Annotated in this window: 45 protein-coding genes and 1 pseudogene; 28 read left to right on the top strand and 18 right to left on the bottom strand. The window is 63.7% G+C overall.

Features of this window, described 5'->3' with window-relative positions; genetic code table 11:
* The 6 genes from BRA49_RS05630 to BRA49_RS05605 all read left to right on the top strand — a co-directional run.
* Positions 1 to 846, top strand: an 846-nt coding sequence (locus tag BRA49_RS05630) for a phenylacetate--CoA ligase family protein (RefSeq protein WP_394339107.1), incomplete at its 5' end; no start/stop codon positions are given.
* Positions 825 to 1937: a CapA family protein gene (locus tag BRA49_RS05625; protein WP_292384253.1), complete on the top strand. Its 1113-nt coding sequence runs from the start codon at positions 825 to 827 to the stop codon at positions 1935 to 1937. The genes BRA49_RS05630 and BRA49_RS05625, both read left to right, overlap by 22 nt.
* Before the next feature lie 182 nt (positions 1938 to 2119).
* The gene (locus BRA49_RS05620; RefSeq protein ID WP_292384252.1) at positions 2120 to 3001 is read left to right on the top strand and encodes a thiamine pyrophosphate-dependent enzyme; all 882 of its coding nucleotides are present in this window, start codon (positions 2120 to 2122) and stop codon (positions 2999 to 3001) included.
* A complete protein-coding gene (locus BRA49_RS05615) occupies positions 2995 to 4107 on the top strand; it encodes a transketolase C-terminal domain-containing protein (RefSeq protein WP_292384250.1) in 1113 nt (370 codons plus the stop codon). Before BRA49_RS05620 ends, BRA49_RS05615 begins: the two co-directional genes overlap by 7 nt.
* Positions 4100 to 4627 (top strand): 2-oxoacid:acceptor oxidoreductase family protein, encoded by a 528-nt coding sequence (locus BRA49_RS05610; protein WP_292384248.1) that lies wholly within the window; start codon positions 4100 to 4102, stop codon positions 4625 to 4627. Before BRA49_RS05615 ends, BRA49_RS05610 begins: the two co-directional genes overlap by 8 nt.
* Positions 4624 to 4869: a 4Fe-4S binding protein gene (locus tag BRA49_RS05605; RefSeq protein ID WP_292384247.1), complete on the top strand. Its 246-nt coding sequence runs from the start codon at positions 4624 to 4626 to the stop codon at positions 4867 to 4869. The genes BRA49_RS05610 and BRA49_RS05605 overlap by 4 nt, the downstream gene beginning before the upstream one ends.
* Here BRA49_RS05605 and BRA49_RS05600 read toward each other — a convergent pair.
* Entirely contained in the window at positions 4844 to 5239 is a 396-nt protein-coding gene (locus tag BRA49_RS05600) for a hypothetical protein (protein ID WP_292384245.1), read from the bottom strand. The genes BRA49_RS05605 and BRA49_RS05600 overlap by 26 nt on opposite strands.
* Before the next feature lie 159 nt (positions 5240 to 5398).
* Here BRA49_RS05600 and BRA49_RS05595 point away from each other — a divergent pair, with 159 nt between their 5' ends.
* The 3 genes from BRA49_RS05595 to BRA49_RS05585 all read left to right on the top strand — a co-directional run bounded on the left by BRA49_RS05595 (position 5399) and on the right by BRA49_RS05585 (position 8663).
* The gene (locus BRA49_RS05595) at positions 5399 to 5701 is read left to right on the top strand and encodes an Hsp20/alpha crystallin family protein (protein ID WP_292384243.1); all 303 of its coding nucleotides are present in this window, start codon (positions 5399 to 5401) and stop codon (positions 5699 to 5701) included.
* Positions 5702 to 5900: 199 nt separating this feature from the next.
* Positions 5901 to 8066, top strand: a complete 2166-nt coding sequence (locus BRA49_RS05590; protein ID WP_292384241.1) for a thioredoxin domain-containing protein — start codon at positions 5901 to 5903, stop codon at positions 8064 to 8066.
* 48 nt (positions 8067 to 8114) lie between these two features.
* Positions 8115 to 8663: an OsmC family protein gene (locus BRA49_RS05585; RefSeq protein WP_292384240.1), complete on the top strand. Its 549-nt coding sequence runs from the start codon at positions 8115 to 8117 to the stop codon at positions 8661 to 8663.
* Positions 8664 to 8780: 117 nt separating this feature from the next.
* Here the strand turns inward: BRA49_RS05585 and BRA49_RS05580 are convergent, their stop codons facing one another.
* Positions 8781 to 10178 (bottom strand): MBL fold metallo-hydrolase, encoded by a 1398-nt coding sequence (locus BRA49_RS05580; RefSeq protein WP_292384239.1) that lies wholly within the window; start codon positions 10176 to 10178, stop codon positions 8781 to 8783.
* 100 nt (positions 10179 to 10278) lie between these two features.
* The gene (locus tag BRA49_RS05575) at positions 10279 to 12363 is read right to left on the bottom strand and encodes an acetate--CoA ligase family protein (protein ID WP_394339106.1); all 2085 of its coding nucleotides are present in this window, start codon (positions 12361 to 12363) and stop codon (positions 10279 to 10281) included.
* Positions 12364 to 12593: 230 nt separating this feature from the next.
* Between BRA49_RS05575 and BRA49_RS05570 the strand changes: the two genes are divergently transcribed.
* The 4 genes and pseudogenes from BRA49_RS05570 to BRA49_RS05555 all read left to right on the top strand — a co-directional run bounded on the left by BRA49_RS05570 (position 12594) and on the right by BRA49_RS05555 (position 16065).
* On the top strand, positions 12594 to 13760 hold the full coding sequence (locus BRA49_RS05570) for an iron ABC transporter substrate-binding protein (protein ID WP_292384235.1): 1167 nt from the start codon (positions 12594 to 12596) through the stop codon (positions 13758 to 13760).
* A 30-nt stretch (positions 13761 to 13790) separates the two neighbouring features.
* Positions 13791 to 14899, top strand: a pseudogene (locus BRA49_RS05565) (FecCD family ABC transporter permease).
* A complete protein-coding gene (locus BRA49_RS05560; protein WP_292384233.1) occupies positions 14896 to 15663 on the top strand; it encodes an ABC transporter ATP-binding protein in 768 nt (255 codons plus the stop codon). The pseudogene BRA49_RS05565 and the gene BRA49_RS05560 overlap by 4 nt, the downstream one beginning before the upstream one ends.
* Positions 15664 to 15732: 69 nt before the next feature.
* Positions 15733 to 16065 carry a DUF1622 domain-containing protein gene (locus BRA49_RS05555; protein ID WP_292384232.1) on the top strand — a complete coding sequence of 111 codons (333 nt, stop codon included), beginning with the start codon at positions 15733 to 15735 and terminating at the stop codon, positions 16063 to 16065.
* 28 nt (positions 16066 to 16093) lie between these two features.
* Here the strand turns inward: BRA49_RS05555 and BRA49_RS05550 are convergent, their stop codons facing one another.
* Entirely contained in the window at positions 16094 to 16525 is a 432-nt protein-coding gene (locus tag BRA49_RS05550) for a bis(5'-nucleosyl)-tetraphosphatase (protein ID WP_292384231.1), read from the bottom strand.
* 7 nt (positions 16526 to 16532) lie between these two features.
* A complete protein-coding gene (gene udg / locus BRA49_RS05545) occupies positions 16533 to 17150 on the bottom strand; it encodes a type-4 uracil-DNA glycosylase (protein ID WP_292384229.1) in 618 nt (205 codons plus the stop codon).
* A gap of 421 nt (positions 17151 to 17571) precedes the next feature.
* Here udg and lysS point away from each other — a divergent pair, with 421 nt between their 5' ends.
* Together lysS and BRA49_RS05535 are read left to right on the top strand one after the other, a co-directional pair.
* Positions 17572 to 19095, top strand: a complete 1524-nt coding sequence (gene lysS / locus BRA49_RS05540) for a lysine--tRNA ligase (protein ID WP_292384227.1) — start codon at positions 17572 to 17574, stop codon at positions 19093 to 19095.
* A gap of 24 nt (positions 19096 to 19119) precedes the next feature.
* Positions 19120 to 19314 carry a YwbE family protein gene (locus BRA49_RS05535; RefSeq protein ID WP_292384226.1) on the top strand — a complete coding sequence of 65 codons (195 nt, stop codon included), beginning with the start codon at positions 19120 to 19122 and terminating at the stop codon, positions 19312 to 19314.
* 6 nt (positions 19315 to 19320) lie between these two features.
* Here BRA49_RS05535 and BRA49_RS05530 read toward each other — a convergent pair whose 3' ends face one another.
* The 5 genes from BRA49_RS05530 to BRA49_RS05510 form a co-directional block, all read right to left on the bottom strand.
* The gene (locus BRA49_RS05530) at positions 19321 to 21198 is read right to left on the bottom strand and encodes a sensor histidine kinase (protein WP_292384224.1); all 1878 of its coding nucleotides are present in this window, start codon (positions 21196 to 21198) and stop codon (positions 19321 to 19323) included.
* A 224-nt stretch (positions 21199 to 21422) separates the two neighbouring features.
* A complete protein-coding gene (locus BRA49_RS05525; protein ID WP_292384223.1) occupies positions 21423 to 23309 on the bottom strand; it encodes a HAMP domain-containing sensor histidine kinase in 1887 nt (628 codons plus the stop codon).
* Positions 23306 to 25198, bottom strand: coding sequence for a sensor histidine kinase (locus BRA49_RS05520; RefSeq protein ID WP_292384221.1), 1893 nt, complete (start codon positions 25196 to 25198; stop codon positions 23306 to 23308). Before BRA49_RS05520 ends, BRA49_RS05525 begins: the two co-directional genes overlap by 4 nt.
* A gap of 284 nt (positions 25199 to 25482) precedes the next feature.
* Complete coding sequence (gene thsA, locus BRA49_RS05515) at positions 25483 to 27144, bottom strand: thermosome subunit alpha (protein ID WP_292384219.1); 1662 nt, start codon at positions 27142 to 27144, stop codon at positions 25483 to 25485.
* Positions 27145 to 27201: 57 nt separating this feature from the next.
* Positions 27202 to 28116, bottom strand: a complete 915-nt coding sequence (locus BRA49_RS05510) for a transcriptional regulator (RefSeq protein WP_292384217.1) — start codon at positions 28114 to 28116, stop codon at positions 27202 to 27204.
* Between the two features lie 47 nt (positions 28117 to 28163).
* On the opposite strand from BRA49_RS05510, the gene BRA49_RS05505 reads away from it, so the two are divergent.
* The 5 genes from BRA49_RS05505 (at position 28164) to BRA49_RS05485 (ending at position 32892) form a co-directional block, all read left to right on the top strand.
* Positions 28164 to 29444, top strand: a complete 1281-nt coding sequence (locus tag BRA49_RS05505; RefSeq protein WP_292384215.1) for a tRNA(Ile)(2)-agmatinylcytidine synthase — start codon at positions 28164 to 28166, stop codon at positions 29442 to 29444.
* A gap of 518 nt (positions 29445 to 29962) precedes the next feature.
* On the top strand, positions 29963 to 30898 hold the full coding sequence (locus BRA49_RS05500) for a deoxyhypusine synthase (RefSeq protein ID WP_292384214.1): 936 nt from the start codon (positions 29963 to 29965) through the stop codon (positions 30896 to 30898).
* A complete protein-coding gene (pyrF, locus tag BRA49_RS05495) occupies positions 30895 to 31530 on the top strand; it encodes an orotidine-5'-phosphate decarboxylase (RefSeq protein WP_292384213.1) in 636 nt (211 codons plus the stop codon). The genes BRA49_RS05500 and pyrF overlap by 4 nt, the downstream gene beginning before the upstream one ends.
* A 118-nt stretch (positions 31531 to 31648) precedes the next feature.
* Positions 31649 to 32011 (top strand): anaerobic ribonucleoside-triphosphate reductase, encoded by a 363-nt coding sequence (nrdD, locus tag BRA49_RS05490; RefSeq protein WP_292384210.1) that lies wholly within the window; start codon positions 31649 to 31651, stop codon positions 32009 to 32011.
* The gene (locus BRA49_RS05485) at positions 32008 to 32892 is read left to right on the top strand and encodes an adenosylcobinamide amidohydrolase (protein ID WP_292384208.1); all 885 of its coding nucleotides are present in this window, start codon (positions 32008 to 32010) and stop codon (positions 32890 to 32892) included. The genes nrdD and BRA49_RS05485 overlap by 4 nt, the downstream gene beginning before the upstream one ends.
* Before the next feature lie 8 nt (positions 32893 to 32900).
* Here BRA49_RS05485 and BRA49_RS05480 read toward each other — a convergent pair whose 3' ends face one another.
* Positions 32901 to 33095 carry a DUF1858 domain-containing protein gene (locus tag BRA49_RS05480; protein ID WP_292384206.1) on the bottom strand — a complete coding sequence of 65 codons (195 nt, stop codon included), beginning with the start codon at positions 33093 to 33095 and terminating at the stop codon, positions 32901 to 32903.
* 337 nt (positions 33096 to 33432) lie between these two features.
* Between BRA49_RS05480 and BRA49_RS05475 the strand changes: the two genes are divergently transcribed.
* Entirely contained in the window at positions 33433 to 34659 is a 1227-nt protein-coding gene (locus BRA49_RS05475) for a nucleotide-binding protein (RefSeq protein WP_292384203.1), read from the top strand.
* Positions 34656 to 35222 (top strand): RPA family protein, encoded by a 567-nt coding sequence (locus BRA49_RS05470; protein ID WP_292384200.1) that lies wholly within the window; start codon positions 34656 to 34658, stop codon positions 35220 to 35222. Before BRA49_RS05475 ends, BRA49_RS05470 begins: the two co-directional genes overlap by 4 nt.
* 196 nt (positions 35223 to 35418) lie before the next feature.
* On the opposite strand, the gene BRA49_RS05465 is transcribed toward BRA49_RS05470, so the two are convergent.
* From BRA49_RS05465 to BRA49_RS05445, 5 genes are all read right to left on the bottom strand, one after another.
* Positions 35419 to 35775, bottom strand: coding sequence for a hypothetical protein (locus BRA49_RS05465; protein ID WP_292384198.1), 357 nt, complete (start codon positions 35773 to 35775; stop codon positions 35419 to 35421).
* Entirely contained in the window at positions 35762 to 36241 is a 480-nt protein-coding gene (locus BRA49_RS05460; protein WP_292384196.1) for a hypothetical protein, read from the bottom strand. Before BRA49_RS05460 ends, BRA49_RS05465 begins: the two co-directional genes overlap by 14 nt.
* A gap of 220 nt (positions 36242 to 36461) precedes the next feature.
* On the bottom strand, positions 36462 to 37091 hold the full coding sequence (locus tag BRA49_RS05455) for a recombinase family protein (protein WP_292384194.1): 630 nt from the start codon (positions 37089 to 37091) through the stop codon (positions 36462 to 36464).
* Positions 37092 to 37282: 191 nt separating this feature from the next.
* Entirely contained in the window at positions 37283 to 37960 is a 678-nt protein-coding gene (gene ribB / locus BRA49_RS05450; RefSeq protein WP_292384192.1) for a 3,4-dihydroxy-2-butanone-4-phosphate synthase, read from the bottom strand.
* Positions 37953 to 38621 (bottom strand): DUF120 domain-containing protein, encoded by a 669-nt coding sequence (locus BRA49_RS05445; protein ID WP_292384190.1) that lies wholly within the window; start codon positions 38619 to 38621, stop codon positions 37953 to 37955. The genes ribB and BRA49_RS05445 overlap by 8 nt, the downstream gene beginning before the upstream one ends.
* A 120-nt stretch (positions 38622 to 38741) precedes the next feature.
* Between BRA49_RS05445 and BRA49_RS05440 the strand changes: the two genes are divergently transcribed.
* The 4 genes from BRA49_RS05440 to BRA49_RS05425 are packed head-to-tail and all read left to right on the top strand — an operon-like array spanning position 38742 to position 42050.
* On the top strand, positions 38742 to 39452 hold the full coding sequence (locus BRA49_RS05440) for a helix-turn-helix domain-containing protein (protein ID WP_292384189.1): 711 nt from the start codon (positions 38742 to 38744) through the stop codon (positions 39450 to 39452).
* Entirely contained in the window at positions 39446 to 40498 is a 1053-nt protein-coding gene (locus BRA49_RS05435) for a hydroxymethylglutaryl-CoA synthase (RefSeq protein WP_292384188.1), read from the top strand. Before BRA49_RS05440 ends, BRA49_RS05435 begins: the two co-directional genes overlap by 7 nt.
* Positions 40495 to 41655 (top strand): thiolase domain-containing protein, encoded by a 1161-nt coding sequence (locus BRA49_RS05430; protein WP_292384185.1) that lies wholly within the window; start codon positions 40495 to 40497, stop codon positions 41653 to 41655. The genes BRA49_RS05435 and BRA49_RS05430 overlap by 4 nt, the downstream gene beginning before the upstream one ends.
* A 2-nt stretch (positions 41656 to 41657) precedes the next feature.
* Entirely contained in the window at positions 41658 to 42050 is a 393-nt protein-coding gene (locus BRA49_RS05425; RefSeq protein WP_292384183.1) for a Zn-ribbon domain-containing OB-fold protein, read from the top strand.
* Positions 42051 to 42327: 277 nt separating this feature from the next.
* Here the strand turns inward: BRA49_RS05425 and BRA49_RS05420 are convergent, their stop codons facing one another.
* Complete coding sequence (locus BRA49_RS05420; RefSeq protein WP_292384182.1) at positions 42328 to 43266, bottom strand: class I SAM-dependent methyltransferase; 939 nt, start codon at positions 43264 to 43266, stop codon at positions 42328 to 42330.
* A gap of 43 nt (positions 43267 to 43309) precedes the next feature.
* On the opposite strand from BRA49_RS05420, the gene hmgA reads away from it, so the two are divergent.
* Positions 43310 to 44518, top strand: coding sequence for a hydroxymethylglutaryl-CoA reductase (NADPH) (hmgA, locus tag BRA49_RS05415; RefSeq protein WP_292384180.1), 1209 nt, complete (start codon positions 43310 to 43312; stop codon positions 44516 to 44518).
* 10 nt (positions 44519 to 44528) lie between these two features.
* On the opposite strand, the gene rimI is transcribed toward hmgA, so the two are convergent.
* Positions 44529 to 44993, bottom strand: coding sequence for a ribosomal protein S18-alanine N-acetyltransferase (gene rimI, locus BRA49_RS05410; RefSeq protein WP_342686091.1), 465 nt, complete (start codon positions 44991 to 44993; stop codon positions 44529 to 44531).
* 151 nt (positions 44994 to 45144) lie between these two features.
* On the opposite strand from rimI, the gene BRA49_RS05405 reads away from it, so the two are divergent.
* Positions 45145 to 46113, top strand: a 969-nt coding sequence (locus BRA49_RS05405; RefSeq protein WP_292384178.1) for a DUF1015 domain-containing protein, incomplete at its 3' end; no start/stop codon positions are given.

The following is a 46113-nucleotide window of genomic DNA, read 5'->3' as shown; positions in this document are numbered from 1 at the left end:
CACATGACCGAGGAGACCATGCCAGCCTACATCGACCGGATCCGGCGGTTCAAACCCCGGTTCATCCAGGCGTACCCGTCGATCGCCGCGATCCTGGCCCGTTACATGGAAGAGCACGATATCGAGCCGTTCCCCACGGTAAAGGCGGTCCTCTGCGGGTCCGAGAACCTTTACCCCTGGCAGCGAGACCTCATCCGCGAGGCGTTCGGGTGCCGGGTCTTCTCCTGGTACGGGAACTCCGAGCAGACGGTGCTCGCCGGAGAGTGCGAGGAGAGCACCCGATACCATGTCTTCCCCGAGTACGGGATCGTGGAACTGATCGGGCGGGACGGCCGGCCCGTCGAGGGACCGGGCGAGACGGGCGAAGTGGTCACGACGAACCTCACGAACTTCGTCTGCCCGCTCATCCGCTACCGGACCATGGACGCCGCCGTCCTCGGGAACGCGCCGTGCTCCTGCGGCCGCGCCTACCCACTGCTCGAGAAGGTGGAGGGAAGGCTCCAGGAGTTCATCGTGACGAAGGACCGCCGGCTCATACCGATGACCGCGGTGAACATGCACTCCGGTGTCTTTGACAACGTCGCGCAGTTCCAGTTCTACCAGAAGCGAGAAGGGGAGGTCCTGCTGCGGATCGTAAAAAGACCCAGGTATACTGAAGAGGACACGGCGTGGATCCTTCGGGAACTCGGAGAGAAGTTTGAGGGCGACGTGGATGTGACCATCCGCTTCGTCGCGAAGATCCCCCGCACCCGGCTTGGGAAGTATCAGTTCCTGATACAGGATCTACCGCTGGACCGGTGGGGCATATCAGAGGATGAGAAAGAATGGAGAACGGAATCAGGTTGATAGCAGCCGGCGACATCTGGCTGCGGACAGAGGGCAACCGGGACCCGTTTGCGGAGGTCCGGCATCTCCTCGGAGATAAGGACATCCTCTTCGGGAACCTGGAGACGACTCTCTCGGAGACGGGGGAGCCGGCAGAGAAGCATCACGTCATCTCCATATCGCCCGATGCGGCCCGGTACCTCGTGGATGCCGGGTTTGACGTCCTGAGCGTTGCAAACAACCACTCCGGCGACCGCGGCGCCGAGGGGTTCAGGAACACCCTCGACTCCCTCGAGAGCCGGGGCATCCTCCCGCTCGGGGGCTCGGCGACGGAGAGCCGGCAGGAACCGGTCATCCTTGAGCGGAACGGCATCCGGGTCGGGTTTGCCGGCTACACGATCGGCAAACTCGTTCTCTCCCGCGAAGTCTCGATCAACCGGCTCGTCGAGGAGGAGATCATCGGGGATATCGCCTCGCTCGCGGGCCGGTGCGACCACATCGCCGTCTCGCTGCACTGGGGGGCGGAGATGGTATACTACCCGTCGCCCGACCAGGTCGACCTTGCGCACCGGCTCATCGACGCGGGGGCCACCCTGATCCTCGGCCACCACCCCCATACCATGCAGGCGATCGAGCGATACCACGGGGGGCTCATCGCCTACTCGCTCGGGATGCTCCAGTTCGAGCACCGCTGGCCTCACAACCTCTCGCGAGAGGCGATCGTCCTCGCGGTCGACCTCGAGAAGAACGGCGTCGTCGGGGAGTGCCGCGTGACCCCGCTCCTCGTCGACGACAATTTCATCCCCCACATCGCCACGGGATTCGAAGGCGAGAATATCAAGAATTTCCTCGCCGAGATCTCGCGGGAGGTCGCCGAGGGCGAGATCACCGAGAGGCGGTGGTTCGAGGAGGTCGCGCCGGTCTACATGAGGATGAACATTGAGAGTTACCGCTACCGGATACGCCACAACGGCCCTCTTACCATCCTCGAGATGATGGTCTGGTTCTTCACCCCGTTCTGCTTCAAGTGCTTCGCCGGCCTGGCCCGCAGGGCGCTTCGGCCGGACTCGGCGCCACAGAGGCGCATGCCCGGGAGCGGAACCGGGAACTGAGACGGGGTGCGGGGGGTCGGCGGACGTTCCGGGCCCCTGACCCACCTCATTTTTTGCGCATATCGCGTTTCGACATCGTGTCACCGCCCGTTCTGCCAGAATTCCTCTGGATGCAGGAAGTTGATACCGCAAAACTCTCATTACAAATGGTGACAGATTAGTGAGGAGAGGAGTGTAAACATTTGTCCGCGATTCCAAAGGAGGAGTATCTCTATAAGTGCACGTCCGCGTGTGCGGGATGCAGCTCTTCCCTCTGTCTGCGCTATGTGCTGAAAGCGGCCGGCCCCGATACCGTTCTGGTCGTGCCTGCCTGTTGCACCAGCGTTATCCAGGGGGCGTACCCCGGCACGGCGATGGGCGTGCCTGTCTATAACATAGCATTTGCCGCAGCCGCTGCCTGCGCCTCCGGCATGAGCAACGCTCTTTCCACCCGTGGGAAGAAGACCAATGTCATCGTCTACGCAGGCGACGGCGGAACGGTCGATATCGGGATCCAGTCGCTTTCCGGGGCTTTTGAGCGTGGGACCAACTTCCTGTACATCTGCTACGACAACGAGGCGTACGGCAACACCGGCATGCAGCGGTCGGGCGCGACACCGCTCGGCGCGCGCACCACCACGACGCCCGGCGGCAAGCCCACGGCGAAGAAGGACCTCGACCGGATCGTCGAGGCGCACAACCCGCCCTACATGGCGACCGCCTGCAGCGCCTACCCCCTCGACCTTTACAAGAAGGTGAAGAAGGCGCTCTCGATCGAGGGGCCCAAGTTCATCCACATCCTCGCGCCGTGCCCGCCGGGGTGGCGCTACCCCACGGAGAAGACGGTCGAGATAGGGAAACTGGCTGTGAAGACCGGGACCTGGATCCTCTACGAGCGCGAGTTCGGGAAACTCACGATCAACGGCCCGTCGAAGACCGCGATGAAGAAGCCCGCGCCGCTCGAGGACTACATCCGTGGCCAGGGCCGGTTCAAGAACGTGAACCCTGAGATCCTCGACCTGATGCGGCAGCAGGTGGAACAGAATATCCAGCGTCTTTCCCGCGAGGAGGCCGGCGTATGCTGACGATCGCGACCGGCAACAAGGCAGTCGCGGCCGCGGTGAAAGCCGCAAAGCCGGGCGTCGTCGCCGCATACCCGATCACCCCCCAGACCGAGATCGTGGAGCAGATCGCGGAGTACGTCACCGACGGCGACCTTGAGAGCCGGTATATCCCCGTGGAGAGCGAACACTCGGCGATGGCCGCCTGCATCGGGGCGAGCGCCGGGGGCGTGCGCACCTTCACGGCGACGAGTTCCCACGGCCTCCTCTACATGCACGAGATGGTCCACTGGGCGGCGGGCGCGCGTCTCCCGGTCGTGATGGCGAACGTCAACCGCGCCCTCGGCCCCGGCTGGAACACCTGGGCGGAGCACACCGATGCCTTCTCCCAGCGCGACACGGGCTGGCTGCAGGTCTTCGTGGCCACGGTCCAGGAGGCTTACGACACCACCCTGATGGCGTTTAAGATCGCCGAGGACGAGCGGGTCCTCCTCCCGGTGATGGTCAACCTGGACGGGTTCTCCTTGAGCCACATCACGCAGGCGCTGGAGACGGTCGATATCGGCGACTTCCTGCCTCCCTACCACCTCCCGCACGCCGTCGATACGGAGAACCCCTGCGTCTACGGCCCCATGACCTTCTCAAACGACTACTTCAAGTTCCGCTGGGATATCGAGCGCTCGATGCGCGACGCAAAGGGCGTCATCGCCGATGTGGAGCGCGAGTTCGCGGAGCGGTTCGGCCGCTCATACGGTCCCACGGAGGACTACCGGTGCGAGGATGCCGATGTCGTCGTCGTCGCAATGGGAACGCTCGGCAAAGAGGCCGAGGTGGCCGTCGATCTCCTCCGCGACGAGGGGATCAAGGCCGGGTCCATGCGCCTGCGCTGGTTCCGCCCCTTCCCGGACCTCGACCTTGCCGGCCGGGAGGTCGTCGTCATCGACCGCGACTACTCCTTCGGCTTTGGGGGCGTGGTGGCCCACGCGATCCGGTCGAAGACCGGCATCGAGCCCTACAGCGTGATCGCCGGGCTCGGCGGCCAGGAGGTCACCTACAACGATATCGCAGGGTTTGTCCGGGATCGGCGTCCCGGTGAAGAGATGTGGTTTGGGGTGAGCGAGCATGTATGAGATACGGATCCACTCCCGGGGCGGGCAGGGCGGCGTCACCGCCGCAAAGCTCCTCGCCCTCGCGGCGTTCAGGGACGGCAAATACGCAACCGCCTGTCCGTTTTACGGGGCGGAACGGCGTGGAGCGCCGGTCGTCTCGTTCGTCAGGATCGATGACGAACCGATCAAGATCTACAGCCAGATCCACGAGCCCGACCTCGTGATCGTCCTCGATGCGAGCATCATGGACGTGGTGGATGTCCTGCAGGGCTTGAAGAAGAATGGAACGGTCCTCTTAAACAGCGCCCACCCGATCTCCGGGTGCAACGGGATCTGCCGTCACGTCGACCTGACCGGGATCGCGCTCGCAACGAACCTGGTCGTTGCCGGAAGCCCGATCCTGAACACCCCGGTGATCGGGGCGCTCGCGAAGATGGGCGTCGTCAGCCTCCCTTCGGCGCGGGCGGCAATCCAGGAGATGTTCTCCGACGAGAGGAACGTGAAAGCCGCTGAGGCGGCGTACGAGGAGCTGAAGGTATGAGAGAGAGACTTGCGCTCAGCAGGCCAAGAGAGGCCTCTTCGGGAAAGACAGGGTCCTGGCGGACGTTCCGGCCCGTAGTCGACAAGGAGGCGTGCAACGCCTGCGGGCTCTGCGCCCAGTACTGCCCGGATGGAGTCATCGACGAGGAGCTCAACGTTGACCTTGACTACTGCAAGGGGTGCGGCATCTGCGCAAACGAGTGCCCAAAACAGGCCATCACGATGGTCCGCGAGGAGCGCTGACCTCGTCGGCTCCGTCGACAGGGCATTTCGCCATATATTCCAGGTTGAACCGGTAGAAGTGCGTGTAGCCGCAGTTGCGGCACCGGGTCGTGAAGTGGCCGGACCCGATCGCGAGGTCGTGGAGGCCGGTCACCCCGCAATGTTTGCACCGCCCGTCGGCCTCGATCTCCCAGAGGTCGTGCCGGCCGAGGGGCGTGCAGATGCCGAAAGCCCTGCTGTTCTCAAACCGGGGGATGAAGATCCGGGTCGCGCCACATGCAGAGCAGATCACCTGCGCCTGCGTGGAGACCGCTTTTATGACCTGGGGGGCGTCCTCGCCGCAGTGGTAGCAGCGGGTGCGGTGCCGGGTGAAGATGAACCGCTCGCTCATGCATGATACTTGACGCCCTCCTGATAAAACCTCCCTCTACCGTCCACGTGCTGCACAGCCCGGGATCCGCCGCCCGGAAGCGCGGGTGCGAGAAGGCCGAACAATGCTAAACGTTAAATAGCACACTCACTCCTCTGTTGCCGAATAGGAGGGTATGAGATGGCAGCGTTAAGAGTCGCACCCTATGTCTGTGCTTACTCGGATGAGAACGAAGAGAACCTTCACATCGAGATCGAACTCCCCGGCGTTGATAAGAAGGATATCACCTTCAAGATGCAGGAGACGAGCTTCTCGATCGACGCCTCCCGCGGCGACGTCCGCTACGTCGGGACCTATGCGATCGGTTGCCCCGTCGATCCCAACGCGGCGAAGGCAACGTTCCGAAACGGCCTCCTGGCCGTGGACGTCCCCTATGTCCAGCCGGTCGCTGAGGAGACGAAGGAGATCCCCATCGCGGAGTGAGCGGGGCCTGTGACCGAGATCTCTTCTTTTTTTGACCCCATACCAGCCCCATCTGAAGCCGCGCTACCGATCTCAATCGATGACGGGGCGAAGGGTGCGATTCGCGAATCCGCGAAGGGGGGTCCCGGCGGTCCCGCGCGGAGCGTCATTTCTACCGGGAAGAGTCACCTTTATTAGGCTGCATCCGCACGTCAGGAGTATGAACCCGGCACGCGGACACGACCCGGAAGCGCCAGAAGCCCCGGTGCGGGAGGAGTCGCCTCCCAACCGGCTGATCCACGAACAGAGCCCATACCTGCTCCAGCATGCCCATAATCCCGTCGACTGGTATCCCTGGGGTGAAGAGGCTTTTTCGCGGGCGCAGGAGGAGGGCAGACCGATCTTCCTCTCCATCGGCTACTCGGCCTGCCACTGGTGCCACGTCATGGAAGAGGAGTCGTTTCGCGACCCTCAGGTCGCAAAACTCTTAAACGACGTCTTTGTCTGCATCAAGGTGGACCGCGAGGAGCGGCCGGATATCGACCAGGTCTACATGGCGGCCGCCCACGCGCTGACGGGAACGGGGGGGTGGCCGCTCACCATCTTGATGACTTCCGACAAAAAACCGTTCTTTGCAGCGAGTTACATACCAAAAGAGAGCCGTTACGGGATGACCGGGCTCCTCGACCTCATCCCCCGGATCAGCAAGGTCTGGCAGAGCCAGCGTCAGGACCTCGAGAACGCCGGCGGTCAGGTGATGGAGGCGCTCCAGGGCGCGGCCCGCACCCCGCCGGGGGAGAGCGATCTTGACGAGGCCGTTCTCGATGAGGCCTACGAGACCCTCTTCCGGGTCTTCGACGGTGAGAACGGCGGGTTTGGGGACGCACCCAAATTCCCGACTCCGCACAACCTCATATTCCTGCTCCGTTACGGGAACCGGACCGGGAAGGAGCCGGCCTACACGATGGTCGAGAAGACGCTGCACGCCATGCGGCGGGGCGGGATCTTCGACCAGGTCGGCTACGGGTTCCACCGCTATTCGACGGACGCCGAGTGGTTCGTCCCGCACTTCGAGAAGATGCTCTACGACCAGGCGCTCCTGGTGATGGCATATACGGAGGCGTATCTTGCGACGGGAAGGGAGGAGTTTGCCCGGACCGCACGGGAGACGATCGCCTACGTCCTGCGGGACATGACCGATCCTGCCGGCGGGTTCTACTCGGCGGAAGATGCGGACAGCGAGGGCGAGGAGGGGAAGTTCTACCTCTGGACGAAAGACGAGATCGTCGGGGTCCTCGGGGAAGACGACGGCGAACGGTTCTCGCGGGTCTTTAACGTCACGGAGCCGGGGAACTACCGGGAGCAGCCGGGCGCGAGGCGGACGGGCAAGAACATCCTCCGCATGCGCCGGCCGCTGGCATCCTGGGCTCACGAGTTCTCGATGTCGGAGGAGGACCTCTCCTGGTTCGTGGAAGGCGCCCGGCAGAGGCTCTTTGCAGCCCGCGAGAAGCGGGTCCGCCCGGCAAAGGACGACAAGATCCTGACCGACTGGAACGCCCTGATGATCGCGGCTCTTGCCAAAGCCGCCCGGGCCTTCGACGACCCGGCGTACCTGGCGGCGGCGGAGAAGGCGACGGCATTCGTCCTCGAGAACCTCCGGCGGCCGGACGGGCGGCTCCTCCATCGCTACCGGAACGGCGAGGCCGGTCTTGCCGCGACCCTCGACGATTACGCCTTCATGCTCTGGGCTCTCATCGAGGTCTACGAGGCGTCGTTTGCCCCCCGCTATCTCAGGACCGCCACCGAACTCGCCCGGGACCTCGTCGCCCGCTACCGGGACTGCGAAGGCGGGGGGTTCTTCTTCACCCCCGACGACGGGGATGCTCCCGTCCGGCAGAAACCGGTCTACGACGGGGCGATCCCCTCCGGCAACAGCGTGGCCATGCAGGCCCTCTTTGCTCTCGCACGGATGACGGCGAACCTCGAACTCGAGGAGACGGCCGACCGGATGAAGTTCACCTTTGCCGGGACCGTCCGCAAAAGCCCTGCCGGCCACACCCACTTCCTCACCGGTCTTGAGTTCATGCTGGGGCCGAACTTTGAGGTGGTCGTCACCGGGATGCCGGGCGCTGAGGATACGACGGCGATGGTCCGTGCCATACGTTCACGGTATACGCCCGATTCCCTCGTCATCTTCCGCCCGTCCGGGGAGGAGAGACCGGAGATCGTGGAGGTCGCCGGATTCACCCGGGATATTGTGATGATCGAGGAGAAGGCGACGGCATACGTCTGCACCAACTACGCCTGCGACATCCCGACGACCGATATCGATGAGATGCTGCGGCTCATGAGGTCGCGGGAGAGGTCGCCGGAGCCGATCGTCTGACGGCGAGATCCTGTGAGAGGCTCTACGTTGTTGCGAAACGGGGTCGATATGAAAAGTGTGAATGCCCTTACGGGCGCAATGCGGAGGGATGCGGCGGCGGGCAGACGGACCCTCTCCGGCATCACGAGCTGGAACGGCGGTGCGCACTCGACCACGATCGTCCGGAACTTCGCCATCCCGGCCGACGAACCGGCCGTCGTCGGCGGGACGAACCGGGGGCCGAGCCCGACGGAACTGGTGCTCACGGGGCTTTCCGCCTGTATCGCGGTCGGTATCGCCTATAGCGCGGCCGAAGACGGGATCGAGGTCGACCTGATCGAGATCGACGTTGCGGGCGACCTCGACCTCGGGGGATTCCTTGAAGTGCGACGGGCCGAAGGGCCGGAGCTTGAGCATCGAAGGTGCGATTCGCGACAGGATATCTACCCGGGTCTTGAAGAGATCCGCCTGACCGTCCGGGTGGACGCCGACGCCCCGCGGGAGAAGATCGAGGAACTCGTGGACCACGCCTACCGGCGCTCGCCGGTCGCGGCAGCGCTCGGGGAGAGGGTGCCGATCAGGGTTTGTATCGAGTGGGAGGAGGCGAAGGCGAGATGAGGGAGCGGTCAGCCCTTATATCCACCCACCTCCTCTTACGTGCGGGAGCCTGCCCGGGGCCGGCTGACCCGACCCCGTTCTTTTCAGCACCGACAACCACGATCCGCCCGCATTGTTCTACATCGCCGGAGCGGCGTAAAGAGGCTCCTCCTTCACCAGCGGATAGTTCGCCGCCTCCCACCCGACGGTGCCCCCGAGCAGGTTGATGACGTTCGCAAAACCGTGCTTCTCGAGGATGCTTGCCGCAAGGCTCCCCTTATACCCGACATCGCAGTGGACGACGACCTGCTTATCCTCCGGGATCTCCGCGAGGTGCTCTTCGAGGTGCCCGACGTAGATGTGGTGGGATCCCCGGATGTAGCCGTCCTCCTCCCGGTGGTTGACGTTCCGCACATCGAGGACCCAGATTGAGGGGTCGTCCAGGTGCTCGGCAAGGTCCGCAGGGGACCAGATGCCGGCCCGCTCGATGCTCTCACCCTGCTTGAACCAGGCGGCAAACCCCCCGGCGAGGTAGCCGGATATATTGTCATAGCCGAGCCGGACGAAGTGGCGCACCACGGTGTCCAGGTCCAGGTTGAAGTCGTCTACCAGGACGATCGGATCCTCGTAGTTCAGGTAATAGCCCATGTAGAGGGAGAGGCCCTGCCGCCAGATGTTCAGGGTGCCCGGGATATGCCCGCCGGCGAAACTCGTCGGCGACCGGATATCGACGATCTGGGCCTTCCTGTCGAGGAGAGAGCGGATCTCCCGGGCGGAGCAGGGCCGCAGGTTTGGGAGGTTGTAGATCAGGGGCGGACCCTCCCGGTTGAGGTTCCGCATCATCACGAAGTACCGGGGTTCGTAGAGCCGTTCGTGCACCTTGCGCTCGACGAACTCTTCCTCTTCCACCGAGAGCAGCCGGTTCGTCGCTTTCTCGTAGCCGATCGTCGTATACTCCCGGTCGCTGATATTCCCGCCGCAGACAGACCCTGCGCCATGGGCGGGGCAGACGATCACCCCGTCGGGAAACGGGAGGAGTTTCTCGTGCAGGCTCGCATAGAGCATCTCCGACATCTCCCGCCGCTTATCCGCGCCGGCAAGATCGGTCCTGCCCACGTCCCCGGCAAAGAGGGCGTCGCCGGTAAAGACCATCAGCGGGTCGTCGGAGACCGACCGGTCGCGGAGGAGGAGGGATATGCTTTCTACGGTGTGGCCCGGGGTCTCCAGGACCTCGAACTCAAGCGGCCCGACCCGGAAGGCCTCTCCCTCCCGGACGCCGGTACCGAACCCGAACTCCTCCCGCGCCCCGTGCAGGATCTCCGCGCCGGTCGGCCGGGCGAGCTCGCGGGAACCGATGACGTAGTCCTCGTTCTTGTGCGTCTCGAAGATCTTCGTGATCTTCATATTCTCGCGCTCGGCGATCTTCGCGTAGATCAGGCAGTCGCGTCTCGGATCGATCACCACCGCCTCTCCGCCCGCCCCGATGATGTATGAATTGTGAGCAATAACATCGGACTTAATCTTCTCAAACAGCATCCGTATGCATCTCCTCGGCGGGGTTCCGCCATTCGTTCCGATCTGCCGGAACGTGGGAGAAACATAAAAGGTTTCCGGAAATACAGGAGGGGAACGGGCATTACCGCCCGCCGCCCGGACACTGTCCGTCACGGGGTGGGCGGGACTGCTCACCCGGCCGTGCGGTCCTGACCGAAAGGATGCTCCCTACCGCCTTGAACGCATCCTCAAGCTCCTCGAAGTTCGGGATCCGGCAGCCCCGGAGGATGTGCAGACCGCTCCGGATACTGTCGCCGCCGAGCATGCAGCCCACCACCATCTTCTCCGTGTTCCGGGAGAGCCGGACGATCTCGTTTGCAACGTGTGCCGGATCGACGAGCGTTGTCGGCACGGCGATCACGAAGACGATGTCCCAGAACTCCTGGTGCCGGATCAGCACGTTAAAGAGGGCGGCGAACCGCTCGGCGTCGGCGTCCCCGAGGATATCCATGGGGTTTGAGTGGTTCCAGAACGGGGGCAGGAACGCGTTGAGGTCGCGGAGCACATCCTCCGGGAGGTCGACCATATCGATCCCGTGCAACTCGGCGTAATCGGAGGCGAGGACGGCGAACCCGCCCGCACTGGTGACGGCGATCGCCCGCTTCCCCTGCGGGTAGCCCTCGGACGCCAGGAGCTCGGCCAGGTTGAAGGCATCCCGCAGGCTCCGGGCCGGGATCACTCCCGCCTGCTGAAACGCCGCGACGTAGATGTCGTAACTTCCGGCAAGCGAGCCGGTATGGGACGACGCCGCGGCCCTGCCCTTCCGCGACGACCCGGACTTCACCGCCACCACCGGTTTTCGCCCGGCGACCTCGCCGACGATCTGCATAAACCCGCGCCCGTCCTGGATCTCCTCGACGTAGAGGGTGACCGACCGGGTCTTCTCGTCCTGCTCGGCAAACCGGAGGTAATGCTCAAACCCGAGATCCGCCTGGTTGCCGACGCTGATGACGCTGGAGAACCCGAACTCCTCCGGAAGGCTCCAGTCGACGACGGTGGTGATGATCGCGCCGCTCTGGGAGATGAAAGCCACATCGCCCGCCCGCGGCGAGACCGGGTCGAACGTGGCGTTGATCCCCATATGAGGCATCATCACCCCGAGGCAGTTCGGGCCGATGATCCGGATCCCGTATTTCCTGGCGATCGCCACAACCTCCTCTTCGAGGGTCGCGCCGGGGCCGCCGATCTCGCGAAATCCGGCGGTGACGATGACGGCGAGCCGGACACCTTTCTCCCCGCACTCCTCCATCACCCCCGGGACGAGGCGGGCGGGGACGGCGATGACTGCCCAGTCGACCGGGCCCGGGATATCCACAACAGAGGGGTAGGCCTTCCGTCCGAAGACCTCGGCCCGGGCCGGGTTGACCGGGTAGAGGTCGCCGGGGAAGGAGAGCAGGTTCCGGAGGACGGAGTAGCCCACCTTCTTGGGGCTTGCGGAGGCACCGATCACGGCGATGGAGTTCGGGTAGAAGAGGTCCGGGGGCGCCCGGATGCTGAGGCGGGCGGCGGCGCCCCCGGTGGTATCCCCGACGATGATCCTCGCATCGACGACGCTGGCTCCTTCTTCGTAGAGGATGACCGGGTTCAAGTCGAACTCCCGGATCCGGGGGTCCTCGATGAAGATGCGTGCCATCGCCGCGATGATACGGACGAGCGCCCCCTCGTCCTTCGGCGGCTCCCCCCGGTACCCCCGGATGAGCCGGTAGCCCTCGATCTCGCGGATCATTGCCCGGATCTCGTCGTCACTCGCGGGAAGGACCCGGATCGAGACGTCCTCCAGGAGCTCCACCAGTTTCCCGCCGAGGCCGAACGTGATGACCTTCCCGAACGACGGGTCGGTCTTCCCGCCGATCAGGACCTCGAGCCCCTCCGGCATCTGCTTCTCGACGATGATGCCGGTGACCGTCGCCTCCGGAGCACGGGCAGTGCTGTTCTGCAGGATCGTGCGATAGGCTTCTTCGGCGTCATCCGGCCCCTCGATCCCGGTGACAACCCCGCCGACGTCGCTCTTGTGGACAATCTGCGGTGAGATGATCTTCATGACGACCGGGTAGCCAATCTCTCCCGCCGCAGTCCGTGCATCCCCGGCGCTGGTGGCGAGGTGATGGGGCGGCACGGGTATCCCGCATGCTTCCAGCAGGCGGTATCCTTCAGATTCGGTTAACATCCTCTCCGGCATGCGTATCCCTCAACCGTATCCCGCTCATGCGACCCGGACACGACCGGTCTCCCTGTCAGGGGAATTGGTCCGACCGCCCATAATAGTTATCCACCTTCCCGCGCCCGGGGGTCAAGGTCCATGCACCGGCCCTGGTAGTACAAATGGGAAATACATCATATATCGTAGGTCGTAATTCGATAACTATAATAAAGTGTGTTACGAGTACAGATATTTGTATGTTATCGCCCCGATACACCGGATTGCTCACGGCCGTGGTGCTTGCGGCCCTCGTTCTCGCCATGCTCGCCGCCGGGTGTACCGGCACCGATACCGATCCAGCCGTCGTCCAGGGCGGCACCGGCCAGACCGCCGCGGTCATCGACGGATTCGGCCGGGCGGTCACCGTCGCGTCGTCCCCGGAGAGCGTCGTCTGCTCGGGCTCAGGGTGCCTCCGCTACCTCGTCTATCTCCAGGGCCGGGACCTCGTCGTCGGCGTCGACGACCAGGAGAAGAAAGAGCAGGTGAGGGAGGGCCGTCCCTATGCCCTCGCCCACGGGTCACAGTTCAAGAACCTCCCCCTGATCGGCGAGTTCCGGGGCAAGGACGACCCCGAGAAGATCCTCGGCATAGGCCCGCAGGTCGTCTTCAAGACCAGCGTGGCCGGAGCAGCGCACGGGACCAGTATTGCCGAGGCCGACAAACTCCAGAGGAAGACCGGCATCCCGGTCGTAGCGCTCCCCTACGGCTCGCTCACGAACGACGCCGAGAAGGCCGAGGTGTACGGGACCCTCCGCACGATGGGGCAGGTTATCGGGAAGGAGGACCGGGCCGAAGAGGTGATCGCCTACATCGAGGCGACGGTGGCCGACCTCGAGCGCCGGACCGGCGATATCCCCGAGGCTGAGCAGAAGAGGGTCTACGTCGGCGGGGTCTCTTCATCAGGAGCCCACGGCATCGTCTCCACAGAACCGTCCTACCCGCCGTTCTCCTGGGTGCACGCGAAGAATGTCGCAGCAGGCCTCGGCACCGCCCACGCCGACGTCGCGAAAGAGGCGCTCGTCGACTGGGACCCCGAGTATATCTTCATAGATGCCGGCACGACCCAGCTGGACAACGGCGGGGCGATCGGCGAGCTGAAGACCGACCCCGCGCTCCAGGGGCTCTCTGCCGCGAAGGAGGGCCGGGTCTACGGCGTTCTTCCGTACAACTTCTATTACACGAACTACGAGACCGTGCTTGCCGACGCCTACTTCATCGGGAAGACCCTGTACCCGGACCGGTTCGCCGAGATCGACCCGGCGGAGAAGGCGGACGAGATCTACACGTTCTTTGTTGGAAAACCGGTCTTTGCCGAGCACAACAGCGAGTACCAGAACCTCGGCTTTGCGGAGATCCCGCTGTAAGCCCGGGTCCGGGCAGGAGGAGATGACGGGATGCACTTTGCAGACGGGGCCATCCCCGCAGACTACCAGGGATACGTGCGGAAGAAACGCCTCTGGATACTCGGGGGGACCGTCCTCCTCTTCCTCCTCCTGATCGTCTCCATATCGATCGGTGCGGTCAACATCCCCCCTTACGATGTCTTCCTCTCGATCGCAAACGGCATCGTCGACCGGATCAACGCGCTCCTCCACCCCGGCGCCGCCGTGAGCACGACGAGCACGGACCTGATCGTCTGGAACATCCGCCTCCCGCAGGCGCTTGCCGCGATCGTCGCCGGTATCGGCCTCTCGGTGGCCGGCGTCGCCATGCAGTCGATCCTCCGAAATCCGCTCGGATCCCCGTTCACGCTCGGGATATCGAACGCCGGCGCCTTCGGGGCTGCCGTCTCGGTCATCGCGGCACCGGACAGATGCAGTCGACGATCGCCGACGCCGTCACCCTCAACAACCCCTACCTGACGACGATCGTGGCGTTCCTCTTCTGTCTCCTTGCGACGCTGGTGATCCTCCTCATATCCCGGATACGCGGGACGTCGCCCGAGGTGATGGTGCTTGCCGGCGTCGCGCTCTCCTCCCTCTTCACGGCGGGGACGATGTTCCTCCAGTACTTCGCCGACGACACACAGCTTGCCGCCGTCGTCTTCTGGGCGTTCGGCGACGTCGGAAGGGCCAGCTGGCAGGAACTCGGCATCATGACCCTCGTCGTCACGGCGGCCACGCTCTACTTCATCGCAAACCGGTGGAACTACAACGCGATCGATGCCGGCGACGAGACGGCAAAGGGGCTCGGCGTCAGCGTCGAGAGGGTCCGGGACGTCGGGATGGTCGTTGCGGCGCTCGTCTCTGCCGTCATCGTCTCGTTCCTCGGCGTCATCGGCTTCGTGGGCCTGGTCTGCCCGCATATGGTCCGGAGGGTCATCGGCGACGACCAGCGCTACCTGATCCCGGGTTCCTGCGTGGCGGGGGGGCTCCTCCTCCTCGCCTCGGATACGGTCGCCCGGGTCGTCGTGGCACCCTATGTCCTTCCGGTCGCCGTGCTGACGGCGTTCCTCGGCGCACCGGTCTTCATCTATCTGCTTGTCGTGGGGTACCGGCGATGATCCTCGATGTCAACGGCGTGGACTTCACCTACCGGAGCACGCCGGTCCTCCGGGAGATCACGTTCGACCTCGCTCCGCGCCAGGTCCTCGCGATCCTGGGCCCGAACGGTGTCGGCAAGACGACGCTCTTGAAGTGCATGAACGCCATCCTGCGGCCGAAGGCCGGGTCCGTCCTCGTCGGGGGGATGGATCTCCTCGAGGCAGACCGGATGGAGATCGCGCGAAACGTGGGCTACGTCCCGCAACGGTGCGAGGCGGGCCGGATGACCGTCTTCGACGCCGTTCTCCTCGGCCGGCGGCCGCATATCGGGTGGAACGTGACGGAGACGGATATCCGGATCGTCGAGGCGGCTATCCGGATGCTCCGCCTCGAAGACCTCTCGCTCCGGCACATCGACGAGATGAGCGGCGGGGAGCTCCAGAAGGTGAGCATCGCGCGGGCGCTTGTGCAGGAGCCCCGGGTGCTCCTCCTCGACGAACCGACGAGCAGCCTCGACCTGAGGAACCAGCTCGAGATTCTCGGGATCGTCCGGCGCGTGGCGGAAGAACACAACGTCGCCGCCGTGATGACGATGCACGACCTCAACATGGCGCTCCGCTACGCCGACCGGTTCATCCTCTTAAAAGGCGGCGTCATCCACGCTGCCGGAGGGCCCGAGGTGGTGACGCCGGAGAGTATCGGGGCGGTCTACGGCGTCCCGGTCACGGTCGAGCGGTATAACGGGTTTTCCGTTGTCGTCCCCCTCGCACCGGAGGGGGACTGACCGGAAGCCGGCTGCCGTGAAGGCCTCCGGGAACCTATAAACTCCCCGCCGCCGATACACCCGCCGGCCATGGTGCTCGAGATGTTCATCGAGATCGTGGAGACGGCCCTCGGGTCATTCGGGGCGCTCTTCATCGTTTACGGCGCGGTGATCGCGATCGTCGAACTGCTGGCGCGGGAGACGCGCCTCAGGGAGATGAGTTACCACGACATCCGGTGGGCGTTTACCACGCGCATCCTTATCGGCCTTGAGTTCTTCGTCGCCGCCGACGTCCTGAAGACGATCCTCGAACCGACGCTCCAGGACCTGGTCATCCTCGGGTCGCTCGTCACCATCAGGACCGTCGTGAGTTACTTCCTCGGGAAGGAGGTGAGCGAGCTCCCGGAAGACAGGAAGATGTGAGAAAGGGCGGAGGGCCCGGAACGTACGGTCACTTGCCTCTCCGATTCCGGACCGTGACCAGGCGCTCGTGTGCTCTCGCGACAACCCGCTTTGAGTTCCCGAAGGTGATCGTATGCAGCGCTTCGCCGTAGGGGAGCCAACGGTAGGCGATATGCTCGTCGGAGAGCGTCACTTCCTCCTCCGGGGTCTCGATCAGGAAGTAGATGACCTCTTTATAGACCGTGCGCCCGCGGCGCTGGAAGAAGTAGTGGATCTCCTCACGGAACCCGGGGACGAACGCGGCCCGGGTGATCCCGGTCTCCTCCTCCAGTTCGCGGAGTACGGTCTCCACCTCGCTCTCGCCGCGCCTGCCGTGCCCTTTCACCAGGTCCCAGTGTCCGGCCCCATACTGCAGGATGAGGTACTGGAGATCCGTATTCCACCGGACGACGACCGCCCCACATGACCGCTCTTTTGCCATTCTTCCCTCAGTCTTCTATCGCTGATCCTCCTGCTCCCGCCAGTTCACGCCTGATCACGCGGAAATCCTCTTCCAGGGACTCCCGGTATCCCGGATTGTAGAGCGCAGCGGCGGGGTGGAGGGTGGGGATGAGGCGGACCGGGTGACCGAAGAGGAGGCCCCGGTAGACCGTCCCGCGGATCTCCGTGATCCGGTCGAACCGGACCGGCAGGAAGGAGAGAATATACCTGCTCGAGTGCCGGCCGAGCATCACGATCACCTCCGGCGCGACGAGCCGGATCTGTTCCTCAAGATAGGGGGTGCAGGCCAGGATCTCCTCGTCCCGCGGGTCACGGTTCCCGGGCGGCCGGTGCTTGACGATGTTCGCGATGAAGACGTCGTCTCGCGCAAGACCGATACCCGAGAGGAGGCTATCGAGGAGTTTTCCCGCCCGCCCCACAAACGGCCTCCCGGTGAGGTCCTCCTGCATTCCCGGCGCTTCGCCGATGAGCATGAGGTCGGCCCCGGGGTTCCCCTCCCCCGGGACCGCATGGTGGGTGTTCTCCCAGAGAGGGCACTTCCGGCATTCGCCGATGACAGCGGCAAGCCTCCCTACCGCTGCCTCTCTCTCTGTCTCCCACTCCATGTTCACACTATAGACGATAACTCGTATAACCTTCTTACGCATTGGATTTGTCGCCGGCGACGAACTCCAGCACCCCCGTCGTGCGCGTGATGATACACGGGGCGACCGGCATCCCGTCCCTTCGTGACGGGCAGATCCGTCCTCCGGCGTCTATGCACGGCAGTAACCGTGAAGGCACGGGTCCGGACGCAAAGACGCTTCGCGGTTGCTCAAGCCACAGCCCTTCGGCCTGGGGCTCCTCACACCTGACGGTGCTCGAGCCACAGCCCTTCGGCCTGGGGCTCCTCAAACATTAATAGCACCGGAAGGAGATGTTATATAGGATTCATCCGTGAGCATACGGCCCGACCTCCCCTGAGCGTGGCCTAACCCGGATTTACAGAAGAATATGGGGCTGCAGGCTGAATGGAGCGTTTACACTATGAGTGATATGGATCGTCTCTGTTTTGATACGACAAAGATCGATAAGATACAGGAACTGCGCGGGCGCGGGGTGACGGTCTACCCCTACACCTTTGAGCGCAAGGATACCGTCGAGGAGATCCGGGAACGGTTCTCCGCAATCGGGCACGAGAAGAGCGAGGAGGCGGTCAGCACCGCGGGCCGCATCTACATCGTCCGCCAGCACGGCAAGACGATCTTTGCGGATATGGGAGACTCGTGCGGCAGGATACAGCTCTATCTCCGGAAGAACGACCTCGGCGAGGAGCAGTTCGAGTTGTTCAAGCAGTATGTCGACGCGGGCGACATCATCGGCGTCGTCGGCCACGTTTTCCGGACAAAGATGGGGGAGATCACCATCTGGGTCGACCGGTTCGAGCTCCTCACGAAGTCGGTCTGCCCGCTCCCGGAGAAGTTCCACGGGCTCAAGAACGTCGAGACCCGCTACCGGCAGCGCTACCTCGACCTGATCATGAACGACGAGAGCCGCGAGACCTTCCGGACCCGGAGCAGGATCATCGCGCTCCTCCGGCAGTTCCTCTTCGAGCGGGAGTATCTGGAGTTCGAGACGCCGACCCTGCAGCCGATCTACGGCGGCGCGAACGCCCGGCCGTTCACCACCTACCACAACGCCCTCGACCAGAAACTCTACCTCCGGATCGCCCCGGAACTCTACCTCAAGCGCCTGGTCGTCGGCGGGTTCGACAAAGTCTTTGAGATCGCGAAGAACTTTCGGAACGAAGACATCGATACCAACCACAACCCCGAGTTCTCGATGGTGGAGATCTACGAGGCCTACCGCGACTACAACGACATGATGGACCTCACCGAGGAGATCTTCGCCCACCTTGCAGAGAAGGTCTGCGGGAACACGACCGTCCTGTTCGCCGGGCAGGATCTGGACTTCTCCCGCCCCTGGCGCCGCCTCTCGATGGAGGAGGCGGTGCGGGAGTACGCCGGTATCGATTTCCAGGCCATGAGCCTCGAAGAACTCCGTGCGTTCGGCCTCGAGCACTGCGTCGAGGGCTGCGAGAGCGCCACGACCCGGGGCGAGTACCTGGTGCTCTTCTTCGAGCACTTCGGCGAGAAGCAGCTCATCCGGCCGACGTTCGTCTACGACTTCCCCGTCGAGAACTCGCCGCTCGCAAAGAAGCACCGCACAAAGGAAGGGTTCACGGAGCGGTTCGAACTCTTCATCGCCGGGATGGAGATGGCAAACGGCTTCTCGGAGTTAAACGACCCCCTCGACCAGAAGGCACGGCTCGAACTCCAGGACGCGAAGCGCCGGCGGGGCGACCTCGAGGCGCAGATGATCGATTATGACTTCATCAACGCGCTCGGCTACGGGATGCCCCCGACGGGCGGCGTCGGGATCGGGATCGATCGCCTGGTGATGCTCCTCACCGGAAACGACTCGATCAAGGAGGTCCTCCTCTTCCCGCAGATGAAGACCATCCCCGGCTCGAACGGCTCGGAGCCGGAGCAGGACGGCGGCGAGGAGTAACCCCGCGCCGCCCTTTCCTCTATCATGAACGGACAGAACCGGGCCGCCATCCGCCCCGGGATGACGGTGGATATCGTGCTCAAACGCGACCAGAAGACCGGGAAGCGCACCCGCGGCGTCGTCGCCGAGATCCTGACGAACTCCTCCTTTCACCTGCACGGGATCAAGGTCCGGCTCCAGGACGGCCAGGTCGGCCGGGTCCAGGAGATCATCGGATAAGGGGCCTCAGGCAGCCTTCCTGAGCGTGAACCTGACGGCCGCCCCCAGGTCCGGCCGCCCTTCCACCCGGTCTTCCGCCCGGATCGTCCCCCCGTAGCGCTCGACAAGCATCCGGCAGATGTAGAGGCCGAGGCCCAGGCCGCTCTTTTCGCTCTCGCCCCCGCTGAAACGGTTGAAGAGGCTTCGTTTCCGTTCGTCGGGGATGCCCGGCCCGGTATCCTCGACAAAGACCACGACATCATCCCTGCGCTCCTCGACACGGACGGCGATCTCGACTGCGGGGCCGCCGAACTTCGCCGCGTTGCCGATCAGGTTCGTGAAGATCTCGGAGATCAGGTCGTCAGCAAGGACAACGGCCGTGCTGCCCGGATACGCGATCTTTGCGTCCGGGTAGTGCTCGATCTCCCCCCTGATGACGGGGTCGAGCGCTATCGGCCGAAGGACGGTGGTTTCCTCCCGGATCTGCCTGATGGTATTGACGTTCCTGATGATCTCGATACTCTTGCCGAGGCTCTTCTGTATCTTCCCGGTATAACTCCGCGGCTCTCCCTCGAGTTCTTCCATGAGGAGCTCCGTGTAGAGGCTCGCGGTGTTCGTGGCGTTCTTAATATCGTGCGTCATGATATCGAGGTACAGGTTCGCCCTCTCCGTCGACTCCTGCAACTCGGCCGTGCGCTCGCGGACCTGCTCCTCCAGACTCTCGCTGTACTCCCGGACCATCTCCTCCGAGTCCTGGAGACGTCGCATCCCCGCTTTGAGGCTCGCGACCATCGTGTTGATGCTCCGCTCAAGCCTCATGACTTCGCGGGTCGCCGAAACCCGGATCGTGTGGTCAAGATCCCCATGCGCGATGATATCGACATCATCGATGATCTCCTCGATCGGGCGCGTGAGCCGGCGGGCAACCAGGAAGATGACCGCGCTGCAGAGAACGATCGCAAGGGCCGCAACGGCAGCACGGTAGTAGAGCATCCGGTCGAGCTGGCTCTGGATGAGCGCCGTGTTGTAGGTCAGCTCGACGACGACGCTCGGGTCCGAGGGGTAATCCGGGTCTTTTAAGTCGATGAAGAGGTACCGGATCTGCTTTCCGTGCTCGTCGCGAACCTCGTAATCGGTCCTTTTGGGGATGATCGTCCCGGTAAGGAGTGCCCGGGTCGCGGGATCGGGAGGTTCGTCACCCTCCCCGACAGGGTTGCCGAAGATGTCGTAGACGCGGATCGATTCGAGATACGGGTTTAAGGCAACAAACTCCTGCGCACTCTCCTGTGCACGCAGCCGGTTCCGTTCCTCCACGAACGCGCTCGGCACGAGCCCGATCTCAAGGAGGTACCGGTGGTCCGGCGTCGGCATATAGGCATACTTCCAGACCTCCCCGGTTGTGCGTTCGTACACCACGCGATCGGGCGAGAACCCGTTTCCCAGGCGCATCCGGGTGATCTCGGCGTAAAAGTCCGGGTTCTCTCTGAAATCAAGGCCCCGGTCGCGAGAGTTGGTGGTATACTCGACGACCCCCGACGCGTTGATGACGTAGAGGTCCATATCGCCCCCAAGCTGCTCTCTGAGCGCAAAGAGATCCATCTCTGCCGGGTTCCTCTCCGTCCGCTCGTACTCCTCGACAAAGAGAGCAAGCCCCCTCTCCAGCCGCAGGTTGAGGGAATCGTCGAAGAGCTTGAGGCCGGTGTCTACGTCCGTGATCGATTCCCGGATGCTCTTCTCGGTGACATTCTGGAGGGTATTCAGGTCGGCGGTCATCCTCGCCTCAGCCTGGATGTAGTCGTAGACGGAGAGGAGGCCGATGGTCGGGATGACGATAAGCAGGATGGCTATGATGAGGGTGGTCGCGAATGGCCGGTGCTCCGGAACCGGTGCGGGGGCGCTCGTCATAAGCCTCCATCGCGCGAGGGGATGAGGCGCGGAAGCGGGGGTTCAGTGCGCATCCCCCGGCCGGACCGGCCGCCCCGGATCGTGTTCACCCGCGAGAGTAGGGTCTCCATTTCAGCACTCACACATGGAGATCATCCCACCTAAATCTTCGTGCGAAGGGAACCTCTGATTGTGAGGGAACCAGTCGGAATGATGGGAGAACGATAGGATAGTCCGGGCGGCGGCTACTCCCGCGGCGCCTTCCGGAGCATGAACCGGATCGCCGCGCCCAGGTCCGGCCGGCCGTCCACCCGGTCTTCTACCCGGATCGTCCCGCCGTAGCGCTCGACAAGCATCCGGCAGATGTAGAGGCCGAGACCCGTCCCCGCCGCCATGTGGTCACCCCGGCTCAGCCGGCCGAAGAGCCGGGGTTTCACGTCGTCGGGGATCCCCGGCCCGCCGTCCTCGACCGAGACCCGGACGAACTCGCCCTCGTCCTCAACCCGGATGGCGATCTCGACTGCGGGGCCGCCGAACTTCATCGCGTTTCCGATGAGGTTCGCAAAGACATCAGAGAGGAGGCCGTCGGCAAGGACTTCAATCGGCCGGCCCTCGTAGCGGATCGCCGGCTGATCCGCCACCTGCGTCCGGATCACCGCATCAAGGTCCACTCGCGTCAGTGCCGCCCCGGTCTCCCTGACCCGCCGGAGCGTGACGACGTTGCCGATGATACCGGAACTCTGCTCAAACCGCGCGAGCATCTTCCTCGCCATCTCCTGCCGCTCCCCGTCGAGCACGTCGACTAACACCTGGGTATATCCGATGGCGATGGTGTTTGCGTTGTTGATGTCGTGGACCATGATATCCAGGAAGAGCGCTGCCGCCCGGTTGGACTCCTCCAGGTCGGCCGTCCGCTCCCGGACCTGCTCCTCGAGCCGGGCGCTGTACTGCCGCGAAGTCGCTTCAGACTCCTGGAGCCTCCGGATGTTCTCCTTGAGGGAGTCGACCATGGCGCTGATGCTCTTCGAGAGACGGGCAAACTCGGTCCCGGCGGGGAGACGGATCCGGTGATCGAGGTCGCCGCGGGCGATCCGGTTGACGTCGTCGGCGATCTCCCGCACCGGCCGGGTGATCCGCCGTGAGACCGGGATCGCGATGCCGCAGGCGACAAGGCTCGCCAGGATCACGATGAAGGCATGGCTGAACCGCATCTCCGCGAGCCGTGCGTCGAGAGGAGCGGTCGTGGAGGTCAGCTCGACGATCCGGCTCGCATCGGAGGGGTAGCGGGGATCGGAGAGGTCGACAAAGATATACCGGGTGATCGTCCCGGCAACCGAATCGGTCAGCGTCCGATCTTCCTTCGTCTCGAAGACCTCCACGGCGACCGGGTTGACGGCCGGGACGCCTACCGGGTCGACCGGGTCGGTCACGTTGATGAGCCTCCCATAGCAGTCGAAGATCCGAATCCCCGTGACTGCCGGGTGCAACCGCACGAGTTCCTCTCGCAGGGTCTGGTAGCGGGGATCGTAGCGGTCGATATCGGTCGAACTGCAGACGAGACCGAGCTCGAAGAGGTAGCGGTGATCGGGCGAGGGCATATACGCGTACTTCCGCAATATCCCGCCTGCCGGCTCCGCAACGACCCTGTCGGCCGCAAAGGCGTCGCCGAGCCGGAGTTCCGTTATCCGGTCGTAGAAGTAGGGGATCTCCCGGAAGTCGAGGCCGAGATCGGGAGCGTAGGTGGTGTACTCGATGACCCCGCTTGCGTTGATGATGTAGATGTCCATCTCCCCGCCGATCTCCTCTTTGAGCGCGATGAGATCCATCCTGCCCGGGTCACTCCCCGCCCGTTCGTATCCGGCGAGGACCAGGCCGAACCCGTCCTCCATCCGCTGATCCAGCGTGCCGTCGAAGAGCCGGAGACCCGCATCCACGAGAGAGAGCGACTGGACGACACTCTTTTCCGTCTGCTCCCGAAGCAGGTCCTCCCCGGCAATCAGTTCCTGCTCGACCTGCTGGTAGTCCAGGACCGTAACGAGCCCGATCGCCGGGAGCGTGATCAGGATCATGGCGAGCGCGAGATACGTGCCGAAGCGGCGGGGGCGGACCCCGCGGCCGTGCCCGCCCGTCATGGCCCGTCTCCTGCCCCGGCCTTCCTGAGCGTGAACCGGATCGCCGCGCCCAGGTCCGGACGGCCTGCGACCCGGTCCTCCGCCCGGATCGTCCCCCCGTAACGCTCGACAAGCATCCGGCAGATGTGGAGGCCGAGGCCCGTCCCGGCCGCACGGTGCGTGCCCCGTTGCAGCCGGTCGAAGAGCCGGGGCTTCTCGGCATCCGGGATCCCCGGCCCGTTGTCTTCGACCGAGACCCGGACGAACTCGCCCTCGTCCTCAACCCGGATGATGATCTCGACTGCGGGGCCGCCGTGCTTCACGGCGTTGCCGATGAGGTTCGCGAAGACCTCAGAGAGAAGGTCGTCGGCGAGGGCAACGGCTGTGTTGCCCTGATAGGTGATCCTCGAGCCGGGAGCATGCTCGATCTCGCGCCGGATGACCCGGTCGAGGGCGACCGGGGCCGGCGACGGCAGGCCGCCCTGGATATGCTGGATGGTGTTGACGTTCCGGACGATCTCCATACTCTTTGCGAGCCCGATCTTTGCCTTTCGGAGGTACTCGGCTTCGGGCTGCCCCTCAAGCTCGGCGGCAAGGAGGTCGGAGTAGAGGTTTGCAACGTTGTTGGCGTTGTTGATGTCGTGCCGCATGATGTCGAGGAAGAAGGTCGCCATGCGGTTGGAATCCTCCAGGTCGGCCGTCCGTTCCCGGACCTGCTCTTCAAGGGTGTGGCTGTGCCGGATGATCTCCTCCTCCGATTCCCGGAGCCTCTGCATCGTCTCCTTGAGGGAAGCGACCATGGCATTGATGCTCTCGCCGAGATGTACGAACTCCTCGCTCCCGCCCACCCGGATAGGGTGGGAAAGGTCGCCGCCGGCGACGGCATCGACGTCCTCGACGAGGCTGCGCACCGGCCGCGTCAGGATGAATACGGCAACGGCAGAGAGGCAGCCGATGAGGGCAAACCCGATAAGCAGAATCCCGACCTGCCGGGCAAGCAGACCCGCGATCTTCTCCTCTGCGGCCTTCGTGGTGTAGGTCAGCTCGACGACCATGCTCATATCCGACGCGGCACCGCTGTCCGTCAGATCGACGAAGAGGTACCGGGTCAGTTCGCCTGCGGTGGCGTTCTCGGCTTCAAGCGTGGTCCTCTCCCGGTATGCCTGCCGGACCAGGGGCAGCCGCCGGTCGTCGTCGGGATGCGCTTCACCCGTGATCCGCTCGCCCAGGCAGTTGAATATCCGGATCCCCAGGATCTCCGGGTTCAGGTTCACCAGTTCCCGGACAGTATCCCCGTAGTTCAACGCCGTGCGATACTCGCAGAACTCGGATTCCACGAGGCCGAGCTCGAAGAGGCAGCGGTGATCGGGCGAGGGCATATACGCGTACTTCCGGAGTTCGCCGGCGGCAATCCCGGTGACGACCCTGTCGGCCGCGAAAGCGTCACCGAGCCGGAGTTCCGTTATCCGGTCGTAAAAGGAGGGGATCTCGCGGAAGTCGAGGCCGAGATCAGGAGCGTAGGTGGTGTACTCGATGACCCCGTTTGCGTTGACGACATAGATATCCATCCTGCCGCCGAGTTCCTCCCTGACCCGGAGGAGGTCCATCTCTGCCGGGTCACGTCCCGCCCGTTCGTATTCGGCGAGGACCGGACCGCATCCCTCCGCCATCTCGTGGTTTAAGGTGTTGTCGAAGAGTTTCAGCCCCGTATCCACCAGGAGGATCGAGAGAGTGACACCGGACTCGGTCTGGTTCCGGAACTCCCGGGTGTGTGTCTCCAGTTCCTGGCGAACCCCGACAGAGTCTACGAGCGAGATCAGACAGATGAGGGGGGCCATCGCGAGCAGGATCGCGAGCAGGAGGTAGAGCATGAAGGGGAAAGAATGCCGATCCGGCCTCTTTTCTGCCATTCAGTCATCGTCTCCGCTCTTCATGCCTCTGCTTCCTGTCGGGCTGGAACAATCTTAAAAGAGGGTATCCCTCGGAAATATTTAGCATGACCGATCTTTGCACGGAAATCCCGGTTCAGGAAACCAGGATCTCACAGCGGACCAATCAGCGTCAAGATCGCACGGTTGCGCGAGATACCCCTGCGGACGCCTGCACGTTGCACGAGGGCCGTATCATGGGAAAAAGAGAGTGCCGGGGCCGTGGATCACGGTCCCGGATGATATCGTGGGACGGTACGGTGATCTTACATCGGGGGCATGCCCATGCCGCCCATGCCACCCATGCCGCCCATCTCGTCTATGCCCGGACCGCCTGCAGGAGCGGCGGACTTGGATGCGGCGATGACGTCGTCGATCCGGAGGATCATGATAGCAGCCTCGGCGGCGCTGGAGACCGCCTGGGTCTTCACCCGCAGGGGCTCGACGACACCGGCCTTGAGCATATCACCGGAGACGGCGTTGAAGACGTCAAGTCCCATGTACTTCGCATTCTTGCCGCCCTTCTCGTGGGATGCACGGAGTGCGACGAGCATGTCGATCGGGTCGAGACCTGCGTTCTCGGCAAGCGTTCTGGGGATGATCTCGAGCGCGTTTGCGAACGCCTCGATGGCGAGCTGGGCGCGTCCGCCGACGGTTGCGGCGTATTCCCGGAGCCGGAGCGAGAGCTCGATCTCGGGCGCACCGCCGCCGGCGACGAACTTCTTGTCCTCGACGGCAACGCTGACGACCCGGAGAGCGTCTTCCATCGCGCGGTCGAGCTCGTCGACAACGTGCTCGGTGCCGCCGCGAATGATGATCGAGACCGCCTTGGGATTGTCGCACTCGGTGACGAAGATCATCTCCTCGCCGGAGATCTTCTTCTCCTCGACGTTGCCTGCCTTGCCGAGCTCCTCGGCGGCGATGGCGTCGATGGAGCTGACGACAGCCGCACCGGTGGCGCGGGCGAGTTTCTCCATGTCGCTCTTCTTGACACGCCGGACGGCAAAGATACCGGCCTTGGCGAGGTAGTGCTGGGCGATGTCGTCGATACCCTTCTGGCAGAAGAGGACGTTGGCGCCGGAGGCGACGATCTTGTCGACGATGCCCTTGATCATCCGCTCCTCTTCATCGAGGAACATCTGGAGCTGGTCGGGGCTCGTGATGCTGATCTCGGCGTCGACCTCGGTCTTCTTGAACTCGACGGCGGCGTTTAAGAGCAGGATCTTCGCGTCGTTCACGACACGGGGCATCGCGGGGTGCACACGCTCCTTGTCGATGAGCATGCCTTCGACGATCTCGGAGTCCTCGATGGACCCGCCGACCTTCTTCTCGACCTTCACGAACTCGGTGTCGACGGCGCCGTCGGCGTCCGCGACCATCGTGATTGCCTTGACGACGAGCTCCGTGAGTTTCTCCTTTGCGGCCTCGGCGCCCTTGCCGGTCATGGCGGTGTCGGCGATCTTCCGGAGCAGCACCATGTCGTCGGGCCTGACGTCGATGGCGATCTCGTCGAGGATATCCTGCGCCTTATCGGCAGCGGTCCGGTAGCCGTGGGCGATGACCGTGGGGTGCACGTCCTGGTCGAGGAGGTCCTCGGCACGCTTCAGGAGTTCGCCTGCGATCACGACAGCCGTCGTGGTACCGTCGCCGACCTCATCGTCCTGGGTCTTTGCGATCTCGACCATCATCTTTGCGGCAGGGTGCTCGATATCCATCTCTTTCAGGATTGTTACGCCGTCGTTCGTGATGACGACGTCGCCGATGGTGTCGACAAGCATCTTGTCCATGCCCTTGGGGCCGAGCGTTGTCCTTACGGCACTTGCGACGGCCTTTGCGGCAGCAATGTTGCCTGACTGAGCGTCACGACCGCGGGTACGCTGGCTACCCTCTTTCAGAATAAGGATTGGTTGTCCTCCAAGACTTGACATAGGTATCACCGTTGTTAAGCGATAGAAAGGTAGGTTTGTAGTTCTATATAAAACTACTCACTCGTTTATCATATCTATGAGTTCTGAGCCGTCTTCGAGGGTGTGAAGATGCTTTTCGCCGATAAGGAGGGTTTTGCCGATCTTTTTCTGCTTTTTGTAATCCGTGACGACGCACATGGCAAACGTCTTCGTGATCTGGGATATGTTGCCGATGAGGGAGGCGCGCTTGACGACCTTCTGGGAGGTGCCGTATGCCGTCAGGATCGTATGCTTCTCAAAGAGCGCCAGAGCCTGGAACGGGGCCTGCCGCATGGCGTGGATCTCCATTCCCATGCGCTCGAGATCGACGAGGACATCGCCGGTCGCGGATTCGGGAGGCCCCTCGGGCTCCGGGGAACGGTAATCGACGAGTTCGATCGTCTCGACGAGCTGGGCGCTGAAGAGTTCCTCAAGCCGGATGGCGATATCAAGCGTGGTCCCCATACCGCTCTCGTACTTGCTGATCGTCCGGCGGGAGACCCCGAGGTGCGACGCGAGGTCGCCGAGCGACATCCGGGAGCGCTCCCGGACCTCCCGCAGGAGGTCGCCCTTGATCTTCACGTAGAGGCCGCCCGGTGAGGCGTAGACCATCGGTGAGAGCCCTTCCGCGAAGTAGTCGTAGAGCGTCTCGGGGCTGAGGGCGAAGAGGCCGTAGCGGATGTAGACGACCCCCCGCTCCAGTTCCGTATCGCGCGCCCGCTCTCCGACGATGAGCGGGGTGGCCTGGAGGTGCCGGGCGATCAGGTTGAGGTCGCGGGCGATATCGGCGCTCACGCCGTCGATGTGGGGAGCAACCTTGATGATGACGAGGGTGTCGCTTTTCTTCGCGATAAGGTCGAAGCTCCGCGGACGGATGTTGCATCGCTCCGAGACGTCGAAGCCTGCAAGGAGCATGATGCTGATGACCATCTGGGGGAGGCGATCCTGTGTCATAACCCGTAAGAATCGATATAGCCGGAGAACATATAAAATATAGGTTCATGTGGATCGGGATCGATGATACGGATTCCCCCGCGGGGATGTGCACTACCTATATCGGGGCGGTCCTGGTGCGGCGGCTCGCGCAAGTGGGTATGCGCATCCTCGATGTCCGGCTGATCAGGCTGAATCCGAACGTCATCCACAAGACCCGGGGGAACGCGGCGGTCTCTATCGAGGCCGAGGGGAATCTGGAGACGGGGTTCCGGCTCGCCTCGACATGCGTCGAGGAACTTGCGGAGTTCGACGCCCCCGCGACCAACCCGGGCGTGGCGGTCTCCCGCCTCCGGCCGCCGCCGGACTTCTACCGCGCGGCGCTCCGGGAGTTCTGCACCGTCGAGGAGGCAATCGAGGTGCTGGAGTCGGTCGGGGCCCGGTATCGCGGCTACAAGAACCGGCGCGGGCTTATCGGCGCAACGGCCGCGATTGCAAGCGATCTCCCCGACCGGACCTACGAACTGCTCGCCTACCGGAAGCAGGAGCGGTGGGGCGCCCCGCGGCAGGTGGACCGGGCAAGTTTCTTTTGCGCCGAGGAGGCGACCTACCCCCGTACCTGGGATACGGTGGACCGGGCAAACGACGTGGTGGTCTGCGTGCCCCACACGCCCGATCCGGTCCTCTTCGGGATCCGGGGGGAGAGCCCGGCGTGGGTCAGGGAAGCCCGCACGTACGTCGTCGCGGAGGAGCCTGCCTGCGAGCAGGTGTATGCCACCAACCAGGGGACAGACGCCCACCTGGCCCCGGGGACGGTCGGAGAACTCCGGGAAGGCCGTTCGTACCTGGTGCGGGGGACGGTCGCGGGCCCGGCCGTCACCGGGGTCGGCGGCCACGTCTCGTTCCCCCTTGTGGACGAAGAAGGCGAGGTCCGGTGCATGGCCTACGAACCGACCAAGGGCTTCCGGGACGTGGTGCGAGCCCTCGTCCCGGGCGACGGGGTGGCCGTGGCCGGGAGTTACAAGGGGGGAAGCCTCAATCTCGAGAAGATCGGCATCTGCCGCCTTGCGGACACCGTCCGGATCCACCCGCCGCTCTGCCCGGTCTGCGGGAGGCGGATGACGAGTGCCGGGGCGGGGAAAGGCTACAAGTGCCGGGTCTGCAGCGAGCGCAGCCGGGAGCCCGAAGTCGAGCAGGTCGAGCGCCGGATCAGCCCGGGCTGGTATGAGGTCCCCCCCACCGCCCGCCGGCACCTTGCACGGCCGCTGGTGCGCGGCGTCCCTGCGTGGGAAGAGGCCGTGCTCCGGTCGGGCGGGGAGTGCGGCCGGGAGCCCGGCCAGGTAAAATAAATAGACTTTACAAAAAAAGATTTATAATGTTTGTGCGTTAACTAATCCCTGGTGATCCCGTGCCGACTATCAGCGGTGAGTACGCATTCCGGCAATGTCCGCCCGCAAGGCTGCCACCCGCGGGCGACCAGGGCCGAGAGGATGCCGTACGGATTCGCGGTCGAACATGCACGGAACGGAGACGAAAAAAGCCCTCTGGATGCTCCTTTCGTTTTCCGGCCCCGAAAGTCCGCTCATAGAGAACGCTCCGGTACACACCCGGACTTCCCGACACGGCGGGACAGGCGGGATCATCCCGTGTCGGATAACCAGTTATCCCCTGTCTAACAGCGGGAGTCCATCCCCGGATTCCCGCAAGAACCCAACACTTTTTACCGGTTGCCTCGTTTCCGTCCCGGTCTCCCGATCATACTCCTCGGGCGGCACGCCGGGGAGCGTTTCGCGGCGACCTCTCCAGGAGACGATCTATTATCGTGCATGACCGCCAACGATCCCGTAAGAGACTGGTGTACATTATCATGACCTTCGAATATGGGGATGCGGTACAACAGGCACGGGTGCGCCCCGGTATGACGGTCGGCGAACTCGTCGACGAACTCGGGAAAGCCGGCGCCTACAACGGGGGTTCCCTCTGGCAGGCGGTCAACATCTACGAGCGGATGCTCCGCGACGAGAAGGCCCTGAAGTTCTTCGGCCTCTCGGGGGCCATGGTGCCCGGCGGCATGGGCGGGATCGTCGCCGACCTCATCAGGCAGGGGCACATCGACGTCCTCGTCTCGACGGGGGCGAACCTCACCCACGACACCATCGAGGCGATCGGCTGCCACCACTACCATGGGACCTGCCAGGTTTCAGATACCGAACTCTGCGAGGAGGGAGTCAACCGGATCTACGACATCTTCCTCCCGAACGAAGCGTTCATCAGGTTCGAAGAGTTCATGCAGGACGTCTACTCCTCCATCCCGGAAGGCTCGACGGTCTCGATCTCCGGCCTCCTCAACCGGATCGGCAGCAGGCTCACGACCGGGATCCTGGCCGAGGCGGCGAAGGCCGGGGTGCCGGTCTACTGCCCGGCGATCCAGGACTCGATGATCGGGCTGCAGTACTGGCTCTTTTCGCAGACGCACAAGGTGACGGTCAGCGCGTTCGACGATATGCCCGGGCTCCTTGACAGGTGCTTTGAGGCTAAACGGGCCGGAGCCCTCTTCGTCGGTGGCGGCGTCCCGAAGAACTACATCCTGCAGAGCAAACTGATGACCGAGAGTGGGTTTGACTACGCGGTGCAGCTCACCGGCGACCGGCCGGACCTCGGCGGCCTCTCGGGCGCGACGCTCGACGAAGCCCGGTCGTGGGGCAAACTTACCCGGGAGGCGACCGCCGTGACGGTCTACGGCGACGCGACGATCAACCTGCCGCTCCTGGTGGCCGCGACCCTGGAGAGGCTGGAAGGATGACCGAGCTCATCCTCTCTCTCGACGTCCTCGACCGGAAGCAGGCGGCGAGGATTGCCGGGTCCTGTGCGCCCTTCATCGACGCGGTCAAGATCGGCTACCCCCTCGTCCTCGCGGCCGGCCTCTCGATCGTTCGCGACCTTGCGGACCTCGGTCTCCCGCTCATCGCCGACTTCAAGGTCGCGGATATCCCGAACACCAATCGCCTCATCTGTGAAGCGGTCTTTTCAGCCGGCTTTGACGCCGTCATCGCCCACGGTTTCGTGGGGGCCGATGCCGCCCGGACCTGCGTCGAGGTGGCGCACAACCAGGGTGGGGCCGCCTACATCGTCGCGGAGATGAGCCATCCCGGGGCGACCGAGTTCTTCCATGGGGGTGTGGCCGAGCGGATCGCGACGCTCGCCGTCGCCTGCCGGGCCGACGGGATCATCGCCCCCGCCACCCGCCCGGACCGGATCGCCCGGCTCCGCGAGATCGTCGGGGAGAAGGCGATCTACTCACCGGGCGTGGGGGCCCAGGGCGGCGACCTCGATACGGTGGCCCCCCTGGTCGACGGGATCATCGTGGGCAGGAGCATCTACGAGGCGGAAGATCCGGCAGCCGAGGCCGAACGCCTCTCCCGCATCCGCCGGTGATGAGTTCTCCGTTCCGATCCCGCCAGGGAGATGACGAGCCCTATGAGTGGTCTGAGGCGGATGCGGCTCACGCCGCACCATCTGAAGAATTATATGTTCGCCTGACGATACTGCTATCATGAACTGGAGCCACGAACAGCAGAAATTGGCGGAAAAGTACCGGAGCCTCGACGAAATCCCGACAGAAGAGCGGCGGTACAAGTGCCACACCTGCCACTTCGTCGTGGACGAGACGCCCTGCCCCCACTGCGGCGAGACAACGCTGGAGGTCATGTGCCCGCTTGACCACTGCGACTGCCACCACTCCATCGTCGAGACGATCGAGTACTGCCCGCTCTGCGGCCATGCCGTCTGCCCGGAGTGCGGGAGCCACGACGTCGTGCAGATCAGCAGGGTCACCGGATACCTCCAGGATGTTGCCGGCTGGAACGCGGGCAAACAGCAAGAATTAAAAGACCGGGTTCACTACACCGTCGTATGAGGCATTTTGTCAGAGACGACGCTCTTTTCCTGCGCGGCCGGTTCCGGGCGGCGAGCACCGGCATCAACGGCGGTCTTTCCGACGTCACGACGGTCTTGAACCAGACGGTGCCGCACGATTTCAAGGACGACCCGCGGCGCCACCTCGACCTTCTCACCGCACGATACGGCCTCTCCCGCAAGTGCTTCGGGCTTCTGACCGCCGTCGATATGCGGCACCTCTGTGTACTCCAGTACGACTTCGTCACCGTCTTCGTCACCGCCGGGGTGACGAACCCGACGGGGGCACCTGCCTCTCCGCACACCATCAACATCATCGTCTACAGCCGGGAGGGGTTGTGCGACGCGGCACTCCTCGAGACGATCATCACCGCGACCGGGGCGAAGGCCCAGGCGCTCCACAACCTCGGCTACGAGTTTCCCGGCACCACGACGGACGCGGTCGCCGTCGCCTGCGAACGTGACGCCGCTCAAGCGCACACCTACGCCGGGACGCTGACCGAAGTCGGCAGGCGGGTCCATGCGGCCGTCCTGCACGGGCTCCCGGAGGCCCTCGCGCGGCAGCAGGGGAAGGTCCGGCGGGACGGTCCGTCGTTCTTCATCTACAGCCGCTACGGCGGGGAGCACTGGGTGGAGTGGCAGAAGGAGGGCTGCCCGTACTACCCCTGCCACTTCCCGGGCCAGCGGTGCGATTACTGCTACTGCCCCCACTACCCCTGTGCCGACGAGGACCTCGGGGAGTGGATCGAGAGTTCGAGCGGCGGCAGGGTCTGGGCGTGCACGGGATGTACGCTCCTGCACGTCCCCGAGATAGCAGACTACGTGAAAAGAAATCCCGAGGCAGCTCTCGCGGAGCTCAAGCGCCTCAGGAAGCGGTTGTAGGGTGCAGTTCACGCCTCGGCGATGCCGAGGGCAGAGAGCATCTCATCGAGGGGGACGCCGTGCGCCTGGGCGGCTTCCCGGATCGTCTCGTTATTTGCAATGGCGCAGCCAAGGCAACCCATCCCGAACCGGAAGAGAACCTGTGCTGAGTCGGGCTTCTCCCGAAGGAGGTCCGCGATTGTACTGTCCGCATTTAATACCATACACCTGATGTTGTCCCTGCCCCTATTTATACGTTGAAGGAGCGGGCACGGAGATCGCACGATCCTGCCGCGAACCCCGGAACGGCGCATCCGGCCGTCCCGGCCGGGTGCGGATACCTCTGCCGGGCAGAACGGCCCCGTCTCCCCGGCGAGGAGACGCCTGCCGGCTCTCCCGTCCGCACGCATGAAGCGGCAGCGGAGACAGACTCCCGCCGGCGCGCTCTTTGCCCATCGGCCCCACCGGCGGCGGTTCCGGAGAGGGACCCGGTTTCACTTTCACACCGCACGCCGAGGCTTAATACCCGGGGGAGTCACAGTATAGACTGGAGATGTAAGTATGAACCTATCAGAGGTAACAGAGAGAATCTCCCGGAAACTTGAAGCAAAAGGCGCACAGCCCGATCGGCAGAAGATCGAATCACGCCTCCGCCGTCTTGTCGAGGAGTTCGGCGTCAACACCGCCGAGGCCGAGCGGACGGTGACGGGTGATCTCGCCCGCGAGTACAACCTCACCGGTGTCGGGAGCACTTCCACCGAGCTCCGCCCGATAAGCGAGATAACCCCCGGTGAGTGGGTGACGATCGAGGGGAAGATTGTTTCGCTGACCCCATCACTCTCACCCTCGATCGCGCAGAACGGGATCATCGCCGACTCGAGCGGCGCCATGCGCTTCGTCGCCTGGGCCCGGGCGAACGCCCCCGTGATGGAGTACGGCCACTGGTACCGGATCGAGTCCGCGGTCGTCGACGAGTACAAAGGCGCACCGAACCTGAAGATCCACTCGGGCACCACCATCTCCCGGATGGAGAAGGATGCACCGCTCCTCCCCTCGATCACCCCGGTCGCCGAACTGAAGCCGGGTGTAGGGAGCGTGCGGGCCAAGGTCATCCAGAACTGGGAGGTCTCCCACGACAGGATGCTCCAGACGGGGCTCCTCGGCGACGAGACCGGCACCATCAAGTTCGTCATCTGGAAGGAAGAGGGCAAAGATCAGTTGGACCTCAATACGGTCTACAACATCTTCTACGCCACTGTTGACGAGTACAACGGCAGGCTCTCCCTCGCCCTGAACACCGCGATGTACATATCCGACGAGGGAGACATCGAAGTCGGGCGGAACGAGACCGAGATCCAGGGTGCGCTCGTCCATATCGCTCCGGGCTCGGGCCTGATCAAGCGCTGCCCCGTCGAGGGCTGCAACCGGACCCTCTCCCGGCAGAACTACTGCCCGGTGCATGAGATCCAGCCAGAATTTCGCTACGACCTCCGGCTGAAAGCGGTCTTAGACGACGGCATCCGCGCCAAGAACATCCTGATGCAGCGCGAGATCGTCGAGAAACTCGCAGGGATCACCCTCGATGAGGCCGTCGGGATCGCGGAGACGAACCCGCTCGGTATGGACGAGATCTTCTACCGGATCCGGAACGCAGTCCTCGGTCGCTACTACACCTGCAGCGGGAACGAGTTCGGTGGCAGGCTGCTCGTCGACTCCTGCTCCCCGGTCACGTTCAAATCCGAGGAACTGGCTTCACTGCTAAACCGTGCCGGGGGTGAGGCGGCATGAAACCCCAGAGCGCATTCGAGCGTGAGCCGGCCCGGCGGGTCTTTGCAAACGAACTCCGCGAGACCCGGTACCAGTTCAAGGAGAGCGAGGACGAGAAGAGCCCGACCTATGTCCTCCTCCCGAGCGGCATCCGGAGCAACCGCATCTTCATCGTCGGGACCCTCACGGAGAAGCAGCGACAGGGCGACCAGAACGTCTTCTACCGCGGAAGGGTAGTCGACCCGACGGGGACGTTCTTCATCATGGCCGGGTCCTACCAGCCCGAGGCGATGCAGCAGCTCGCCCGGATCGAGCCACCGGCATTCGTCGCCGTCGTCGGCAAGCCGAACCTCTACACGACCCCGGACGGGACCTGTCTCGTCTCGGTCCGTGCGGAGTCGATCTCGGTCGTGGACCACGAGACCCGCGACATCTGGGTTCTCGACACTGCCCGCGAGACCCTGGACCGGCTTGACGCCTTCGGGACCACCGAGGACTCCAACAAGGCCCAGGAAGAGTACGGGACGCGGCCGGACGTTTACCGGAAGATCGTCTACGACGCCCTCTCGCAGGTTCAGCTGTAGAGGCTCTACCTCCGAAAACCCTTTTTTGCGGAACCGCCGCATTATTCGCTTCCGGCGGCAACCTTCACGGCGCGATACCGGTGCAATATCGTCCCCTCTGCTGTACTACCGCAGGGACCCGTCCGGGCTTACGGGAAATGCCTGACGAGGGACCGGGAGGAGGTCCCGCCATCCAGAAATGATGGATCTTGTCCTCTCACAGCCTGAAGACGAAGAGGTTCCAGAAGTTGACCCACCACGCCAGCATGATCAGTCCGATAACGACGATGCTGTAATGCACCCGGTGCCATACGGACCAGGAGCGCCGCCTCCAGACCGGGACGGCAGAGGTGGCGGCCACGGCCGATAAAAGCACGGCAATGACCGGGACGGTCATGACTGCGCTCAGGGCAAGAGGAACCGTCCGGCCGAACATGTACGACTTGAGGAGTGTCATATCGCCCATCACCGCCGGGAGGAGAACGAGCACGAAGACGACGAAGAGCAGGAAGGCCGCTCCGGCCACCAGGCGGACATACACGGAGAGTGGCGTATCGCGTTCATCTGGTAGCACCGTAGACCCGCCGGGATACGGCCATGATCGGCCATACGAAAACCGTCAGGAGAATCGCGAGGCCGGTATTCTTCACGCCGTCGGTGAACGGATCGGTTGCAAACCATGCTACCCGCTCGAACGCGAAGATAGGCAGGTTTTCGAAACAGAGGAAGTCTATGGTGCCCTGCTCGTCCTCACGAAAGACCAGGTTCCCGTAAGATGTCAGTTGACCGCTCGATTGCGCAAAGACACCGGGAGCGACCTCGCCGTATTCGGACGGAGGGCTTCCGCTCGGTGTAAACAACAGCGCCTTCTCTCCCTGTTCGATACGTATCTGCCCGGGCGGCGTGAGATAGAACTCGAACGTCTGGTAGTTGTGACGTGTCGGCTGGTAGGTCCCGGTATATTTTCCGGCGGGCGTTCCGGAATCTTTTGCGGGCGCGGTGGATGCGGAGGCGGGATAGAACCGATCGACAAACTTCATCAGGAGATCGTCTCTCGCTGTAACTCCTCCGCGACTGTTGTAGGAGACGAAGAATCCTGTCGCCCTCTCGGGAATTATTGCAAGAAGGGAATGGAACGTATCAATGTCGCCGCCATGCCCAATTATTCTCTCGTTGTTCAGGCGTGTCTCGTCATCAGCCGTCTCCGGCCGGAGAGATGGTTCAGTGTCCTCTTTGCCGACCGGGTGCCCTTCGACTACGTCACTCCTCCGGGGACTCCTGCCGGGCCCCCTTCCACTCCCCCTTCAGTTCGGGGTAGTCCGCCAGGATCTTGCTGACCGTGCTCCTGCTGACGTCAAACATCCTGCAGATCTGGCTGATGCTCGTCCCGGCCTGTCGTATCGTGATGAGGGCCTCGACCTGGCCCTCGTTGAGCGCCTTCGGCCTCCCGATGGGCCGCCCGTCTCCCCCCTTCTCCGTCTTCTTCGAGGGGAGGAGCGCAGTCTTGTGGGTGTTCTCCCGGTACTGGCCCATGTACGCGACGAAGTTTGCGACGGCCTCTCTTCTCTGCTCCGGGTCGTCGCGGGACCCCAGGAAATCGTTATGCACGCAGTAAACCGTGTATCGGTCGTTTAAGGCGTTGAGGGTCGCAAGCCCGACGTCCATATCCCGGGCAAGATCTGCAAGACTATAGATGACGATCTCGGGACAGTTCTTCGCGGCGCAGTACTCCAGCATCTCGGCAAAGCCCTTCCGCTTCTCGGGAGGCGTTGCATTCGCCCGGTGGTCATGGAAGATATTGACAATCTGGAATCGATATTTGCAATAGTTCTCGACTTCACTCTTTTGTGCTGCAAAATCCCCCTTCTTTCTTGTATTCAAGTATGCCACGGCATCTCTTTTCATCCGTTTATGATGCCGTACAATTATATATATTGTTTTTGGAAACGCACGGGCAACGCTTCCTTACGGCATCGCGATGAATCCCACGCACATTCCGGCACTCTCCCGGCAATGTGTAAAAAAGGCCCTCCCGGAACATTTCGGGAGGGAGAACCCGGAGGGGCGGGAAGAGGAGGAGGTCAGACGTTCGGCTTTTGAGATTCCCAGCGGTCCAGGACCTCCTGTCCCTCGACGAAGACGAGCCCGTGCTTCCGCGCATACTCCACCGCATCTTCCTTCTTGAGGGCAAACCCCGTCTCGTCGTCCAGCATCTCGCAGATGGTGACCGCCGGCGTGATATTAGCCATGGCGGCAAGGGCGATCGAGAGTTCGGTCTGCCCCCGCCGCTCGTCGAGCAGCCGGTCGGCGGCCCGGAGGAGCGCCATATGCCCCGGCGTTCGGAAGTGCGCGGCAAAGTCGTGACCCCCGCCGTTGAGCGACTTTCTCACCTCGTCCGCGATGGCGGTGACCGTCAGGGCCCGGTCCCGGTCCGTGATCCCCGTATAGGTCTCGCGGTGGTTCACCCAGAGGGAGAACGAGGAGTGGTTCTTCGGGTCGTAAGGGACCTCGCCGTCCTTCTCGACGAGGCTGCAGGCTCGCAGGACGTCGTGGGCGAACGGCAGACCGAGCCGCTTTGCCGCCTCGGGATGCACCGCCGTGCAGATCAGGCCGCCGCCGTCTTTGCGCATCTGCCGGATGTGGGCGGGCGTGACGGCGTCGGACCGGATGGCAAAATCGGTCTCGCGCTCCCGGTTGTCAAAGTCGTATAGCAGGACGAATTCGCCCCTTGCGAGGGCCTCTATGGCTGCATCAATCATGGGTAATCTCCACCTCGATTGTATCGTTATCATTCAGGTTCAGGACGTTCCGGAGTTCGCATCCGGCGATGACCTCGATGATGTCCTCCGGGTAGTGCGTGCGAGAGGGCTCGACGATCGCGCATCTCCGGCCGTCGATGCGGCAGGGAAGAACCCTGGCGCCGCCGAACGTCCGCTCATCGGCGGTAAATCCCGGAACGTCGATCCATCCGGCGTGGTCGAGGTGCTTGCGGACCTCGATGCTCGCCGCATCGAGCCTGATGTTCAGGGTGCCGGGGAAGGGTTCAAATCCCAGGCATTCACCGAACAGCTCCTTGTAGTGAGGGATGCTCATGTAGTAGCGCCCTTCGCCGAGGCCGCTTATCACGGTCCCGGCGAGGACGTACTGCCTCTGCTCCGGGTTGAATATCCTGACGTAATCCGTGTACTCCCGCTTCAGCGCCTGTCCGCCCTCCCGGGTGACGGCGACATACTGGCCGTCGGGTTTCATCGACCGGATGATGAACTGCTGCCGCTCAAGCGCGATCAATCGCCGGGAGGCGGTCTGGGGGCTGATCCCCAGTTCATTCCCGAGAGACTGCGATGAGAGCCAGATCGGGCCCCGGCATCCGCCGAGCAGGGCAATCGTCTTCAAGGACTGCAGGTCTTCCGCTTCAACCATTATACCATAATTGAGATGCATACTATATACGGGTTGCGCAACGATCCGGGTCGGCCCACTTCGTGAAATGTCGAAATGGCATACGCTAATTATTTAAGTCGGAGTGTCAACAGTACCTGCATGAAATCCGGAGTGCGGCATCAACTTGCCGAGAAAATGGCAGGAGAGATCACGCTCTCGGACTCACCGGGTCAGGCCCTCAAGAAGTGGCGGCAGAGCTTCAACATCCCTCCGGGGGTGCTCGCCGAACGCCTTGAGGTCTCGCCTTCAGTTATCAGCGATTACGAAAGCGGACGACGAAAAAGTCCGGGAACCGCCATCGTCGGCAAGATCGTCGATACGATCCTCGCAATCGATGAGGACAACGGCGGCCGGTTCATCAACAAATTCGCAAAAATCCTGTACAGCGAATTCGACGAAGACGTCATCTACGACATCCACGAGTATGCCTCTCCCGTGAGCCTCTCCGACTTTGCCGGGGCCATCGACGCCGCAACACTCTGCGGCCCGATGGACCAGACGGTCTATGGGTATACAGTGATCAACAGCCTCAATGCGATCCTCCAGCTCTCGTCGAGCGAGTTCAACCGCATCTACGGCTGGAGCACGGAACGTGCTCTCATCTTCACCGAGGTCTCGACCGGCAAGTCCCCCATGGTGGCGATCCGGGTCACCCCCTTCAAGCCCCGCTGCGTGGTGCTGCAGGGGATAACCCCGGAACAGGTCCACCCGCTGATACCGGGGCTTGCGGAGCGCGACCGGATCACCGTCCTCTGCACGCAGATGGATGTCGAGACGATCATCACTTCACTACGAGGAAAACTATGGTAGGCATCTATTCATACGGCGTCTATATCCCGCGATACCGGATTAAAGTCCCGGAGATCGCCCGGGTATGGGGTGCCAACGCAGACGACATCACCAGAGGCCTCGGGGTCTTTGAGAAGTCCGTCCCGGATCTCGATGAAGATACCGCAACGATCGCCGTCGAGGCGGCCCGTGCCGCTCTCCGGCGGAGAGCCGTCGATCCCGACGCGATCGGCGCCATCTACGTGGGCAGCGAGTCCCACCCCTACGCGGTCAAGCCCACGGCCTGTACGGTCGGCGAGGCGATCGGGGCGACCCCGAACATGACCGCCGCCGACTACGAGTTCGCGTGCAAGGCAGGAACGGCAGGCATCCAGACCTGCATGGGCATGGTCAAGAGCAAGATGATCCCGTTCGGGATTGCCATCGGTGCCGACGTGGCCCAGGGTGCTCCGGGGGACGCGCTCGAGTATACGGCGGCAGCCGGCGGGGCGGCGTTCGTCATCGGCGACGCCGACCCCATCGCCGAGATCCACCGGACCTGCTCGTTCACCACCGACACGCCCGACTTCTGGCGGCGTGAAGGCCAGAACTATCCCCGCCACGGCGGTCGGTTCACCGGCGATCCCGGCTACTTCAAGCACGTCCAGGGCGCCGCCCGGCTGATGCTCGAGCAGGCGGGGACGACCCCGAAGGACTACGACTACGCGGTCTTCCACCAGCCCAACGCGAAGTTCCCGCAGCGCGTGGCAAAGATGCTCGGGTTTACCGACGCCCAGATCCGGCCCGGTCTCGTCGTGCCGAGGCTCGGCAACACCTACTCCGGCGCATCGATGATCGGGCTTGCGGCGACGCTGGATGTGGCAAAACCCGGCGAGCGGATCTTCGTCACCTCCTTCGGGTCCGGGGCCGGGAGCGACGCGTTCGATATCACGGTCACCGATGCCATTGAGTCCGGAGAATTCAACAGGGCGGCGGCACCGAGCGTTGAGAAACTGCTCGCCAACCCGACCTACCTCGACTATGCACTGTATGCCAAACACAAGGGAAAGATCGTGATGCAGAGATGAGAGACGTAGCAGTAATCGGTATAGGGTGCACGGAGTTCGGGGAGCACTGGAGCACGTCGTTCCGGGACCTCTTTGTGAAGGCCGGAGCGCTGGCGCTCGAGGATGCCGGGCTCTCCGGCGAGAAGATCGACGCCCTGTACGTGGGGAACATGAGCGCCGGGCGGTTCGTCGAGCAGGAGCACATCGGGGCCCTGATCGCGGACTACGCCGGGCTGGCAAGCAACAACACCCCCTCGACGAGGGTGGAGGCGGCCTGCGCCTCCGGCGGACTTGCCTTCCGGCAGGCCGTGATCGCGGTCGCGAGCGGCATGGAAGACGTCGTGGTCGCCGCGGGCGTCGAGAAGATGACCGATGTCGGGACCGGGGCGAGCGTGGATATGCTCGCGAGCGCCGCGGACCGCGAGTGGGAAGGGTTCGCCGGGGCGACCTTCCCCGGCCTCTACGCGATGATCGCAAACGATTACATGCACCGCTACCCGCTCACCCGCGAGCAGCTGGCCGAGGTCGCGGTCAAGAACCACGAGAACGGGGCAAAGAACCCGATCGCCCAGTTCCGGAACCGGATCACGGTCGACACGGTCCTCAACTCCTCGCTCGTGGCCGACCCCCTGCGGCTCTTCGACTGCTCGCCGATCACCGACGGTGCGGCGGCGGTCGTTGTGGTCCCGCTCGAACGCGCCCGTGAGTTCACCGACTCGCCGGTGCGGGTGCTCGCAAGCGCCCAGGCGAGCGACACCATCGCGCTCCATGACCGGCGGGACATATCCACCCTGGACGCCTCGGTCGCCGCAGGCAAACGGGCGTTCGCCCTGTCAGGCCTCAGCCAGAAGGATATCGACCTCGTCGAGGTCCACGACTGCTTCACGATCGCCGAGATCTGCGCGATCGAAGACCTCGGCTTCTGCAAGAAGGGCGAGGCCGGGAAACTCACCGCAGACGGAGTGACGGCGCTCGGCGGGCAGATCCCGGTGAACACGAGCGGCGGGCTGAAGGCCTGCGGCCACCCGGTCGGCGCGACGGGGATCAAGCAGATCTGCGAGGTCGTCACCCAGCTCCGCGGCGATGCCGGGGCCCGGCAGGTGGATGCGGAGATCGGGATGACCCACAACGTCGGCGGCACGGGTGCAACCGTCGTCGTGCACATCCTGGGGGTGTAAAAATGTCGGTATCACGGTTCTGGAGAAAGATCCCGCAGCGGTATAACCTGGTCGGGACGCAGTGCACGACCTGCGGGCGGTACTTCTTCCCGCCCCGGTCGCTCTGCCCCGACTGCCGGCGGAGCGGCAATATCGTCGACCACCAGTTCACCGGCGAGGGGACGGTCGTCACCTATACGGTGATCCGGTCGGCAAGCGACCAGTTCGACCACACCACGCCCTACGTCCTCGCGATTGTGAAACTCGACGAGGGGCCGAGGCTCACCACCCAGGTGGCCTGCCTCCCGGAGGAGGCGAAGATCGGGATGCGGGTCAAAAGCGTCTTCCGCCGGGTGACGGCGGACGGCGAGAGCGGCACCATCCACTACGGCACGAAGTTCGTGCCGGTGGAATAATATTCAAATTTTTGTCTCCGGGGCTTTTTCGGGCTTCGGACTAAAAGGGATCACGCTCGATACTCTTTTTTTTGACGCCCGCACCCACCCTTCCGGCTAGTCGCGCTTCGCATGAGGCTCTAGCGCCCCTTGCATTGAAAACTCACACGAAGTGCGACTGTCCGCAGGGTGCGGTGGTTTATCAAAAAACTGGATGGAACCGAAAGGTTGCGAGCCGCGAAGACCGGTACCTGTCCCCTTCGCGGCTTCGCGTGAGTCATGCCGCGGCCCAATCCACCTACACCGAAGACTCGCCCGAACCTTCTTTCTCAACAGTAATATCGTACACCGCGTGCCACTTCCCCGGCGAGTAGGTCCTGACCACGCGTTCGACGACCTCTCCCCGGGTGACCGCACGGATCAGGGGGAGGTACTCCCCTTCCCGCTCCTCCAGGGCGTAAAGGTGGATGGTCCCGCCGTCCCGGCAGAGCCGGGCGGCTGTCAGGAGGAACTGCGGTGCGGCCAGGGGGAGGTTCATGACGATCCGGTCGAAGGGGGAAAAATCGAGCCGGAGAAGGTGTCCGGCGTCCGCGAGCATCGGGATGACGTTTTCCGCCCGGTTGAGCGCGATGTTATGGATCATCAGGTGGACAGCGGCGGGGTTGAGGTCCGCGGCGACGACGAAAGCGGCCCGGCGGGCCAGGGTGATCGCAAACGGCCCGACGCCGGCGAACATATCGAGCACCCGCTCCCCCTCCTCCATCGCGCGAAGGACCCGCTGCCGTTCGGTCGAGAGCCGGGCCGAGAAGTAGGCGTGGGCGAGGTCCACGTCGAAGCGGAGACCGTACTCGGTCACCCGGGTGCGGGTGGACGGGACCCCTGCAAGGACGGCGAACCGGCGGATGCGGTACTCCCCCTCGACCGGGGTCTCCGGGAAGAGCACCGTCGCGAGGGACGGCCGGGCGGCGAGCAGCCGCCGGGCGCCCCCGGGGTCGTTCTCCTGCATGATGGCTATCCCGCCCACGAGCTCGTGGCGGGGGAGAACGACCTGTTCCGGCACAGCCTCAAACTCGCACCGGAGAGCGCCCGGGACCTCTCTTACGACCGGAAAGAGGACGGCGCCCCCCTCGGGGCGCGGCTTACAGCGCCGGTCAAGGAGCCCCTCGCCAAGCAGCCGGTGCCGTGTCTCTTCAGCCTCCCTCTTCTCCACCGCAAGGCACCACTGTTCCTTTCGCACGCCGACCACCAGCCATCTTTAGGTATGAGTCCTCATACTATTCATGGATGATTACACGAGGAGGCTGAAAGAAGGCTCCCTCAAACTCTACGCGCTCGAAAAGGAACTCCCCCCGGAGGAAGCGGTCCGGGTGCGGCGGACCTTCATTGAGGAAGAGACCGGCACCGCCCTTCCCGCGGTGGGGTCGTTTACCATCGGGATCGACCGGGTGGTGAAACGCAATATCGAGAACATGATCGGCGCGGTGCAGGTGCCGATCGGCGTCGCGGGACCGCTTCCAGTGAAGGGGGAGTACGCCCGCGGGTCCTACTACCTCCCCCTGGCGACGACCGAAGGAGCGCTCGTGGCATCGGTGAACCGCGGGTGCTCCCTGATCACCCGGGCGGGGGGTGCGGACGTGCGGATCATGCGCGACGGGATGACCCGGGCGCCGGTTTTTGCCGCACGCGACGTCGTCCACGCCCGTGAAGTGGTCGCCTGGGTGGACGAACACACCGCCGAAATCCGCGAGACGGCGGAGAGCACCACGAAGCACGGGGAGTTTCTCGAAGCCGTCTCCTACGTTGCGGGGACGAGCGTCTTCGTCCGGCTCGAGTTCGACACCAAGGACGCCATGGGCATGAACATGGTGACGATCGCAAGCCAGAAGGTGGGCGAGCTCATCGAACGGGAGACCGGGGCCCGCCTCGTCTCCACTTCCGGGAACATGTGCACCGACAAGAAGCCGGCGGCGATCAACCTGGTCCGGGGCAGGGGAAAGACCGTGGTCGCGGGCGTGCGACTGACCGACGAGATGGTCGCCGACCTCCTGAAGACCGATTCTGAGACCCTTGTCGCGGCAAACTACCGCAAAAACCTTGTGGGCTCGGCGCGGGCGGCCTCGTTCGGGTTCAACGCCCACGCAGCGAACGTCGTCGCCGCCATGTTCATCGCCTGCGGACAGGACCCCGCCCACGTCGTCGAGGGGAGCACCGCGATCACCACCGCCGACCGGGTAGACGGCGGCGTCTACGTCTCGGTCACCCTCCCCTCGCTCCCGGTGGGAACGGTCGGCGGCGGCACCGGGATTGATACCCAGCACGAGTGCCTCGCGATGCTCGGCGTCGCCGGAGGCGGCGACCCGCCGGGGACCCACGCGAAAGCGCTTGCCGAGATCGTTGCCGCCGGGGTGCTCGCCGGAGAACTCTCCCTCCTCGGCGCCCTCGCGGCCCAGCACCTTGCCAGGGCCCACCAGGACCTCGGCAGGGGATAACATCCCCTTTCTAAAACCGGAACCACTTCATCATGACGAGGGCGTCTTCCTCGTTCGCGTAGTAGGAATCTATCTGGAAGACCTCCTGGTAGCCGAGGCGGTGGTAGAACTCCTGAGCGCCGGTATTGGTGATCCGGACCTCGAGCTGGACACCGCTCGCGCCTAAAACGGCATACTCCTGTTCCAGGCGACGGATGAGCTGCCACCCGACTCCCCGGCGCCGGTATCCCGGAGCGACCGCGAGGTTCATAATATGCCCATAAACCTCTTCTCCGGTGTCTTCAACGCCCCCGGCAACGAATCCCGCCAGGTTGCCGTTGTTTTTGGCCACAAAAAATGTCTCGGGGTAGTAGGCGAGCGATTCACGGAGCGTCCTCTCATCCCACGGGTCGACGAACGCCGCTTTCTCGACGGCAACTATCTGCGGGACATCGACGGGTTGTGCCCGGTGAATGGTGAATTGAAGCGGCATCATAGTTACCGGCCTTTCCTTTGCGGAGTGCCTTATCTAATATAATGTCAGGAGACAAAATAATAGCCACATACGAGTGGCGGTTTCCATGGTTCAAATCTATCGGTTCGCAGCGGTTCGCCCTGAACGTCGGTACTCTGAAAAGATACCTTCTGTGCCGTACGATGTGGTGACGGCGGATGAAGCCCGGGAATGTATTGAGAAAAACCCTCTGAGTTTCCTGCGGGTCAGCCGGCCAGACGCCGAACTCCCCGACCTCCCCCCGCACGACGACCGGGTCTACCGGCGGGCGCGGGAGGTCTTCGACGGCATGCTTGCAGACGGTCTTATGCAGCGCGACCCGGACCCCGGGATGTACGTCTACCGGGCCGTCCAGGGCGACGAGGAGTTCGTCGGGCTGGTCTGCTGTGTGGCGACGGAGGACTATGAGAACCGACGGATCCGACGGCACGAACTCACCCGATACGACAAGGAGGAGGACCGAACCCGGCACATCGACGCGGTCGGGGCCAACACCGGCCTTGTCTTCCTGCTCTACCGCGACCCCGGCGAGATCTTCCCCTACGTCCACTCTCTCATCGACGGAACGGGGCCCGTCGGGAGCACCGTAACCGGATCTGGCGCGCTTCACGAGGTCTACCGGGTCACCGACGGGGCGGCCCTTTCGCACCTTGAAGACCTCTTTGCGACGGTGCCGGAGGTCTACATCGCGGACGGACACCACCGGGCCAAATCGGCGGTGAACGTGGCGGAACGGCGACGGAAAGCAGGAAGGTTCACCGAAGAGACCGGGAAGTTCATGGTGGTCCTCTTCGCCCACGACCGGGTCCGCATCCACGGCTACAGCCGGCTTGTTGCGGACCTCGGCGGCTACACCCTCCCGGGATTCATCGACGCGCTCTTCGCGGCAGGCTGGGACGTCCGGCCCTACGGGAAGGTCGACGATACGGGCTACCAGATCCCGCCGCTCGCGACCGGGAACGGGCCGGTGCATGTCATGCACTTCTACCTGCAGGGGACCTGGTACGAGGTCTCCCGGCCGGTCGCCGACCCCGCCGACCTGATCGGGTCCCTGAACGTCTCGGTGTTGCAGAAAAAGATCCTCGAAGGGATGCTCGGCATC

The organism is Methanoculleus sp. UBA430, from assembly GCF_002506585.1.
Lineage (GTDB): Archaea > Halobacteriota > Methanomicrobia > Methanomicrobiales > Methanoculleaceae > Methanoculleus.
This window is presented reverse-complemented; position numbering and strand designations above follow the sequence as displayed.

Bases quoted from the DNA above. Each gene is read 5' to 3' on its own strand.
- BRA49_RS05590 (WP_292384241.1), top strand. From the start codon at position 5,901: ATGAACCCGGCACGCGGACACGACCCGGAAGCGCCAGAAGCCCCGGTG.
- BRA49_RS05480 (WP_292384206.1), bottom strand. From the start codon at position 33,095: ATGGTATTAAATGCGGACAGTACAATCGCGGACCTCCTTCGGGAGAAG.
- BRA49_RS05605 (WP_292384247.1), top strand. From the start codon at position 4,624: ATGAGAGAGAGACTTGCGCTCAGCAGGCCAAGAGAGGCCTCTTCGGGA.
- nrdD (WP_292384210.1), top strand. From the start codon at position 31,649: ATGAACTGGAGCCACGAACAGCAGAAATTGGCGGAAAAGTACCGGAGC.
- BRA49_RS05600 (WP_292384245.1), bottom strand. From the start codon at position 5,239: ATGAGCGAGCGGTTCATCTTCACCCGGCACCGCACCCGCTGCTACCAC.
- BRA49_RS05510 (WP_292384217.1), bottom strand. From the start codon at position 28,116: ATGACACAGGATCGCCTCCCCCAGATGGTCATCAGCATCATGCTCCTT.
- BRA49_RS05525 (WP_292384223.1), bottom strand. From the start codon at position 23,309: ATGACGGGCGGGCACGGCCGCGGGGTCCGCCCCCGCCGCTTCGGCACG.
- BRA49_RS05460 (WP_292384196.1), bottom strand. From the start codon at position 36,241: ATGAAGTTTGTCGATCGGTTCTATCCCGCCTCCGCATCCACCGCGCCC.
- BRA49_RS05585 (WP_292384240.1), top strand. From the start codon at position 8,115: ATGAAAAGTGTGAATGCCCTTACGGGCGCAATGCGGAGGGATGCGGCG.
- BRA49_RS05625 (WP_292384253.1), top strand. From the start codon at position 825: ATGGAGAACGGAATCAGGTTGATAGCAGCCGGCGACATCTGGCTGCGG.
- BRA49_RS05425 (WP_292384183.1), top strand. From the start codon at position 41,658: ATGTCGGTATCACGGTTCTGGAGAAAGATCCCGCAGCGGTATAACCTG.
- rimI (WP_342686091.1), bottom strand. From the start codon at position 44,993: ATGATGCCGCTTCAATTCACCATTCACCGGGCACAACCCGTCGATGTC.
- BRA49_RS05470 (WP_292384200.1), top strand. From the start codon at position 34,656: ATGAAACCCCAGAGCGCATTCGAGCGTGAGCCGGCCCGGCGGGTCTTT.
- BRA49_RS05570 (WP_292384235.1), top strand. From the start codon at position 12,594: ATGTTATCGCCCCGATACACCGGATTGCTCACGGCCGTGGTGCTTGCG.
- BRA49_RS05435 (WP_292384188.1), top strand. From the start codon at position 39,446: ATGGTAGGCATCTATTCATACGGCGTCTATATCCCGCGATACCGGATT.
- BRA49_RS05500 (WP_292384214.1), top strand. From the start codon at position 29,963: ATGACCTTCGAATATGGGGATGCGGTACAACAGGCACGGGTGCGCCCC.
- hmgA (WP_292384180.1), top strand. From the start codon at position 43,310: ATGGATGATTACACGAGGAGGCTGAAAGAAGGCTCCCTCAAACTCTAC.
- BRA49_RS05580 (WP_292384239.1), bottom strand. From the start codon at position 10,178: ATGCTGTTTGAGAAGATTAAGTCCGATGTTATTGCTCACAATTCATAC.
- BRA49_RS05595 (WP_292384243.1), top strand. From the start codon at position 5,399: ATGGCAGCGTTAAGAGTCGCACCCTATGTCTGTGCTTACTCGGATGAG.
- pyrF (WP_292384213.1), top strand. From the start codon at position 30,895: ATGACCGAGCTCATCCTCTCTCTCGACGTCCTCGACCGGAAGCAGGCG.
- BRA49_RS05440 (WP_292384189.1), top strand. From the start codon at position 38,742: ATGAAATCCGGAGTGCGGCATCAACTTGCCGAGAAAATGGCAGGAGAG.
- BRA49_RS05615 (WP_292384250.1), top strand. From the start codon at position 2,995: ATGCTGACGATCGCGACCGGCAACAAGGCAGTCGCGGCCGCGGTGAAA.
- BRA49_RS05560 (WP_292384233.1), top strand. From the start codon at position 14,896: ATGATCCTCGATGTCAACGGCGTGGACTTCACCTACCGGAGCACGCCG.
- lysS (WP_292384227.1), top strand. From the start codon at position 17,572: ATGAGTGATATGGATCGTCTCTGTTTTGATACGACAAAGATCGATAAG.
- BRA49_RS05430 (WP_292384185.1), top strand. From the start codon at position 40,495: ATGAGAGACGTAGCAGTAATCGGTATAGGGTGCACGGAGTTCGGGGAG.
- BRA49_RS05575 (WP_394339106.1), bottom strand. From the start codon at position 12,363: ATGTTAACCGAATCTGAAGGATACCGCCTGCTGGAAGCATGCGGGATA.
- BRA49_RS05535 (WP_292384226.1), top strand. From the start codon at position 19,120: ATGAACGGACAGAACCGGGCCGCCATCCGCCCCGGGATGACGGTGGAT.
- BRA49_RS05520 (WP_292384221.1), bottom strand. From the start codon at position 25,198: ATGGCAGAAAAGAGGCCGGATCGGCATTCTTTCCCCTTCATGCTCTAC.
- BRA49_RS05530 (WP_292384224.1), bottom strand. From the start codon at position 21,198: ATGACGAGCGCCCCCGCACCGGTTCCGGAGCACCGGCCATTCGCGACC.
- BRA49_RS05505 (WP_292384215.1), top strand. From the start codon at position 28,164: ATGTGGATCGGGATCGATGATACGGATTCCCCCGCGGGGATGTGCACT.
- BRA49_RS05550 (WP_292384231.1), bottom strand. From the start codon at position 16,525: ATGGCAAAAGAGCGGTCATGTGGGGCGGTCGTCGTCCGGTGGAATACG.
- thsA (WP_292384219.1), bottom strand. From the start codon at position 27,144: ATGTCAAGTCTTGGAGGACAACCAATCCTTATTCTGAAAGAGGGTAGC.
- BRA49_RS05445 (WP_292384190.1), bottom strand. From the start codon at position 38,621: ATGGTTGAAGCGGAAGACCTGCAGTCCTTGAAGACGATTGCCCTGCTC.
- BRA49_RS05475 (WP_292384203.1), top strand. From the start codon at position 33,433: ATGAACCTATCAGAGGTAACAGAGAGAATCTCCCGGAAACTTGAAGCA.
- ribB (WP_292384192.1), bottom strand. From the start codon at position 37,960: ATGATTGATGCAGCCATAGAGGCCCTCGCAAGGGGCGAATTCGTCCTG.
- BRA49_RS05610 (WP_292384248.1), top strand. From the start codon at position 4,100: ATGTATGAGATACGGATCCACTCCCGGGGCGGGCAGGGCGGCGTCACC.
- BRA49_RS05485 (WP_292384208.1), top strand. From the start codon at position 32,008: ATGAGGCATTTTGTCAGAGACGACGCTCTTTTCCTGCGCGGCCGGTTC.
- BRA49_RS05555 (WP_292384232.1), top strand. From the start codon at position 15,733: ATGGTGCTCGAGATGTTCATCGAGATCGTGGAGACGGCCCTCGGGTCA.
- udg (WP_292384229.1), bottom strand. From the start codon at position 17,150: ATGGAGTGGGAGACAGAGAGAGAGGCAGCGGTAGGGAGGCTTGCCGCT.